Origin of the sequence: Burkholderia sp. AU31652 (genome assembly GCF_002223155.1) — a bacterium.
GTDB lineage: Bacteria > Pseudomonadota > Gammaproteobacteria > Burkholderiales > Burkholderiaceae > Burkholderia.
Map to the genome: position 1 here is coordinate 113,546 of NZ_NKFG01000001.1, position 55,762 is coordinate 169,307.

General features: G+C 68.9%; 51 protein-coding genes, 1 tRNA gene and 2 riboswitches (2 of these 54 cut by a window edge). Of the genes, 20 read left to right on the top strand and 32 right to left on the bottom strand.

The window, feature by feature from the left end; all coding sequences use genetic code 11:
• Together CFB40_RS00545 and CFB40_RS00550 are read right to left on the bottom strand one after the other, a co-directional pair.
• Positions 1-465 carry the 5' portion of a class I adenylate-forming enzyme family protein gene (locus tag CFB40_RS00545; RefSeq protein ID WP_089430411.1) on the bottom strand. The gene continues 1,044 nt to the left of window position 1, outside the view, so 465 of the gene's 1,509 nt are visible here — the first part of the coding sequence; its start codon is at positions 463-465; the stop codon falls past the left edge of the window.
• A gap of 57 nt (positions 466-522) precedes the next feature.
• A complete protein-coding gene (locus tag CFB40_RS00550; RefSeq protein ID WP_089430412.1) occupies positions 523-2,175 on the bottom strand; it encodes an acyl-CoA dehydrogenase family protein in 1,653 nt (550 codons plus the stop codon).
• Positions 2,176-2,295: 120 nt separating this feature from the next.
• On the opposite strand from CFB40_RS00550, the gene CFB40_RS00555 reads away from it, so the two are divergent.
• The 4 genes from CFB40_RS00555 to CFB40_RS00570 all read left to right on the top strand — a co-directional run bounded on the left by CFB40_RS00555 (position 2,296) and on the right by CFB40_RS00570 (position 6,621).
• Positions 2,296-2,964 carry a TetR/AcrR family transcriptional regulator gene (locus CFB40_RS00555; RefSeq protein WP_089424165.1) on the top strand — a complete coding sequence of 223 codons (669 nt, stop codon included), beginning with the start codon at positions 2,296-2,298 and terminating at the stop codon, positions 2,962-2,964.
• Positions 2,965-3,174: 210 nt separating this feature from the next.
• Complete coding sequence (locus CFB40_RS00560; RefSeq protein ID WP_089430413.1) at positions 3,175-4,329, top strand: pyridoxal phosphate-dependent aminotransferase; 1,155 nt, start codon at positions 3,175-3,177, stop codon at positions 4,327-4,329.
• Between the two features lie 57 nt (positions 4,330-4,386).
• The gene (locus CFB40_RS00565; RefSeq protein ID WP_089430414.1) at positions 4,387-5,175 is read left to right on the top strand and encodes an ABC transporter substrate-binding protein; all 789 of its coding nucleotides are present in this window, start codon (positions 4,387-4,389) and stop codon (positions 5,173-5,175) included.
• Between the two features lie 15 nt (positions 5,176-5,190).
• The gene (locus CFB40_RS00570; protein ID WP_089430415.1) at positions 5,191-6,621 is read left to right on the top strand and encodes an FAD-binding oxidoreductase; all 1,431 of its coding nucleotides are present in this window, start codon (positions 5,191-5,193) and stop codon (positions 6,619-6,621) included.
• A 45-nt stretch (positions 6,622-6,666) separates the two neighbouring features.
• Here CFB40_RS00570 and CFB40_RS00575 read toward each other — a convergent pair whose 3' ends face one another.
• Both CFB40_RS00575 and cadR read right to left on the bottom strand, forming a co-directional pair.
• Entirely contained in the window at positions 6,667-7,239 is a 573-nt protein-coding gene (locus CFB40_RS00575; RefSeq protein WP_089424169.1) for a PadR family transcriptional regulator, read from the bottom strand.
• Between the two features lie 68 nt (positions 7,240-7,307).
• Positions 7,308-7,739: a Cd(II)/Pb(II)-responsive transcriptional regulator gene (cadR, locus tag CFB40_RS00580; protein WP_011350541.1), complete on the bottom strand. Its 432-nt coding sequence runs from the start codon at positions 7,737-7,739 to the stop codon at positions 7,308-7,310.
• An 80-nt stretch (positions 7,740-7,819) separates the two neighbouring features.
• On the opposite strand from cadR, the gene CFB40_RS00585 reads away from it, so the two are divergent.
• Both CFB40_RS00585 and CFB40_RS00590 read left to right on the top strand, forming a co-directional pair.
• Positions 7,820-10,435 (top strand): heavy metal translocating P-type ATPase, encoded by a 2,616-nt coding sequence (locus tag CFB40_RS00585; protein ID WP_089430416.1) that lies wholly within the window; start codon positions 7,820-7,822, stop codon positions 10,433-10,435.
• Between the two features lie 10 nt (positions 10,436-10,445).
• Positions 10,446-10,817 (top strand): zinc ribbon domain-containing protein, encoded by a 372-nt coding sequence (locus CFB40_RS00590; RefSeq protein ID WP_089430417.1) that lies wholly within the window; start codon positions 10,446-10,448, stop codon positions 10,815-10,817.
• Positions 10,818-10,902: 85 nt separating this feature from the next.
• Here the strand turns inward: CFB40_RS00590 and CFB40_RS00595 are convergent, their stop codons facing one another.
• The gene (locus CFB40_RS00595) at positions 10,903-11,781 is read right to left on the bottom strand and encodes an AraC family transcriptional regulator (protein ID WP_089424172.1); all 879 of its coding nucleotides are present in this window, start codon (positions 11,779-11,781) and stop codon (positions 10,903-10,905) included.
• A gap of 277 nt (positions 11,782-12,058) precedes the next feature.
• Here CFB40_RS00595 and CFB40_RS00600 point away from each other — a divergent pair, with 277 nt between their 5' ends.
• The 4 genes from CFB40_RS00600 (at position 12,059) to eutC (ending at position 17,537) form a co-directional block, all read left to right on the top strand.
• Positions 12,059-13,522, top strand: coding sequence for a mechanosensitive ion channel (locus CFB40_RS00600; RefSeq protein WP_089424173.1), 1,464 nt, complete (start codon positions 12,059-12,061; stop codon positions 13,520-13,522).
• Between the two features lie 324 nt (positions 13,523-13,846).
• A complete protein-coding gene (gene eat / locus CFB40_RS00605; RefSeq protein WP_089430418.1) occupies positions 13,847-15,259 on the top strand; it encodes an ethanolamine permease in 1,413 nt (470 codons plus the stop codon).
• An 89-nt stretch (positions 15,260-15,348) separates the two neighbouring features.
• Positions 15,349-16,746: an ethanolamine ammonia-lyase subunit EutB gene (locus tag CFB40_RS00610; protein ID WP_089424174.1), complete on the top strand. Its 1,398-nt coding sequence runs from the start codon at positions 15,349-15,351 to the stop codon at positions 16,744-16,746.
• Positions 16,743-17,537: an ethanolamine ammonia-lyase subunit EutC gene (gene eutC / locus CFB40_RS00615; RefSeq protein WP_089430419.1), complete on the top strand. Its 795-nt coding sequence runs from the start codon at positions 16,743-16,745 to the stop codon at positions 17,535-17,537. The genes CFB40_RS00610 and eutC overlap by 4 nt, the downstream gene beginning before the upstream one ends.
• A gap of 63 nt (positions 17,538-17,600) precedes the next feature.
• On the opposite strand, the gene CFB40_RS00620 is transcribed toward eutC, so the two are convergent.
• Positions 17,601-18,485, bottom strand: coding sequence for a LysR family transcriptional regulator (locus CFB40_RS00620; RefSeq protein WP_089424176.1), 885 nt, complete (start codon positions 18,483-18,485; stop codon positions 17,601-17,603).
• 155 nt (positions 18,486-18,640) lie between these two features.
• Here CFB40_RS00620 and CFB40_RS00625 point away from each other — a divergent pair, with 155 nt between their 5' ends.
• Positions 18,641-20,254: an MFS transporter gene (locus tag CFB40_RS00625; protein WP_089430420.1), complete on the top strand. Its 1,614-nt coding sequence runs from the start codon at positions 18,641-18,643 to the stop codon at positions 20,252-20,254.
• 112 nt (positions 20,255-20,366) lie between these two features.
• Here CFB40_RS00625 and CFB40_RS00630 read toward each other — a convergent pair whose 3' ends face one another.
• Positions 20,367-20,795: a pyridoxamine 5'-phosphate oxidase family protein gene (locus CFB40_RS00630; protein ID WP_089424178.1), complete on the bottom strand. Its 429-nt coding sequence runs from the start codon at positions 20,793-20,795 to the stop codon at positions 20,367-20,369.
• Positions 20,796-21,117: 322 nt separating this feature from the next.
• On the opposite strand from CFB40_RS00630, the gene exaC reads away from it, so the two are divergent.
• The 3 genes from exaC to CFB40_RS00645 all read left to right on the top strand — a co-directional run bounded on the left by exaC (position 21,118) and on the right by CFB40_RS00645 (position 24,768).
• Positions 21,118-22,644: an acetaldehyde dehydrogenase ExaC gene (gene exaC, locus CFB40_RS00635; protein ID WP_089424179.1), complete on the top strand. Its 1,527-nt coding sequence runs from the start codon at positions 21,118-21,120 to the stop codon at positions 22,642-22,644.
• Between the two features lie 318 nt (positions 22,645-22,962).
• Positions 22,963-23,517, top strand: a complete 555-nt coding sequence (locus CFB40_RS00640) for a hypothetical protein (RefSeq protein ID WP_089430421.1) — start codon at positions 22,963-22,965, stop codon at positions 23,515-23,517.
• Positions 23,518-23,733: 216 nt separating this feature from the next.
• Entirely contained in the window at positions 23,734-24,768 is a 1,035-nt protein-coding gene (locus CFB40_RS00645; RefSeq protein WP_089430422.1) for a helix-turn-helix domain-containing protein, read from the top strand.
• 152 nt (positions 24,769-24,920) lie between these two features.
• On the opposite strand, the gene CFB40_RS00655 is transcribed toward CFB40_RS00645, so the two are convergent.
• Both CFB40_RS00655 and CFB40_RS00660 read right to left on the bottom strand, forming a co-directional pair.
• The gene (locus tag CFB40_RS00655; RefSeq protein ID WP_089430485.1) at positions 24,921-26,006 is read right to left on the bottom strand and encodes a glycosyltransferase family 9 protein; all 1,086 of its coding nucleotides are present in this window, start codon (positions 26,004-26,006) and stop codon (positions 24,921-24,923) included.
• Positions 26,007-26,013: 7 nt separating this feature from the next.
• Positions 26,014-27,717: a thiamine pyrophosphate-binding protein gene (locus CFB40_RS00660; protein WP_089430423.1), complete on the bottom strand. Its 1,704-nt coding sequence runs from the start codon at positions 27,715-27,717 to the stop codon at positions 26,014-26,016.
• Between the two features lie 326 nt (positions 27,718-28,043).
• Here CFB40_RS00660 and CFB40_RS00665 point away from each other — a divergent pair, with 326 nt between their 5' ends.
• Positions 28,044-28,505, top strand: coding sequence for an antitoxin PaaA2 family protein (locus CFB40_RS00665; RefSeq protein ID WP_089430424.1), 462 nt, complete (start codon positions 28,044-28,046; stop codon positions 28,503-28,505).
• Positions 28,502-28,786, top strand: a complete 285-nt coding sequence (locus CFB40_RS00670) for a type II toxin-antitoxin system RelE/ParE family toxin (protein ID WP_089430425.1) — start codon at positions 28,502-28,504, stop codon at positions 28,784-28,786. Before CFB40_RS00665 ends, CFB40_RS00670 begins: the two co-directional genes overlap by 4 nt.
• Before the next feature lie 10 nt (positions 28,787-28,796).
• On the opposite strand, the gene CFB40_RS00675 is transcribed toward CFB40_RS00670, so the two are convergent.
• The 8 genes from CFB40_RS00675 to CFB40_RS00710 all read right to left on the bottom strand — a co-directional run bounded on the left by CFB40_RS00675 (position 28,797) and on the right by CFB40_RS00710 (position 39,180).
• Positions 28,797-30,185 (bottom strand): L-serine ammonia-lyase, encoded by a 1,389-nt coding sequence (locus CFB40_RS00675; RefSeq protein ID WP_089430426.1) that lies wholly within the window; start codon positions 30,183-30,185, stop codon positions 28,797-28,799.
• A 30-nt stretch (positions 30,186-30,215) separates the two neighbouring features.
• Positions 30,216-31,352 carry an alginate lyase family protein gene (locus tag CFB40_RS00680; protein ID WP_089424293.1) on the bottom strand — a complete coding sequence of 379 codons (1,137 nt, stop codon included), beginning with the start codon at positions 31,350-31,352 and terminating at the stop codon, positions 30,216-30,218.
• 151 nt (positions 31,353-31,503) lie between these two features.
• Positions 31,504-34,431 (bottom strand): aminomethyl-transferring glycine dehydrogenase, encoded by a 2,928-nt coding sequence (gene gcvP / locus CFB40_RS00685; RefSeq protein WP_089430427.1) that lies wholly within the window; start codon positions 34,429-34,431, stop codon positions 31,504-31,506.
• Positions 34,432-34,574: 143 nt separating this feature from the next.
• A complete protein-coding gene (gcvH, locus tag CFB40_RS00690) occupies positions 34,575-34,955 on the bottom strand; it encodes a glycine cleavage system protein GcvH (protein WP_089430428.1) in 381 nt (126 codons plus the stop codon).
• A gap of 117 nt (positions 34,956-35,072) precedes the next feature.
• Entirely contained in the window at positions 35,073-36,191 is a 1,119-nt protein-coding gene (gcvT, locus tag CFB40_RS00695) for a glycine cleavage system aminomethyltransferase GcvT (RefSeq protein ID WP_089424188.1), read from the bottom strand.
• Between the two features lie 84 nt (positions 36,192-36,275).
• Positions 36,276-36,409, bottom strand: a riboswitch (glycine riboswitch).
• A 34-nt stretch (positions 36,410-36,443) separates the two neighbouring features.
• A riboswitch (glycine riboswitch) is annotated at positions 36,444-36,544 on the bottom strand.
• 117 nt (positions 36,545-36,661) lie between these two features.
• On the bottom strand, positions 36,662-37,024 hold the full coding sequence (locus tag CFB40_RS00700; protein WP_011350564.1) for a hypothetical protein: 363 nt from the start codon (positions 37,022-37,024) through the stop codon (positions 36,662-36,664).
• A gap of 158 nt (positions 37,025-37,182) precedes the next feature.
• The gene (locus CFB40_RS00705) at positions 37,183-38,235 is read right to left on the bottom strand and encodes an oxidoreductase (protein ID WP_089430429.1); all 1,053 of its coding nucleotides are present in this window, start codon (positions 38,233-38,235) and stop codon (positions 37,183-37,185) included.
• Positions 38,236-38,472: 237 nt separating this feature from the next.
• The gene (locus tag CFB40_RS00710) at positions 38,473-39,180 is read right to left on the bottom strand and encodes an SGNH/GDSL hydrolase family protein (RefSeq protein WP_089430430.1); all 708 of its coding nucleotides are present in this window, start codon (positions 39,178-39,180) and stop codon (positions 38,473-38,475) included.
• 287 nt (positions 39,181-39,467) lie between these two features.
• On the opposite strand from CFB40_RS00710, the gene CFB40_RS00715 reads away from it, so the two are divergent.
• Entirely contained in the window at positions 39,468-41,555 is a 2,088-nt protein-coding gene (locus CFB40_RS00715; RefSeq protein ID WP_089430431.1) for a UvrD-helicase domain-containing protein, read from the top strand.
• 111 nt (positions 41,556-41,666) lie between these two features.
• Here the strand turns inward: CFB40_RS00715 and CFB40_RS00720 are convergent, their stop codons facing one another.
• Positions 41,667-42,557 (bottom strand): c-type cytochrome, encoded by an 891-nt coding sequence (locus tag CFB40_RS00720; RefSeq protein WP_089424191.1) that lies wholly within the window; start codon positions 42,555-42,557, stop codon positions 41,667-41,669.
• A gap of 251 nt (positions 42,558-42,808) precedes the next feature.
• Between CFB40_RS00720 and CFB40_RS00725 the strand changes: the two genes are divergently transcribed.
• Positions 42,809-42,884: transfer RNA gene (locus CFB40_RS00725), tRNA-Arg, on the top strand.
• 15 nt (positions 42,885-42,899) lie between these two features.
• On the opposite strand, the gene CFB40_RS00730 is transcribed toward CFB40_RS00725, so the two are convergent.
• The 7 genes from CFB40_RS00730 to CFB40_RS00760 all read right to left on the bottom strand — a co-directional run bounded on the left by CFB40_RS00730 (position 42,900) and on the right by CFB40_RS00760 (position 48,610).
• Positions 42,900-43,970, bottom strand: coding sequence for a tyrosine-type recombinase/integrase (locus CFB40_RS00730; protein WP_244115267.1), 1,071 nt, complete (start codon positions 43,968-43,970; stop codon positions 42,900-42,902).
• Complete coding sequence (locus CFB40_RS38935) at positions 43,883-44,332, bottom strand: helix-turn-helix domain-containing protein (RefSeq protein WP_089430432.1); 450 nt, start codon at positions 44,330-44,332, stop codon at positions 43,883-43,885. Before CFB40_RS38935 ends, CFB40_RS00730 begins: the two co-directional genes overlap by 88 nt.
• A 9-nt stretch (positions 44,333-44,341) precedes the next feature.
• Complete coding sequence (locus CFB40_RS00740; RefSeq protein ID WP_089430433.1) at positions 44,342-44,713, bottom strand: hypothetical protein; 372 nt, start codon at positions 44,711-44,713, stop codon at positions 44,342-44,344.
• On the bottom strand, positions 44,710-47,502 hold the full coding sequence (locus CFB40_RS00745) for a toprim domain-containing protein (protein ID WP_089424195.1): 2,793 nt from the start codon (positions 47,500-47,502) through the stop codon (positions 44,710-44,712). Before CFB40_RS00745 ends, CFB40_RS00740 begins: the two co-directional genes overlap by 4 nt.
• A 7-nt stretch (positions 47,503-47,509) precedes the next feature.
• Positions 47,510-47,776: a hypothetical protein gene (locus tag CFB40_RS00750; RefSeq protein ID WP_089424196.1), complete on the bottom strand. Its 267-nt coding sequence runs from the start codon at positions 47,774-47,776 to the stop codon at positions 47,510-47,512.
• 189 nt (positions 47,777-47,965) lie between these two features.
• Positions 47,966-48,214, bottom strand: coding sequence for an ogr/Delta-like zinc finger family protein (locus tag CFB40_RS00755; RefSeq protein WP_048251455.1), 249 nt, complete (start codon positions 48,212-48,214; stop codon positions 47,966-47,968).
• Between the two features lie 180 nt (positions 48,215-48,394).
• The gene (locus tag CFB40_RS00760) at positions 48,395-48,610 is read right to left on the bottom strand and encodes a hypothetical protein (RefSeq protein WP_089424197.1); all 216 of its coding nucleotides are present in this window, start codon (positions 48,608-48,610) and stop codon (positions 48,395-48,397) included.
• Positions 48,611-48,772: 162 nt separating this feature from the next.
• Here CFB40_RS00760 and CFB40_RS00765 point away from each other — a divergent pair, with 162 nt between their 5' ends.
• Together CFB40_RS00765 and CFB40_RS00770 are read left to right on the top strand one after the other, a co-directional pair.
• Positions 48,773-49,192: a transcriptional regulator gene (locus tag CFB40_RS00765; RefSeq protein ID WP_089424294.1), complete on the top strand. Its 420-nt coding sequence runs from the start codon at positions 48,773-48,775 to the stop codon at positions 49,190-49,192.
• A gap of 314 nt (positions 49,193-49,506) precedes the next feature.
• Positions 49,507-49,803 carry a hypothetical protein gene (locus CFB40_RS00770; protein ID WP_089430434.1) on the top strand — a complete coding sequence of 99 codons (297 nt, stop codon included), beginning with the start codon at positions 49,507-49,509 and terminating at the stop codon, positions 49,801-49,803.
• A gap of 173 nt (positions 49,804-49,976) precedes the next feature.
• On the opposite strand, the gene CFB40_RS00775 is transcribed toward CFB40_RS00770, so the two are convergent.
• From CFB40_RS00775 to CFB40_RS00805, 7 genes are all read right to left on the bottom strand, one after another.
• Complete coding sequence (locus CFB40_RS00775) at positions 49,977-51,047, bottom strand: phage late control D family protein (protein WP_089430435.1); 1,071 nt, start codon at positions 51,045-51,047, stop codon at positions 49,977-49,979.
• The gene (locus CFB40_RS00780) at positions 51,044-51,475 is read right to left on the bottom strand and encodes a phage tail protein (RefSeq protein ID WP_069246823.1); all 432 of its coding nucleotides are present in this window, start codon (positions 51,473-51,475) and stop codon (positions 51,044-51,046) included. Before CFB40_RS00780 ends, CFB40_RS00775 begins: the two co-directional genes overlap by 4 nt.
• A 24-nt stretch (positions 51,476-51,499) precedes the next feature.
• Complete coding sequence (locus tag CFB40_RS00785; protein WP_089430436.1) at positions 51,500-54,061, bottom strand: phage tail tape measure protein; 2,562 nt, start codon at positions 54,059-54,061, stop codon at positions 51,500-51,502.
• Positions 54,062-54,076: 15 nt separating this feature from the next.
• Complete coding sequence (locus tag CFB40_RS00790; RefSeq protein ID WP_006484104.1) at positions 54,077-54,190, bottom strand: GpE family phage tail protein; 114 nt, start codon at positions 54,188-54,190, stop codon at positions 54,077-54,079.
• A gap of 8 nt (positions 54,191-54,198) precedes the next feature.
• Entirely contained in the window at positions 54,199-54,570 is a 372-nt protein-coding gene (locus CFB40_RS00795; RefSeq protein ID WP_179255030.1) for a phage tail assembly protein, read from the bottom strand.
• Positions 54,571-54,652: 82 nt separating this feature from the next.
• Positions 54,653-55,162: a phage major tail tube protein gene (locus tag CFB40_RS00800; protein ID WP_048251463.1), complete on the bottom strand. Its 510-nt coding sequence runs from the start codon at positions 55,160-55,162 to the stop codon at positions 54,653-54,655.
• Between the two features lie 28 nt (positions 55,163-55,190).
• Positions 55,191-55,762 carry the final stretch of a phage tail sheath protein gene (locus CFB40_RS00805; protein WP_089424202.1) on the bottom strand. The gene runs 601 nt beyond the window's last position, so only the last 572 of its 1,173 coding nucleotides appear in the window; its start codon lies beyond the right edge, outside the window — the gene reads right to left on this strand; it ends in the stop codon at positions 55,191-55,193.

Below are 55,762 nucleotides of genomic sequence, written 5' to 3' on the forward strand. Positions count from 1 at the left end.
CGCGATGTCGCCGTCGGCGGGCTCGATGCCCGCGAGGCCGTCCATCGTCGCGCACAGCGTGTCGAAGCACGGCACGCCGTCGAGTTCGCCTTCGGTCACGAGCCGCCGCGCGGGATGCACGAGGCGTTCGACCACCGGCGCGAGCGCCACGTCGAACAGCAGCGCCTTGCTGCGGCTGTGTTCGAGCACGTAGTCGACTTCCGGCGCCTGCAGCTTGTGGTTGACCGGCACGAACGTCGCGCCGAGCCGCCACGCGCCGAACATCAGGTCGACGAAAGACGGTGTGTTGAAGCACATCGCGGCGACGCGGTCGCCGGCCGCGACGCCGAGCGCGCTCAGCACGGCTGCCGCGCGGTGCGAGCGCTCGCGCGCGGCGGCATAGGTGATCGTCGCGGATTCGCTGACGAGGAACGGCTGGTCGGGCGTCGCACGGGCGGCGCGGTCGAGGGCGGCGACGAGGTTCATCGTGACTCCGGGCGGGCGAACGAAGGCGCTGGGCCTTACCAAGCTATCCAAAGGGCATCAGGCCGGGTACGCGCGCTGCAGCAGCGCGGCGACGTCGATCGCGTGCGGATCGAAGCCGCCCGCGATGCGGCCCCAGTCGGGCGCGGCGAGCCGCGTCGCGACGAATGCGTCGGCCACGGCCGCCGGCGCATCGCGGCGCAGCAGGCACGCCTGCGCGACCACCGCGAGCCGCTGCGCGAACACGCGGCCCGACGCCTCGAGCGTGTCGGCCGGCGCCGCGAGCATCGCGCGTAGCGCATCGAGCGCCGTGCGGATGCGCGGTTCGCCCGCGCCGAGATCGGCGAGTTCGGCGAACAGCGCGGCGGCTGCGTCGGGCTCGCGCGATATCGCGCGCAGCACGTCGAGGCACATCACGTTGCCCGAGCCTTCCCAGATCGAGTTGACGGGCGCCTCGCGGAACAGCCGCGCGATCGGGCCGTCGTCGACGTAGCCGTTGCCGCCGAACACTTCCATCACCTCGCCGGTCAACTCGACCGCGCGCTTGCACACCCAGAATTTCGCCGCGGGCGTGACGATGCGCTTCCATGCGCGTTCGCGCGGCGAGTCGTCGCGCTCGAACGCGTCGGCGAGACGCATCGACAGCGACAGCGCGGCTTCGCTCTCGAGCGCGAGATCGGCGAGCACGGTGCGCATCAGCGGCTGCTCGGCGAGCGCGCGGCCGAACGCATGGCGCTGGCGCGTGTACGCGATCGCCTGCACGACGCCCTGACGCAGCATCGCCGCGCTGCCGAGCACGCAGTTCAGCCGCGTGGTGGTGGCCATCTCGATGATGGTCGGAATGCCGCGGCCTTCGTCGCCGAGCATGATGCCCCACGCGTCGTTCAGCTCGATCTCGCTGCTCGAGTTGCTGCGGTTGCCGACCTTGTCCTTCAGCCGCTGGATCTCGACCGCGTTCTTCGTGCCGTCCGGCCGCCAGCGCGGCACGTAGAAGCACGACGGGCTGCCGGCTTCGGTGCGCGCGACGACGAGGTGCGCGTCGCACATCGGCGCCGAGAAAAACCACTTGTGGCCGCGCAGCCGGTATTCGCCGCCGCGGCCGCCCGCGCCGACGGCGGTCGCGAGCGTCGTGTTCGCGCGCACGTCGGAGCCGCCCTGTTTCTCGGTCATGCCCATGCCGAACCAGATCGAACGCTTGTCGGCGACCGGCACGTCGCGCGGATCGTAGTCGTTGCTGTAGAGCTTGTCGCGCAGCAGGTCCCACAGCGCGGGCTCCTTCTGCAGCACGGGAATCGCGGCCTGCGTCATCGTCGCCGGGCACAGCGTGCCGGCCTCGATCTGGCCATGCAGGTAGAAGCCGGCCGCGGTCGCGGCCCAGCGGCCGCGACGCGTGTCGCGGAACGCGAGCGACACGAAGCCTTCGTGGCGGTACTGGCCGAGCAGCGTGTGCCACGCCGGGTGGAAGTCGACGCGGTCGATGCGCCGGCCGCGCCGGTCGAAGGTGTGCAGTTCCGGCGTGTGGTGGTTCGCTTCGTCGGCGAGGCGCGCGGTGTCGGCGCTGCCGAGCCGCGCGCCGTAGGCGTAGAGCTGCGGCACGGCCCAGTCGGCGCCCGCGCGGGCGAGCGCGTCGCGCAGCGCGATGTCCGTCGCGAAGAGGTTATAGTCGACCAGTTCGTCGAACTGGTTCGTGACGGCGTGAGTCGATTCGGTCATCGAGGTGTCTCCGGTCTCATGCTGCGCGGGCGGCCGGCGTCATGCCGCACGGATGACGCTTCGGCGCCGGCTCCGGCCCCCGGTAAAACGCATTCCCTGCTGATTCCCAGAGTAGCAAATATGCCGCCGCGACATGTTCAGGTTCCGGCGCCGCCCGGCCAGCCGGCGGCGCAACCCGCGCCCGCCTTGCGCCGCCGGCCGCGCCAGTCGCGCGCACAGGCGAGTTCCGACGCGCTGCAGCAGGCGTTCGTTCAGCTTTTGCTCGAACGCGGCTACGCGAAGGCGACGATCCGCGAGATCGCGTCGGTCGCGGGTGTGAGCATCGGCACCTTCTACGAATACTTCGGCGACAAGCAGAGCCTCGCGGCGCTCTGCATCCACCGGCACGTACAGGCGATGGCCGACCGGCTGCGCGATGCCATCGCGCGGTTGCACGGCGCGCCGCGGGCCGAACTCGCCGCCGCGCTCGTCGACCTGCAGGTCGACGCGATCGGCGCCGACGCGGCGCTGTGGGGCGCACTCTTCGCGCTGGAGCGGCAAGTGTCGCCGCTCACCGCCTACCGCCGGCATTACGACGCGTATGTCGCGCTGTGGCGTGACGCGCTCGCGCACGCGGCCGATCCGCCGCCGGCCGCGCGGCTCGATGGGCTCGCGCGGATGGCGCACACGATCTGCTACGGCGGCCTTTCGCAGGCGTTGCTGACGCTCGGGCCCGCGTTCGACATCGCCGCGCTGCGCAGTGAACTGCGGGCCGTGCTGCTCGCCTACCTGGCGGCGGCCGGCCGGTAACAGGCCCTAGGGGAAATGCCTGATTCGCATGTCGCCCCGGCAGGCTAGCCTTGCCGCTGCGTACCCCTTCCCACGGGCCATGAGAAAAATGCATGGCCGCCATGACGAACTTTCGATTGTCCACCGATATTGGCTCGGGCTAAATCGTGCGACAGATGCAGGCCGCGCGTGTCGCGCGCGGCCGCCCGAAGGACATCAGAAGGAGGAGTCATGCGAAGCGCGACCGCGCCCCGTTCGAAACTGCCCGACGTCGGGACGACGATCTTCACGGTGATCGGCCAACTGGCTGCCCGGCACGATGCGTTGAACCTGTCGCAGGGGGCGCCGAATTTCGCGCCCGATCCGGCGCTCGTCGAAGGCGTTGCGCGCGCGATGCGCGACGGGCACAACCAGTACGCGCCGATGTCCGGCGTCATGGCGCTGCGCGAGCGGCTCGCCGAGAAGACCGAGGCGCTGTACGGCCCACACTACGACCCGGCCACCGAGATTACGGTGATCGCCAGCGCGAGCGAAGGGCTCTACGCGGCCATCAGCGCGCTCGTGCATCCGGGCGACGAGGTGATCTACTTCGAGCCGTCGTTCGACAGCTATGCGCCGATCGTGCGGCTGCAGGGCGCGACGCCGGTGGCGATCAAGCTGTCGCCCGAGCATTTCCGCGTGAACTGGGACGAAGTCGCCGCGGCGATCAACCCGCGCACGCGGATGATCATCGTCAACACGCCGCACAACCCGACCGCGACGGTGTTTTCGGCCGACGATCTCGAACGGCTCACGCAGCTCACGCGCGATACCGGCATCGTGATCCTGTCCGACGAAGTTTATGAGCACGTCGTGTTCGACGGCGCGCAGCATCAGAGCATGGCGCGCCATCGCGAGCTGGCCGAGCGCAGCGTGATCGTGTCGTCGTTCGGCAAGTCGTTCCACGTGACGGGCTGGCGGGTCGGCTATTGCCTCGCGCCGGCCGAGCTGATGGACGAGATCCGCAAGGTGCACCAGTTCATGGTGTTCGCGGCCGACACGCCGATGCAGGTCGCGTTCGCGGAGATCCTCGCGCGGCCGGACAGCTATCTTGGCCTGTCGGCGTTCTACCAGGCCAAGCGCGACCTGCTCGCGCGCGAGCTGGCCGATTCGCGTTTCGAGCTGCTGCCGAGCGAAGGCTCGTTCTTCATGCTCGCGCGCTTCCGGCACTTCTCGGACGAAAGCGACAGCGATTTCGTGCTGCGCCTGATCCGCGATGCACGCGTCGCGACGATTCCGCTGTCGGCGTTCTATACCGACGGCACCGACGCCGGCGTGATCCGGCTCAGTTTTTCGAAGGACGACGCGACGCTGGTCGAAGGCGCGCGGCGGCTGCGTTCGCTGTAAGGCCCGTACGTCAACCGGCGACGGGAGCGTCGCACCGACCAGACACAGGAGATCACGATGAAGCACACGGCCACCCTGAAACTCGCGTTCGCACTCGCGTGCGCCATCGGCTCGGGCGCGGCGCTTGCCGATGCGCAGACGCTGCGCTTCGGCCTCGAAGCGCAATACCCGCCGTTCGAATCGAAAGCGCCGAACGGCGACCTGCAGGGCTTCGACATCGACGTCGGCAATGCCGTCTGCCAGACGGCGAAGCTGTCGTGCAAATGGGTCGAGACGTCGTTCGACGGCCTGATTCCCGCGCTGCAGGGCCGCAAGTTCGACGCGATCAACTCGGCGATGAACGCGACCGAGCAGCGGCGCCAGGCGATCGATTTCACGACGATCATCTATCGCGTGCCGACCCAGCTGATCGCCCGCACCGGCAGCGGCCTGCTGCCGACGCCGGAATCGCTGAAGGGCAAGCGCGTCGGCGTGCTGCAGGCGTCGATCCAGGAAACCTTCGCGAAGGCGCACTGGGAGCCGGCGGGCGTCGCGGTCGTCGCGTACCAGGACCAGAACCAGGCGTACGCGGACCTCGTGGCCGGCCGTCTCGATGCGACGCTCGTGCTCGCACCGTCCGGCCAGCGCGGCTTCCTGTCGCGTCCGGACGGCAAGGGCTTCTCGTTCGTCGGCCAGCCCGTGCGCGACGACAAGATTCTCGGCAATGGCATCGCATTCGGGCTGCGTAAAGGCGACAGCGCGCTGAAGGCGAAACTCGATGCGGCGATCGACAAGCTGAAGGCGGACGGCACGGTGAAGTCGCTCGGCCTGAAGTATTTCGGCGATATCGACATCTCGGCGAAGTAAGCGGAGCCGCGCGCGATGCAGAACCGGAACACGGCCGCCGCGGGTGGCGAACAGGGCGGCGCATCGTTGCCGGGTGATGCGGTCGAAGCCGTGCTCGTCGCCGAACTGGGCGATGCGCTCGTCACGCGCTCGGCGGACATCGATCCGCGTTACTTCACCGCGTACAACGAGCCGGCCGGCGTGCGGCCGCGCGCGCTGGTGCGACCGCGCAGTGTCGACGACGTGTCGCGCACGCTCGCGCTGTGCGCGCGGCTCGGCCAGCCGGTCGTGCCGCAGGGCGGTTTGACGGGACTCGCGCGCGGCGCGGTCGCGCTCGGCGGCGAGGTGGTGCTGTCGATGGAGCGCTTCGCGGGCATCGAGGCGCTCGACGCGGCCGCCGGCACGATGACGGTACACGCCGGAACGCCGCTGCAGACGGTGCAGGAAGCTGCGGAAGCGGCGGGTTTCACGTTCGGCGTCGATCTCGGCGCACGCGGCTCATGCCAGATCGGCGGCATGCTCGCGACCAACGCGGGCGGCACGCGCGCGATCCGCTACGGGATGATGCGCGAGCAGGTGCTCGGGCTCGAGGCGGTGCTCGCGGACGGCACGGTCGTGTCGTCGATGAACCGGATGCTGAAGAACAATGCGGGCTACGACCTCAAGCAGCTGTTCATCGGCAGCGAAGGGACGCTCGGCGTCGTCACGCGCGCGGTGCTGCGGCTGCATCCGCTGCTGGCCGCGCCGGCCACGGCGCTTTGCTGCGTGCGCGACTACGACGCGGTGGTCGCGCTGTGGAACCGCGTGCGCATGTTGCCGGAGGTCGTCAGTTTCGAGGCGATGTGGCCGGCGTTCTACGACTACGTCGCGCGTCATACGCCGGGTGTTTCGGCGCCGTTCGTCGGCGACGACGGCTTCGCGATCCTGATCGAATGCGCGACGAGCGCGCCGGGCGGCGATGCGCACCAGGCGCTGGAAACCGGCCTCGCGGCGGGGTTCGATGCAGGGCTCGTGGAGGATGCGGTGCTCGCGACGTCGGAGCGGCAGGCGCGCGACTTGTGGACGCTGCGCGAAGGACTCGCGATCGACGCGCTGCCGCAACTCGTCAACTTCGACGTGAGCCTGCCGACGGGCGAACTCGGCGCGTTCGCCGAGCGCTGCGAGGCGGCGTTGCGGGCGCGCTGGCCGGACGTCACGTGCCTGTTCTTCGGTCATGTCGGCGACGGCAACGTGCATATCGGCGTGTCGCTGGCCGGGATGACCGACACGGACCTCGATGCGCTCGATCATTGCGTGTACGCGGTGGTGCGGGACATGGGCGGCTCGGTGTCGGCCGAGCACGGGATCGGCGTGCTCAAGCGCCCCTATCTCGCGCATACGCGCAGCGACGCGGAAATCGGATTGATGCGACGCCTGAAGGCCGCGCTGGATCCGCTCGGCATCCTGAATCCCGGCAAGGTGCTTTGATCGGGGCGACGCACGTTGCCGGCGCGAATCGGCCTGCGTGACGCGTCAGCCGTCCACCCAACGCAGCGCACCGATCTTCAGGTGCTCGACGACGCTGCGCGCCCAGTCGAGTTCGGCATTGAGCAGGACGAGCGCATGCTCGTTCTGCAGCAGGAACAGGCGCGGCACCTGGTCGGCCTGCGCAGTGGCGCGCAGCGTTTCGAGGCGTTCGCGCTCCGCGTCGAGCCGTGTGATCCGAAGCTCGAGCTGGTGGCGGGCGTCTTCGGCATCGAGCAGCGGCAGGAACGCGAGACCGGCGCCGAACGCCGGGAATTCACGCGCGGGTTCCGCGAGCAGCGCATGCAGCCACGCCTGCCCCGCCGTGTGGCCGGCCTCGGTCAGCGCATACAGCGTGCGCTCCGGAAACGCGCCGTCGCGCTCGGTGTCATGCACGGCGATCAGCCCGTCGCGCAGCAGCCGGTCGATCGTCTGGTAGAGGCTGGTGCGCTGGCGCACGTTGACGACTTCGTCGTATCCGCGTGCCTTCAGTTGCTGCAGCATCCCGTAGGGATGCATCGGCGTTTCGGTGAGCGTCGCGAGGACGGCCAGCGCGAGCGGGGACGGGCGACTGGTGGACATGAATAGTTATTCAATATCTAGTAAGAATATAACTATTCTCAACCAGACTATCATATTTCACAAGGGTTTCAGCCGAGGTGCGAGCGCTTCGCGGCCGGGGCGACGGTTTCCATCGTCGCGAGACCGTGCACGATGCCGCAATCTTCGACCGAATGCTCGCCGACGCACTGGCGGCGCAATTCGGTGAGCTGGTCGCGTAGATGTGTAAGTTCCGCGAGGCGCGCATCGACGTGCCCGATGTGCTCGTCGAGCAGTGAGTTGATCGAATCGCAAGGATCGGCCGGCGTGTCGGTGAGCTGCAGCAGCGCGCGGATTTCGTCGTGCGCCATGTCGAGCGCGCGGCAGTTGCGGATGAAGCGCAGCCGTTCGACGTGCACGTCGGTGTAGTTGCGGTAGTTCGAGTCGGTGCGCTCCGCATCCGGCATCAGACCCTCTTTCTCGTAGAAACGGATCGTCTCGGGTGTGCAGCGGGCCGCTTTGGCCAGTTCGCCGATCTTCATACCTTTCTCCCGTGCAAGGGTTGACCTTGTAGTGGCTTCAGGGTGTTAACTCTACACCGTTAGCCATTGAGGAGGTTGTCATGACCGACGCCCAGCGTACCCACGACCCACGACACCGTCATGCCGGCGGCGCCGCCCCGTGCTGCGCCGACGCGCACGATACGGATACGGCCACCGTCGCCGATGCGGCGCCGGTGGCCGGCGAGCACGCGCACGGTGAGGTCGCTGCAGCGCGCGGCGCGCAGCCGCATGCGCGCAGCCACGATCTTGAACATGATCACGGGCACGCGGGTCGTGAAGAGGGTCACGTCCACGGCGCCGGTTGCAGCCACGGCAGCGGCGAGGAACATGACCACGACCACGGTCCTGAGCATGCACACGAGCACGGCGACGGGCATGTCCATGGCGCCGCCTGTGCACACGGCAGCGCCGCGCACGACCATGCCGGTCACGACCACGACCACGACCACGACCACGACCACGCGGCCGGCGATTGCTGCGCGCCCGCCGCGCTGACGCTCGCGCCGCTGCCGGTCGCGCAGGCGACCGCGTCGGGTCACGTGCGCTCCGCATTCCGGATCATGCAAATGGACTGCCCGACCGAGGAAACGCTGATCCGCAAGAAGCTCGGCGGGATGAGCGAAGTGTCGGCGCTCGAATTCAACCTGATGCAGCGGATGCTGACGGTCGAGCACGTGCCGGACGCCCAGCCGGCGATCGAAAGCGCGATCCGCTCGCTCGGGATGACGCCCGAGGCGGCAGCGCCCGGCGCACCGGCCGCGCGCGTCGCTGACGCACCCCCGAAGCCGTGGTGGCCGCTGGCGCTCGCCGGTGTCGCCGCGATCGCGTCCGAAGGCGCGACCTGGGCAGGCCTGCCCGTGTGGCTCGCGGCGGCGCTTGCGCTCGCGGCGGTGCTCGCGTGCGGGCTCACCACGTACAAGAAGGGCTGGATCGCGATCCGCAACGGCAACCTGAACATCAACGCGCTGATGAGCATCGCGGTGACGGGGGCGATGGCGATCGGTCAGTGGCCGGAAGCCGCGATGGTGATGGTGCTCTTCACGATCGCCGAGCTGATCGAAGCGAAGTCGCTCGACCGGGCACGCAATGCGATCCAGGGCCTGATGCAGCTCGCGCCGGACACCGCGACCGTGCAGGACGCCGACGGGTCGTGGCGCACGATCGAGGCCGCGCAGGTGGCACTCGGCGCAGTCGTGCGCGTGAAGCCGGGCGAGCGGATCGGGCTGGACGGCGAAGTCGTCGCGGGCCGCTCGACGGTGAACCAGGCGCCGATCACCGGCGAGAGCCTGCCCGTCGAAAAGACGACCGGCGACGCCGTGTACGCGGGCACGATCAACGAATCGGGTTCGTTCGACTATCGCGTGACGGCCGTCGCGGCCAACTCGACGCTCGCGCGGATCATCCACGCAGTTGAAGAAGCGCAAGGCGCGAAGGCGCCGACGCAGCGCTTCGTCGACCAGTTCGCACGCGTCTACACGCCGATCGTGTTCGCGGTCGCGCTGCTGGTCGCAGTGGCGCCGCCGCTCGTGATGGGCGGTGCGTGGCACGACTGGATCTACCGCGCGCTGGTGCTGCTCGTGATCGCATGCCCGTGCGCACTGGTGATCTCGACGCCGGTGACGATCGTGTCGGGGCTCGCGGCCGCCGCACGACGCGGGATTCTCGTGAAGGGCGGCGTGTACCTGGAAGAAGGGCGCAAGCTCGCGTGGCTCGCGCTCGACAAGACCGGCACGATCACGCACGGCAAGCCGGTGCAGACCGACTTCGACCTGCACGCGACCGACGCCGACGAGGCACGCGTGCGGCACCTCGGCGCGAGCCTCGCGGCGCGCTCCGATCACCCGGTGTCGCAGGCGATCGCAACGGCTGCCCGCGACGGCGGCACGACGGCATTCGCCGATGTACAGGACTTCGAAGCGATCGTCGGGCGCGGCGTGCGCGGCACGATCGACGGCACGCGCTACTGGCTCGGCAACCACCGGCTCGTCGAGGAACTCGAGCGCTGCTCGACGGCCCTCGAAGCGAAGCTCGATGCGCTCGAGCGGCAGGGCAAGAGCGTCGTGGTGCTGGTCGACGAAGCGCGTGTGCTCGGCATCTTCGCGGTGGCCGACACGATCAAGGAGACGAGCCGTGAAGCGATCGCGGATCTGCATGCGCTCGGCATCCGCACCGCGATGCTGACCGGCGACAACCCGCATACCGCGCAGGCGATCGCGCAGCAGGCCGGCATCGACGACGCACGCGGCAACCAGTTGCCGGAAGACAAGCTCGCGGCGGTCGAGGAGCTGTCGGCCGGCGGCGCGGGCGCGGTCGGGATGGTCGGCGACGGGATCAACGACGCGCCGGCGCTCGCGCGCGCCGACATCGGCTTCGCGATGGGCGCGATGGGCACCGACACGGCGATCGAGACGGCCGACGTCGCGCTGATGGACGACGACCTGCGCAAGATCCCCGCGTTCGTGCGGCTGTCGCGTGCGACGCATCGTGTACTGGTGCAGAACATCGGCTTCGCGCTCGGCGTGAAGATCGTGTTCCTCGGCCTCACGGTCGCGGGGCTCGGCACGATGTGGATGGCGGTCTTCGCCGACGCGGGCGCAAGCCTGATCGTCGTGGCCAACGGTTTGCGGCTGCTGTCGTCCTCTGGGGCGTTTGGCGGCGCGCAGGCCAAGCGTTGAGGAGCGGGCGATGAGTTTTCTGAAACGAATCCTGGTCGGCCATGGCGGTGGCCATGGCGGCGGGCACGGCAACAATAGCGGCCACGGTGGCGGGCATCACGGCGGGCAGCGCCGGGACGGGCACGGCGGCCACGATGCGCGCGGCCGCGATCGCCACGGCTGGGGCTGGCAGGCGCCGGCCGACAGTCGAAGCGGGCAGGCCGGCGGCAACGTGCCGCTGACTCAGCTCGCCTGTGCGGGCTGCGGCGCACTCAATGCGGCGGATGCGCGCTTCTGCGCGCAGTGCGGTGCCGCGCAACGCGGCAAGTCCTGCAGCCGCTGCCACTCGGCGCTGGCGGACGACGCGCGGTTTTGCCCCGGGTGCGGGACGCAGGCTGCGTAAGCCGGTTGGTCCGCGCATTCGCGCCGGCGGTGTGTGAACGCCAGCCGGCGCGCTTCGTTTCAGGGCCGCCGCGCAGGCCGTTCGATCAGCGCAGCGGCAGGTAGATCTCGGTGCGCAGGTCGGCCGGCGCGGCATCCATCGGCGTATTGAGGTACAGCTCGAACGGCGGCGCGTCGGCGGCTTCACGGCCCGAGTGACGCAGCCAGTCGCCGTAGAGCCACTGGTAGGCCGTCTTCAGGTCTGCATACGGCCCCGTATGCAGCAGCACCGCGTATTCGCCGCCCGCGACCGTCGCACGCTCCACCGGCGGCGCGGGTTCGATGTCAGGCGCACCGTCGGCCGGCATGAAGCACGCTTTTGCGCGCAACTGCGCTTCGGGCGTCGTGTCCGGATCGTCGTAAAAAATCCCGATCATCTTCGCGCCCGGGCCGATCAGCCCACGCGGACCGGCCCACGCACCGATCCGGGCGAACGCGTCGCCGACCTTCAAGTACGACCCGGTGTGCGCCACCGCATAGCCGTGTAATTCCGGTAGCCGCCGAATCTCGACTTCATGCTTGAACATGTCTGCTTCTCCTCGCTGTAACGGATAGATGGGCCGGTGGCTGCCCGTGCGACGGTGCTGCACGGGCGGCACGCCGTAGGCGTCGCGAAACGCCCGCGCGAACGCATGCGTCGAACCGTAGCCCGCGCGCCGCGCGATTTCGTCGATCGGCCGCGCCGTGCACACGAGATCCTCGGACGCGCGCACGATCCGCATCCGCCGCACCGTCAGCACGATCGACTCGCCATACAGCGCGCGATAGACACGCTGCCAGTGATACGGCGACAGGCACGCAACTTCGGCGAGCCGGTTCAGGTCGAGCGGGCCGTCGAGGTGTGCGCGGATGTACTCGTGCACGCGCGCCACGCTCGCCGCATAGCGAAGCCAGGCGGGCGGGTCGGGTTTCGTTTCGATGGTCATCGGCGTGTCAGGGCAGGAACCGACGTCACGGTAGCACGGCCCGATTTGATAAATCTTGCGGAAATGCGTAGGAGGCCAACGAGTCGAGCCCCATTTTATTTTGGCGAAATGGGGTCTTGCCCCCCTGCGATCTATGACTAAAGTTAAAGACGGTGAAATCGGGTGATCGCGTCATTTTTCTCGGGTAAGTTGCTCCGTCGGGGCAGCACGTTTTTCGAAGTACGCAGGTAGTTCGTCGATGTTCAATCGCAACACCACGTTTTCGGGAGAAGAAGAAATGGATGCTTCCAGCTTCATCACGTCGCTGCAGACCACGCTAGGGGGGTATCTGCCAAAGATCGCCGGCGCGATCGGCATCCTGGTGATCGGCTGGCTGATCGCCGTCGTCGTGCGGGCCGGCGCGATGCGCCTGCTCAGTGCGCTGAAGGTCGATCAGCGGATCAACGAAAGCACCGGCCAGGGCGCCTGCGTCGAGCGCATCATCGCGGGCGGCCTGTTCTGGCTCGTGCTGCTCGTCACCGCGGTGGGCATCTTCAACGTGCTCAACCTGTATGCGGTCTCCAACCCGTTCTCGCTGCTCGTCACCCACATCGTCAACTACCTGCCGAACCTGATCGGCGGCGCGGCGCTGACGCTGATCGCGTGGCTCATCGCGTCGCTGCTGCGCAGCCTCGCGAACCGCGCGCTGAAGGCGAGCAAGATCGACGACAAGCTGTCCGAAGGCGCCGGCATGCAGCCGATGACCGGCTATCTCGGCGACGTGCTGTTCTGGCTCGTGATCCTGATGTTCCTGCCGGCGATCCTCGCGTCGTTCGCGCTGTCGGGGCTGCTGTCGCCGGTGCAGGGGATGGTCGACAAGCTGCTCGCGATCGTGCCGAACATTTTCGCGGCCGCGGTGATCGGCATCGTCGGCTGGATCGTCGCGCGCGTGCTGCGCGGCCTCGTGACGAACCTGCTCGTCGCCGCCGGCGCCGACCGCCTCACGCAGCGCCTCGACAGCCCGACGCCCGTGCGCGTGTCGAGCCTGATCGGCACGATCGTCTACGTGTTCGTGTTCGTGCCGACACTGATCTCCGCGCTCGACGCGCTGAAGATCGACGCGATCTCGGTGCCGGCCACCAACATGCTGAACCAGTTCCTCGGCGCGGTGCCGGACATCGTCGCGGCGATCGTGATCGTGCTCGTGACGTTCTACTTCGCGCGCTTCGTCGCGTCGCTCGCGCAGAAGCTGCTGGAGGCCGCGGGCGCCGACGGGCTGCCGGCCGTGCTCGGCGTCGAGCGCGTGTTCTCGGGGATCCTGCAGCCGTCGGTGCTGGTCGCGCGGCTGATCGTGTTCTTCGCGATGCTGTTCGCGTCGGTCGAAGCCGCGAACCGGCTCGGCTTCTCGCAGGTGCGCGACGTCGTCACGCTGTTCATCGAATTCGGCGGCCACGTGCTGATGGGCGGCGTGATCCTCGTGATCGGTGTGTGGCTCGCGGGCCTCGCGCGCCGCGTGATCGAGCAGGCCGACCGCGAGCACAGCGTGCTGTTCGCGCGCATCGCGCAGTTCGCGATCCTGGGCCTCGTGTTCGCGATGGGGCTGCGCGCGATGGGCATCGCGAACGAGATCGTCCAGCTCGCCTTTGGCCTCGTGCTCGGCGCGATCGCGGTGGCGGTGGCGCTGTCGTTCGGCCTCGGCGGCCGCGAAGCGGCCGGCAAGCTGCTCGACCGCTGGTTCAACCAGCGCGGCGGCGGCCAGTAACGCCACCGTCGCGCCTCTGTCCGGCCGCGCTGCATGGCCGGACGGCGCTGCGGCCGCGTATGTATCCGGTCGGGCGGGAACGCCACGCGACAGCGTCCGCTCGGGCGGCGCCGCCAGCGCCCGGCTGTCGGCGTTCGGCGAAGGCTGTCGCTGTGCCGCCTGCGGCGTGTCGGCTTCGTCACGCGTTCCGTGTCGGCATTTCCGCAAGCGAAATGTCAGCCGCGATCTTTGCCGAATTTCGATAACACGTCGTTTAATGACTCTCTAGCATCGATTCTCAGTCGCGCAGGCCGGCAGGCACGGCGCCTTTGAGGAGAGAGTCCGATGAAAGCAGAGTCGAATGGCCGGCCCGCCGCCGGCGCCAAGTCGTCCGGCCAGCCCGCGCTGCAGCAGACGCTCGGGACCTGGCAACTGTGGGGCATCGCGGTCGGCCTCGTGATTTCCGGCGAGTACTTCGGCTGGAGCTACGGCTGGGCGAGCGCCGGCACGCTGGGCTTCGTCGTCACCGCGCTGTTCGTCGCGGCGATGTACACCACCTTCATTTTCAGTTTCACCGAGCTGACGACGTCGATCCCGCATGCGGGCGGCCCGTTCGCGTATGCGCGCCGGGCGTTCGGCCCGACCGGCGGCTATCTCGCCGGTGCGGCGACACTCGTCGAGTTCGTGTTTGCACCGCCCGCGATCGCACTCGCGATCGGCGCGTACCTGCACGTGCAGTTCCCCGGCCTCGAGCCCAAGCATGCGGCAATGGGCGCGTATCTCGTGTTCATGGCGCTGAACATCGTCGGCGTGCAGATCGCGGCGACCTTCGAGCTGGTCGTCACGCTGCTCGCGATCTTCGAGCTGCTGGTGTTCATGGGCGTCGTGTCGCCGGGCTTCGCGTGGAGCAACTTCATGAAAGGCGGCTGGTCGGGCGCCGATCATTTCAGCGTGGGCGCGTTCCACGGGATGTTCGCGGCGATCCCGTTCGCGATCTGGTTCTTCCTCGCGATCGAAGGCGTCGCGATGGCCGCCGAGGAAGCGAAGAACCCGAAGCGCTCGATCCCGATCGCGTACGTGGCCGGGATCCTGACCCTCGTTGCACTGGCGATCGGCGTGATGGTGTTCGCCGGCGGCGCGGGCGACTGGACCAAGCTCGCGAACATCAACGATCCGCTGCCGCAGGCCATGAAGTACATCGTCGGCGCGAACAGCGGCTGGATGCACATGCTCGTGTGGCTCGGGTTGTTCGGGCTGGTCGCGTCGTTCCACGGGATCATCCTCGGCTATTCGCGCCAGATCTTCGCGCTGGCCCGCGAAGGCTACCTGCCGGAATGGCTCGGGAAGGTGCATCCGCGCTTCAAGACGCCCCATCGCGCGATTCTCGCGGGCGGCGTGGTCGGCATCGCGGCGATCTACAGCGACGAGCTGATCCAGTTCGGCGGGCAGACGCTGACCGCGAATATCGTGACGATGTCGGTATTCGGTGCGATCGTGATGTATATCGTGAGCATGGCGTCGCTGTTCAAGCTGCGCCGCTCGCAGCCGAACATGGCGCGGCCGTTCCGCGCGCCGCTGTACCCGATCTTCCCGGCGTTCGCGATCCTGGCCGCGCTCGTCTGTCTCGGTACGATGGTGTACTTCAACGGGCTGGTCGCGCTGGTGTTCCTCGGCTTCCTCGCGTTCGGCTACGCGTACTTCCTCGCGACGCGTTCGCAGCGTGCGAGTGCGCCGGGCGACGTGCTGCTGGAGGAGTGAGCAGGTGCAGGTGAACGGCCGTTCCTGACGGCATCCGGCGCGCCCCGTCGAACGGGCGCGCCGTCGGCTTTTGGCAAGGAGATTCGCAGATGTCCTATACGGAGACGATCGGTTCGCGCACGTACCGTTTCGCGGACCTGAAGACGCTGCTCGCGAAGGCGAGCCCGCTGCGTTCCGGCGACCAGCTCGCCGGTGTCGCGGCGGCGAGCGAGGAGGAGCGCGTCGCCGCGAAGATCGCGCTCGCGGGCGTGCCGCTGAAGGCATTCCTGAACGAAGCGGTGATCCCGTATGAAGACGACGAGGTCACGCGCCTCATCGTCGACGATCACGATGCGGCGGCCTTCGCGGAAATCTCGCACCTCACCGTCGGCGAGTTTCGCAACTGGCTGCTGTCGCCGGCCGCCGACGGCGCGGCGCTCGAACGGGTCGCGCCGGGCCTCACGCCCGAGATGGTCGCGGCGGTGTCGAAGCTGATGCGCAACCAGGACCTGATCGCGGCGGCGCGGAAGCGCCGCGTGGTCACGCGCTTTCGCAACACGGTCGGGCTGCCGGGCCGGATGTCGGTGCGGCTGCAGCCGAACCACCCGACCGACGACGTGAAGGGCATCGCCGCCTCGATGCTCGACGGGCTGATGTACGGCTGCGGCGACGCGATGATCGGCATCAACCCGGCCACCGACAGCCTCGCGGCGATCGTGAAGCTGCTCGCGATGATCGACGGCTTCCGCGAACGCTACGGCGTGCCGACGCAGTCGTGCGTGCTCACGCACGTGACCAACACGATCGCGGCGGTCGAGAAGGGCGCGCCGGTCGATCTCGTGTTCCAGTCGATCGCGGGCACCGAGAAGGCGAACGCGAGCTTCGGGATCTCGCTCGCGCTGCTCGGCGAGGCGCGCGAGGCCGCGTTGTCGCTCAAGCGCGGCACCGTCGGCAACAACCTGATGTACTTCGAGACGGGGCAAGGCAGTGCGCTGTCGGCGAACGCGCATTTCGGCGTCGATCAGCAGACCTGCGAAGTGCGCGCGTATGCGGTGGCGCGCAAGTTCGAGCCGTTCCTCGTGAACACGGTGGTCGGCTTCATCGGGCCGGAATACCTGTACGACGGCAAGCAGATCATCCGTGCGGGGCTCGAGGATCACTTCTGCGGGAAGCTGCTCGGCGTGCCGATGGGCTGCGACATCTGCTACACGAACCACGCGGAAGCCGACTCGGACGACATGGATACGCTGCTGACGCTGCTCGGTGCGGCCGGCATCAACTTCATCATGGGAATTCCGGGCGCGGACGACGTGATGCTGAACTACCAGAGCACGTCGTTCCACGACCAGCTGTACGTGCGCGAGGTGCTCGGCCTGCGCCGCGCGCCGGAATTCGAGGAGTGGCTGGAGACGATGGAGATCGCCGACGCGCACGGTGCGTTGCGCGCGGCGACGTCGCGCGTGCCGCTGCTCGCGGGCGCGAACGACTGGATGGGGATTTCGGCATGAGCGACGCCGTCGAAAAGAACCCGTGGGCGCAGCTGAAGTCGTTCACCAACGCGCGGATCGCGCTCGGCCGCGCCGGCAACAGCCTGCCGACCGCGCCGCTGCTTGCGTTCAACCTGTCGCATGCGCAGGCGCGCGACGCGGTGCACCAGCCGCTCGACGCGGACGCGCTGCGGCGCGAGCTCGACGCGGCCGGCTTCGCGACGCTCGGCGTGCAGAGTGCCGCGCCCGATCGCCAGCATTACCTGCGCCGGCCCGACCTCGGCCGCAAGCTGTCGGATGACGGGCGCGCGCTGCTGGCGGCGCACGGCGACGCGGTGACGGGCGACGGGCCCGACGTCGTGTTCGTGGTCGGCGACGGGCTGTCGGCGTTTGCAGCCGCGAAGCAGGCGCTGCCGTTGCTGCAGGCCGTGCGGCCGCGGCTCGATGCCGATGGCTGGCGGATCGGCCCGGTGGTTGTCGCGACGCAGGCGCGCGTCGCGCTCGGCGACGAGATCGGCGAATTGCTGCGCGCGAAGGTGGTCGCGATGCTGATCGGCGAACGGCCGGGGCTCAGCTCGCCGGACAGCCTCGGCGTGTACCTGACGTGGGCGCCGAAGGTCGGCTGCCACGACGCATTGCGCAACTGCATCTCGAACGTGCGGCCTGAAGGGCTGCCGTACGCGGGGGCCGCGCACAAGCTGCATTACCTGATGACGCACGCGCGACGGCTCGGGCTGACGGGCGTCGGGTTGAAGGACGACAGTGATGCGTTGCTGCCGAAGGCGGAGGCGGAGCGGATCGGGGCGGACTGAAAAGGGCCATGCGCTGGCCGCCGCGTGGTGGTGTTCGAGCCGTTCGAGCGGCCTGACGGGCGGCTATCTGAACAGCCGCTCGCACAGAAAATCGACGAACACGCGCAGCTTCGGTGACAACTGCCGGCTCGACGGCCACACGATCGAGAATTGCCCCGGCGCGATCCGGTAGTCGTCGAGCACGGTGACGAGTGCGCCCTGCTCAAGCGCATCGCGCGCGAGGAAGTCGGGCATGTAGCCGATGCCGAGCCCTGCGAGCACGGTACCGCGCAATGCCTCCATGTTGTTGCAGGTCAGCGCGGTGCGCAGCTTCAGCGGCGTGCCGTCGTCGGCCGCGAGCGCCCAGTCCTGCAGCTTGCCGGTGGTCGGGAAGCAGTAGCGCACGCATTCGTGCGCTTCGAGATCGCGCGGCGTGCGCGGCGTGCCGGCCTGCGCGAGATACGCGGGCGTCGCGCACAGCACGAACGCGAACGGGCCGAGCCGCCGCGACATCAGGCTCGAATCCGACAGCGGGCCGCTGCGGATCACCGCGTCGAAGCCGCCTTCGACGACATCCACCATCCGGTCGTTGAAATCGAGATCGAGCTCGACGTCCGGGTAGCGCTGCCGGAATTCGGGCAGCACCGGCAGCAGGAAGCGGTAGCCGATCACCGGCAGGCTCACGCGCAGCTTGCCGCGCGGGCGCTGCGCGGAGGCCGTCACGGTCGCTTCCGCGTCGCGGAAATCCTCGAGGATCCGCTGGCAGCGTTCATAGAAGTGCCGCCCTTCTTCGGTGAGCGTGACGCGCCGCGTCGTGCGGTTGAACAGGCGCACGCCGAGCGACTGCTCGAGTTTCGCGATCGTCTTGCCGACCGCCGACGCCGAGATGCCGAGCGCGCGGCCGGCCGCGACGAAGCTCAAGGCTTCGGCGGTGCGGACGAAGGCGACGATGCCGGTGAGGTTTTCCATCGAATCGAAGGACGTGCGGCGACGCACGCGAGCGGGTCAATTGCGGAATTTTAGTCCGTTATATACGGAGCTTTGCGTGGTTTTTCGCCGATTGAATCGGATTTATCTTCTGTCGCTCTGACGGCGCATCCGCGCCGGCTTTTCGAGGAGCGATGATGGATCACCCTTTTTCAGCCGCTTCGGACCCGTCGGCACGCCGGCGCGCATGGGTGCTGGCCGCCGTCTGCCTGGCCGCCGTCGCGCTGCCGCTGTCGTTTTCGGGCGGCGCCGTCGCGACGCCCGCGATCGGCCGCGACCTGCACGGCGGGACGGTCGCGATGAACTGGATCACCAACGCGTTCATGCTCGCGTTCGGCAGTTTCCTGATGGCGGCCGGCGCGCTGGCCGACCAGTTCGGCCGCAAGCGCCTGTTCGCGGTCGGCGTCGGCGGCTTCACGCTGATGTCGGTCGCGCTCGCGTTCGCGCCGTCGATGCTCGCGGTCGACCTGCTGCGCGCCGCGCAAGGGCTCGCGGCGGCCGCGGCGCTCGCGGGCGGCACGGCCGCGCTCGCGCAGGAGTTCGACGGCGCGGCGCGCACGCGCGCATTCAGCCTGCTCGGCACGACCTTCGGCATCGGGCTCGCGTTCGGGCCGGTGCTCGCCGGCGCGCTGATCGGGCATTACGGCTGGCGCGCGATCTTCGTGACGAGCGCGGTGGCCGGCGGGCTGTCGCTCGTATTCGGGCTGCCGCGCATGCACGAGTCGCGCGACCCGCATGCGACGGGGCTCGACTGGCCCGGCACGGCCGCGTTCACCACCGCGCTGACGCTGTTCACGTTCGGCGTGATCGAGGCGCCCGCGCGCGGCTGGTCGAGCCCGCTGGTGATCGCGCTGCTGGCAGGCGCGGCGCTCGGCGCGGGCGCGTTCGTCGCGATCGAGACGCGCGTCGCGCGGCCGATGCTCGATCTGTCGCTGTTCCGGATCGCGCGCTTCGTCGGCGTGCAGGTGCTGCCGGTGTCGACCTGCTGCTGCTACATCGTGCTGCTCGTCGTGCTGCCGCTGCGCTTCATCGGCATCGACGGCTTCAGCGAGATTGACGCCGGCTGGCTGATGCTCGCGATTTCCTCGCCGATGCTGATCGTGCCGTTCATCGCGGCGACGCTCACGCGCTGGCTGTCGGCCGGCGTGATCTCGGGGTTCGGGCTCCTGATCGCGGCGGCCGGGCTCGTGTGGCTGGGCATCGCGCTGCGCGGCGGCGCGGGGGCCGCGGCGATCGCGCCGATGGTGACGATCGGCGTCGGCGCCGGGATGCCGTGGGGGCTGATGGACGGGCTGTCGGTGAGCGTCGTGCCGAAGGAGCGCGCGGGGATGGCGACGGGGATCTTCAGCACGACGCGGGTGGCCGGCGAGGGGATCGCGCTCGCGATCGTGGGTGCGGTGCTGGCTGGGCTCGCGCGGACGGGGCTGACGCAGGCGGCGGGTGCCGCCGGCACGCCCGACGCGACGCTGCGTGCGGCGGCGCGGCTCGCGACCGGTGATCTTGCGGGTGCGGCGGTTGCGCTGCCGGGTGTCGGGCATGCGGCGCTGCTCGCGAGTTACACGCATGCGTTCGATCGGTTGTTGATCGGGCTGGCGGTCGTGACGGTGCTGTGTGCGGGGGTGGTGTTTGCGTTTCTTGGTGGGCGACCGGCGGCTACCGAAACGGGCGACGATACCGACGAGCACGCGCATGCCGACGTGCCGGTGCGCAACCGGATCGAACCGGCTTGTGCGGAGACGCACGCGCGTTGAGCCACGCGTCGTCGCGCACGGGCGGCTCCGGCCACGGCGGCCGGAGCGTCGTCCTATTTCGTCATCGATTTCGTCATCGCCGCATTCGCACGCTGACGATCCGCCTTGCCCCTCAAGCCAGCACCAGCGGCGGCAGCGTCGCATCCGCCCGTGCCTGGGCATGCGCCACTTCAACCACCACATAGCGCCGCGCATCGGGCCACAGATGCGCACGGCTTCCTGCCTCCTCGTCGATCGTCGCATGGCCCTGCACGAGCCAGGTCGTCTGCCGCACGAAGTCGACGAACAGCAGCGCGATGGCCGGATTCACCAGCAGGTTGCCGATCGTGTTGAACAGGTGGTTGCCCGCGAAGTCGGGCAGCACGAGCGTGCGGCGGTCGGGCAGGTCGACGAGCGGCTCGAACGAGCCGTCCGCGCGCGGCTGGCGGCCGCGGTACGAGCAGTCGCTGTTGCCGGCCGCGTCGGCGGTCGCGACGATCAGGAACGCCTGCTCGCGGATGAACGCGATGGCGTCGTCGGTCAGGGGGCCGCGGTCGTTCATGGTGTGGTTCGGCGCACATGCCGTTGCGTAGGAATGCACAGGGCGCACGCAAGCGACATGCCACGCGGCGCGGCCTGCCTCCGCGCGCAGCTGCGCTCGCGCACTGTTGAAATTTCGAACACCGCCCCGGCGCGCTGCGCAACCATGCTGTTCAGAATCGGCACACCCGCCATGCTGCGTCGGTGAACACGGCACGGTGCGCACGCGGGCCGGCCGCGGTTGCCGTGCTTCGGTCCTGTTTGGCACGCATGTTGCGTAAACGAGTGCAGCGCAATTCCAACCGGCGCTGTACTCACACAAGCACGATGAACAGGAGACATGTATGAACCCGTTTGACCTGAAGCAACTGGGCCTCGACGTCGAATACCCGTACCGTCAGCAATACGACAACTACATCGGCGGCAAGTGGGTTCCGCCGGTGAAAGGTGAGTACTTCGAGAACGTATCGCCGATCAACGGCCAGCCGTTCTGTCGCATCCCGCGCTCGGGCGCCGACGACATCGAGCTCGCGCTCGACGCCGCGCATGCCGCACGCCGCAAGTGGGGCAAGACGTCGGTTGCCGAGCGCGCGAACCTGCTGCTCGCCGCCGCCGACCGGATGGAAAAGAACCTGAAGCTGCTGGCCGTGGCCGAGACCATCGACAACGGCAAGCCGCTGCGCGAGACGATGGCGGCCGACCTGCCGCTCGCGATCGACCACTTCCGCTATTTCGCGGGCTGCATCCGCGCGCAGGAAGGCGGCATCTCCGAAATCGACGACAACACCGTCGCGTACCACTTCCACGAGCCGCTCGGCGTCGTCGGCCAGATCATCCCGTGGAACTTCCCGCTGCTGATGGCCGCATGGAAGCTCGCGCCGGCGCTCGCGGCCGGCTGCTGCGTGGTGATGAAGCCGGCCGAGCAGACGCCCGCGTCGGTGCTGGTGCTGATGGAGCTGATCGGCGACCTGTTCCCGGCCGGCACGATCAACATCGTGAACGGCTTCGGCAAGGAAGCGGGCGAAGCGCTCGCGACCAGCAAGCGCATCGCGAAGATCGCGTTCACCGGCTCGACGCCGGTCGGCAAGCACATCCTGCGCGCGGCGGCCGACAGCCTGATCCCGTCGACGGTCGAACTGGGCGGCAAGAGCCCGAACATCTTCTTCGCCGACGTGCTCGACCAGGACGACGCGTTCCTCGACAAGGCGCTCGAAGGGCTCGCGATGTTCGCGCTGAACCAGGGCGAAGTGTGCACGTGCCCGTCGCGGATCCTGATCCAGGAATCGATCTACGAGAAGTTCATCGAGAAGGCGGTCGCGCGGGTCGAGCGCATCAAGGCCGGCCATCCGCTCGACCTGCAGACGATGATCGGCGCGCAGGCTTCGCAGCAGCAGCTCGACAAGATCCTGTCGTACATCGACATCGGTCGCGGCGAAGGCGCGCAATGCCTGACCGGCGGCGAGCGCACGGCGCCGGCGGCGGAGCTCGGCACGGGCTATTACGTGAAGCCGACGATGCTGCTCGGCAACAACAAGATGCGCGTGTTCCAGGAAGAGATCTTCGGGCCGGTCGCGTCGGTGATGACGTTCAAGGACGAGCAGGACGCGATCGAACTCGCGAACGACACGTTCTACGGGCTCGGCGCGGGCGTGTGGACGCGCAACGGCACGCGCGCGTACCGGATGGGCCGCGAGGTCGAAGCCGGCCGCGTGTGGACCAACTGCTACCACCTGTATCCCGCGCATGCGGCGTTCGGGGGCTACAAGCAGTCGGGGATCGGCCGCGAGACGCACAAGATGGCGCTGTCGAATTACCAGCAGACGAAGTGCCTGCTGGTGAGCTACCAGGCCGAGGCGCTCGGGTTCTTCTGATCCGAGTGTGGGCGTCCTGGCCGGCCGGCGGCGCGGTATGCGTCGGCCGGTCGGGGCGCCGTCTCGAGCGGTAAAGCTTCGGATACCGGAGGGTCGTCGAACGCGTGTCGCGCCGGGCGGCGGTGGCTGCCTGGCCGACGACCGGTGCGCGGATGCGTGCCGCGCGGCCGACCGGCGATCCGGAGATTGACCGTTTCCGCCCGTTCGCATTTGCAATCTGGTTCCGGCCGCGCATTGTCGCGGTCTTCGCCGGAAACGATACCGATGGTCGTTTGCTCGCGGCGGCAAGTCGAGCCGGCGCACCGGACGTAAAACTCCATGTCAGAACCGCCCCGATCCTATCCGCGCCATCCCGTGTTCCACGCCGGTGAACTCGACGCGCATCACCGCTTCGGCGTCGCCGACGAGGCCGAGCGGATGAGCGACGTCGTGACGACGCGGCTGAGCATGGGCGTGCGTCAGTTCATCGAGACGCAGCCATTCATGTTCGTCGGCACGGCGTGCGGCGGGCAGGCGGGCGTGAGCTGCGACATCGTGCAGAGCCGGCGCGACGCGAACGGCGACCTGCTGCCGGTCGTGCGCGTGATCGATACGAAGACGCTGCGCTTCGTGTTGCCGGTGTACGGCGAGAGCGACGGTGGCCGGATTGACGCGGCGCGGTGTAACGGCAGCGGCGTCGGGTTGCTGTTCGTCGACTTCGTGCGCGGTATCCGTTACCGGATCAACGGGCGCGCGACGCTGCGGACGGATCTGTCCGAGGCGGACGCGGCGCCGTGGCCGGCCGGCAGCGCGATCGTCGAGTTGGCGGTCGCGCAGGCGTACGGCAATTGCGGCACGCGCGTCGTGCGGTTGCGGCCCGCGAACGGTGGCTAGCCGGCCGTCGCGCATTGCCGGGCGCGCGGCGCGTACCGGATGCGCCGGCGCGGCGCGTGCCGCACCGACGGGGTGCGTGCGACAAGGCGTTCGGGCATGCCCGCATGGCGCGTCCGTGCCGCGCAGCGTCGAATGACGGACTTTGCGCGGGGCGCGCGCTGTTCGGCACGGGACTTGCGTGGCAGGTGCGGTTCCGGGCAGGTGAGGGAGGACACGATGGACCAATACGTGGCGTGCAGCGAAGAACCGACGGCCGAAGACACCCGGCGCAACGCGCAGGGCGACGACGCGCTGGCCGGGCAGGCGGTCGTCAGCGTCGCGCATGACGCCGACGAGCAGGCGCGCAACCTGATCGGCTGGCGGCAGACCTACGACCAGCTCGCGGCCGGCCGATTCGTCGGCACATTGACCGAGCTGCCGCTCGACACGATGAAGCTGTTTCGCGAATCGACGAGCCACCTGCTGCGCCAGGCGTGTGAGGTGCGCGGCGATGCGTACTGGTTCGGCATTCCGCTCGTGAGCGACGGCACCGCGCGCGTCGATGCGTGCCGCATCGGGCCGGGTGCGCTCGCGTTCCGGCCCGGCAACGTCGAATTCGAACTGGTGACGCCCGCGCAGTTCTCGATCTACGGTGTCGTCGTGCGCGGCGACGTGCTGCGCCGCTACGCGGAAGAGGTCGAGCACTGTGCGCTCGACGAGCGGCTGTTCACGCAGCGCGTGATGCAGGTTGGCGATGCGCGGCTCGCGCGCCTGTGCGCGCTGCTCGGCCGACGGCTCGACGGCGCGATGGCGATGGCCGGCCCGCTGGCCGATGCGCAGCGCGACGACCTGCAGGGCGAGGTGCTGGCCGCGCTGTTCGACGCGTGCGCGCAGCCGGCCGACGACGATTCGGGCCGTGCGCCGTCGATGCGCCGCTGGATCGTCGAACAGGCGCGCGACTACGTGCTCGCCCACCGCACGCGCCCGGTCGGCGTACCCGAGCTGTGCGAGCAGTTGCACGTGAGCCGGCGCACGCTGCAGTACTGCTTCCAGGACGTGCTCGGCATGGCGCCCGCCACCTATCTGCGCACGCTGCGGCTGAACGGCGCGCGGCGTGACTTGTGCGGCCGCGCGGCCGGCTCGGTGCAGGACGTGGCGGAGGCGTGGGGCTTCTGGCATCTCAGCCAGTTCGCGACGGATTACCGGCGGCTGTTCGGCAAGCGGCCGTCGGAGACGCTGCGCGAGCGCGCGGTGATGGTGGCGGTGGGGTGAGCGCGGGGTGGTAGTCGAAGTGGTTTTGGTTTAGACGCCGCCTTCGGCACCTGCTCAGGTTCAGGCACCGGCTCAGGCTCAGGCTCAGGCTCAGGCTCAGGCTCAGGCGGCGACGCTTTCGGCCTCGCAACTGGCCGCCGCACCTTGTGTCCCTATTCGGCCGTAGCCGCCGTTTCGCGCGGCGCGGGCCACGCCAGCGCATCCCAGTCGATCGCGCGATAGGCGGCCTCGACCGCCACGAGATCGGCCGGCCGTTCGCTGCGATGCATCCCGCGCAATTCAGCGGGCACGTCGAGCGCGACCGGCACGCAATGCGGATAGTCGCGCACGCGCAGCGTCGGCCCGATCGTCGTGAAGCACGCGAGCGTCGGCACGTCGAAACCGTCGGCGAGATGGAGCGCTGCCGTGTCGGGCGCGAACAGCACGCTGGCACCCTTGATCCATGCCATGAACCGGGCCGTACCGTCGGCCGCATCGGCGCTCACGTCGACATAGGCGGGATGCGCGACGGGCCAGAACCCGGCTACCGGCAACCCGTAGCGCTGCACGAGCTGCTCGACGATCGTCGCCTGCAGTGCCGGCGGCACGCTGCGCAACGCGGTGCTCGCGGTCGCGCAGAACAGCACGTACGGGCGTTGCCATTGCGCAGGCAACGCAGGCAGCGGCAACTGCGCGAGCCAGCGGTTGCGCTTGGCCGACGCCGGCACCGACGCGGGCTCCACGCCGAGCGCGTCGAGGAAGAAATCGATCATCGGCAGCCGCGCGAACGCGGGCCAGTACAGGTGATTGCCGACGTCGATGCGCGGCGCGTCCGCCGGCAGCGCGCCGGCGGGGTACGGCAGTGCGCGCGACGGCGCGACGCTGTCGGCCGCGAGCGCATACAGCGCCTCGACATAACCCGGCGCGCAGGCCGGTCGATACAGCGTGAAGTGCAGGCCCGGGTGCGCGGCGCGCAACGCGGCGAGTGCCGTGAGCCCGATCACCGAATCGCCGAGCGTGACACCCATCCCGTTGATCACGTGTACGTGCCGTGCACGGTCGTAGTCGAGCCGGAACGGCCGGTGCGCGGCGTGCAGCAGGCCGCGTCGGGGCGCGGCAGGCACGTGGCCGACGGCACGCGCACCGCCGTGCTCCAGATCGTAAGGCGCGACGAGCGTGCCGTCCGGCGCGAGCAGCGTGCCGGGGTACGTGAGTGCGGCGTCGTGCGACAGCGCGACGGCGTGCGGCGCGGCGTGCATGTCCCCGTCACCCACCGCGTGCGCGGCGGCCCTGTTCGCGGATCTGTTCGAGTGTCGCGGCCGGCGTGCTGGCGTCCTGCGGGATGCGGATCTCGATCAGCGCGGGCAGCCCGCAGGTCAGTGCGCGCCCGAGCGCGGGCGCGAAATCGGCGGTGCGCTCGACGGTCTCGCCATGTGCGCCGAACGCACGCGCATACGCGGCGAAATCGGGATTCGTGAGCCCCGTGCCATGCACGCGCCCCGGGTAGTTACGCTCCTGATGCATGCGGATCGTGCCGAAATGCCCGTTGTTGACGACGATCACGACGATGTTCAGCCCGTACTGCATCGCGGTCGCGAGCTCATTGCCGGCCATCATGAAGCAGCCGTCGCCCGCGAGCGCGACGACGGCGCGCGACGGGTACAGCGACTTCGCGGCAAGCGCGGCCGGCACGCCGTAGCCCATCGCGCCGCTGGTCGGCGCGAGCTGCGAGCGGAAGTGCCGGTACGCGAAGTGGCGATGCAGCCAGATCGCATAGTTGCCGGCGCCGTTGGTGAGGATCGCGTCATGCGGCAGGCGCTCGCGCAGCTGCACCATCACGTCGCCGAGCTGGACGTCGCCGGGCATCGGCAGCGGCGCATGCCATTCGCGATACGCACGATGCGCATCGGCAGCGGTGCCGGCCCACGCCGGGTGCTCGGGCGGCTCGAGCGCGGCGAGCGGCGCGGCGATTTCGGGCATGCCCGACACGATCGGCAGGTCGGCCGCATACACGCGGCCAAGCTCGTCCGCACCTTGATGCACGTGAATCAGCGTCTGGCGCGTCTTCGGGATGTCGAGCAGCGTGTAGCCGCCGGTCGTCGCTTCGCCGAGGCGCGGCCCGATCACGAGCAGCAGGTCGGCGTCGCGGATGCGCTTCGCGAGCGCGGGGTTGATCCCGAGCCCGACGTCGCCCGCGTAGTTCGGGTGCGCGTTGTCGATCGTGTCCTGGTAGCGGAACGCGCAGGCCACCGGCAGCTGCCAGCGCTCGACGAAGGTGCGCAGGTTCGCGCATGCGTCGGGTGTCCAGCCGCTGCCGCCGACGATCGCGAACGGCCGCTCGGCGCGCGCGAGCCGCTCGCGCAGCTCGTCGAGCTGCGCGGCCGACGGCGCGGCCGCGACGCGTTTCGCGGCCGGCACGACCGGCTGCGGCACGCACGCTTCGGACAGCACGTCTTCCGGCAGCGCGAGCACGACCGGGCCGGGGCGCCCGGACGTCGCGACGTGGAACGCATGGCTCAGGTATTCGGGGATACGACGCGGGTCGTCGATCTGCGCGACCCATTTCGCCATCTGGCCGAACATCCGCCGGTAGTCGATTTCCTGGAAGGCTTCGCGGTCGAGGTGCTCGCGTGCGCACTGGCCGACGAAGAGGATCATCGGCGTCGAATCCTGGAACGCGGTGTGCACGCCGATCGACGCATGGGTCGCGCCGGGGCCGCGTGTGACGAACGCGATGCCGGGGCGGCCGGTGAGCTTGCCGACGGCCTCGGCCATGTTCGCGGCGGCCGCCTCGTGGCGGCAGACGACCGTCTGAATGCGCGCGGTGTCGTCCGCCAGCGCATCGAGTACGGCGAGGAAACTCTCGCCCGGCACGCAGAACACGCGTTCGACGTGATTGGCGAGCAACGCATCGACGAGCAGTCGCGCGCCGGTGGTGGCGGGCTGCTCGAGATCCTTGGAATGCGACATGGGCTGCCGTCTCCCTGGGTAGCGGGACGTACAGCTTACGCCCGTTGGCGGGGCGCCGGTACGCCGGCTGCTGAAAAGTGTCGGAACAAGGGGGAATAGATCGGGCGGCCGTGGAGAAGGGAAGGCATGCTGGATCGCTGGTGGTGCGCGATGGCCAAAAGGCCGGCTTGTGGGCGATAGCCCGATGATGGAAAGTTGGGGGCAACAAGGATCCAGCCAAATTTCCGTTTCACCCTCCGCGAATATGTCGCCCAATTAACAATAAAATGGGAACTCATTCAATAGTAAAATTTCCGTCGAAACGACTGACGAAATCAAGGAACGGCATGACAACCGAGACGATCGACCAGAAGACGCTCACCCAGCTCGTCGAAGCGGGCGCCGTACGTGCGGCGCGAGTGGTCGGCTGCGGCAACGGCTGGGCGCTGTCGGCCCGCTGTGGTGCGAACGAACGCTTCCTGTCGGCCAAACGCGGCGATGTGCGCGTGTTCCGTCGCTTTGAAACGCTGGTCGGCTTTTTGCGCGACATCGGCATCAGCCGGTTCGATGTCGATGCGGCCGGCTTCGATCCGGAGGCGCCCGGCCGGACGACCCGGCCCGATCGTGCCGAGGCGCTGAAAGTGGCCCACGAAGCGGCCGCTCACGATCGCTGGTTTCGCGAGCAGGTGCAGCAGGCGCTGGACGACCCGCGCCCCTCGATTCCCGACGCAGAAGTCAGGGCCGGGTTCGAGGCACGTCGCGATGCGCTGCGTCGGAGGATTGCCGGCAAGCAGGGTGATGCTTCTTGACCCTCGTACTGCACTGGCATCCGAAGGCGTACGAGGATCGCGTTGCGATCCTCGACTATATCGGTCATGACAATCCACTGGCCGCGCTGGAACTGGACGAACTGCTGGAGGCAAAGGCCGCGTCGCTGCCGGCGCGCGCGGAGCTGTATCGACTGGGGCGCGTGCCGGACACGCGCGAACTGGTGATCGCGCCGAATTATGTACTGGTGTATCGCATTCGGCCAGCCGACGGCATCGTGGAGATTCTCCGTGTACTGCATGCGCGCCGGCAGTGGCCGTGACGCGCCGCGCTCAGCACTCGACGATATTCACCGCCAGCCCGCCGCGCGACGTTTCCTTGTACTTCGTCTTCATGTCGGCGCCCGTCTCGCGCATCGTCTTGATCACCGAGTCGAGCGACACGTAGTGCGAGCCGTCGCCGCGCAGCGCCATGCGCGCCGCGTTGACCGCCTTCACCGACGCCATCGCGTTGCGCTCGATGCACGGGATCTGCACCATCCCGCCGACCGGGTCGCAGGTGAGGCCGAGGTTGTGTTCCATCCCGATCTCGGCCGCGTTCTCGACCTGCTGCGGCGTGCCGCCGAGTACGGCCGCGAGCGCGCCGGCCGCCATCGAGCACGCCACGCCCACTTCGCCCTGGCAACCGACTTCCGCGCCGGAGATCGACGCATTCAGCTTGTAAAGAATGCCGATCGCGGCGGCCGTCAGCAGGAAGTCGATCACGCCCTGTTCGTTCGCACCGGGCGTGAAGCGCGTGTAGTAGTGCAGCACGGCCGGGATGATGCCGGCCGCGCCGTTGGTCGGCGCGGTGACGACGCGGCCGCCGGCCGCGTTTTCCTCATTGACCGCGATCGCGTACAGGTTGATCCAGTCGATCATCGACAGCGGATCCTGCAGCGCGCGCTCGGGGCTGCCCGTCAGCGTGCGGTACAGCTGCGGCGCGCGGCGCTTGACCTGGAACGGGCCGGGCAGGTTGCCGTCGGCTTCCGGGTTGCCGATCCCGCAGCCGCGCGACACGCACGACTGCATCACGGCCCAGATCTTCAGCAGGCCGTCGCGCGTCTCTTCCTCGGTGTGCCACGCGCGCTCGTTTTCCCACATCAGCTGCGCGATCGACTTGCCGGTCGACTCGGTCAGCGCGAGCAGCTCGGCGCCGGTGCGGAACGGGTGGGTCATCTGCTCGGCCGCGCTCAGCACCTTCGTGTTGGGCGCGCCGGCCGTCACGACGAAGCCGCCGCCGACCGACAGGTAGGTGCGCTCGACCAGCACGTTGCCGCTCGCGTCGGACGCGCGCAGTTTCATCCCGTTCGGGTGCTCGGGCAGCGCCTGACGGTAGAACGCGATGTTCTCCTTCAGCACGAACGGCACCGGATGCGTGCCCAGCAGCGCGAGCTGCTTCGATTGTCGGACGTCTTCCAGCCGCGCGTCGATCGTGTCGGGATCGACGGTGTCGGGCGCATCGCCGAGCAGGCCGAGCATCACGCCGCGATCGGTGCCGTGGCCCTTGCCGGTTGCGCCGAGTGAGCCGTACAGCTCGACCTTCACGTGGGCCGTCGCCGCGAGTTGCCCGTCACGCTCGAGTCCCTGGACGAACATCAGCGCCGCGCGCATCGGCCCGACCGTATGCGAACTGGACGGACCGATGCCGATCTTGAAAAGGTCAAAGACGCTGACTGCCATAGTGATTTCTGCCTTGCTTTAAGAATAATGCTAGCGCGCCTGCAATGGCAGGCACGCGGCGAGCCATGCGGGCGGCGTTGGGGAAAGCTGCTGCGCGACGCGGGCGTAGCGCCCGTCGAGCCGCGCGGCCAGATGAAAGAGTTCGGTAGCGTTTTTCGGGTCCCACTGCCCCGTGTAGCCCGGCAGGCCGGCCTCGCGGCGCTTCGCATCGAACGGCACCGGCGAATTCACGAATTCCTCGTGCGTTTTTTCGCCGAGCGCGTACGGCACGAGCCAGTCGAGCGCGGCCGCGAGCGTCGCGCCGTTCGCGCCCCGCTCGCGCAGCCAGTTGCGGTTGAAGCGGCGCGCGGCGAGCGCGGCCGTCACCAGCGGCTGCAGGTCGTAGACCGCGTAATGCAGCGCATCGCGTTCCTCGAAGTCCCAGGTCTTGCCGTCCGGGCCGATGTTGTCGGCGAGATGCTCGACGAACAGCCGCTGCGCGGCGTTCATCATCTTGCGGTCGCCGAGCGTGAACGCGGACAGCGCGATCAGCTTGATCCGGTGGCTCTGCCAGTTGTTGCGCCAGGTGCCCGTGAGCGGACGCTTCTGCGCGTCGATCTGCGCGACGTAGCCGGCGCCGAGCTTCGCGATGAACGCGGCCGTCGCGTTGCGGGTCTTCACCGGCAGCGCGCTCGCGGTCATGTCGTACGCGACGATCAGGCTGTCGAAGCGCGTCTCGTCGATCGGGTTGAAGCTCGGCTGGTAGGTCGCGACCCACGCGGACAGGAAGCGGTCGACGAGCTGCAGGTAGCGCGGCGCGTTCGTCACGCGCCACGCGAGCGCGGCATCGCGCATCAGGTCGAGATCCTTCAGCGCGGCGGCACTCTGGTCGTAGATGCCTTCATGCGGCAGCGTGCCCTCGGTGTGCACGCGCGCCATCGCCTTCGGCTGCTCGCCGATGCGCGCGTCGACGCTGCGGATCAGCGCCTGGATGCCCGGCTCGGCCTGTGTCGTCTCGCTCGCCTGCAGTGCCGGCGCCGCGCAGAAATTCATCGCCGCGCGCGCGCTGCCGGACGCGCCGAGACCGGCGGCGGCAAACGACAGCGACGCGACGAGCATCGGCACGACGCGGCGCGCGCGCGGCCGCCCTTGCATTGCACCATGGCCCGGAAACATCGGACGCACCATGCGGAACTCCTTCATTGGCTGGATCGCGTGTGATGTTAGCCGGATTGGCGGACGAACGTGAACCGGTTCGAGCGGCGAACAAAAAAACCGCACGCAACTCCGGGTTGCGTGCGGTGCGGTCACCATCGGGCGGCTCCTGGCCTGGCGCGCGTTATGCGTAGTCCGACATCGGCACGCACGAGCAGAACAGGTTGCGGTCGCCGTAGACGTTGTCCGCGCGGCCGACCGGCGGCCAGTACTTGTTCGTGCCCAGCGACGCCACCGGGTACGCAGCCTGCTCGCGCGAGTACGCGTGCGGCCATTCGTTCGCGGTGACGACGGCCGCGGTGTGCGGTGCGTGACGCAGCGGGTTGTCCTCGCGGTCGGCGCGGCCTTCCTCGACCGCGCGGATTTCGTCGCGGATCGCGATCATCGCGGCGATGAAGCGGTCGAGTTCTTCCTGCGATTCCGATTCGGTCGGCTCGACCATCAGCGTGCCCGGCACCGGGAAGCTCATCGTCGGCGCGTGGAAGCCGTAGTCCATCAGGCGCTTCGCGACGTCGTCGACGGTGATGCCGCTCGATTCCTTGATCGGACGCAGGTCGAGAATGCACTCGTGCGCGACCAGCCCGCCCGGGCCCGAATACAGCACCGGGTAGTGCGGCGCGAGGCGCTTCGCGATGTAGTTCGCGTTGAGGATCGCGGTTTCCGTCGCGGCGGTCAGGTTCTTCGCACCCATCATCGCGATGTACATCCACGAGATCGGCAGGATCGACGCCGAGCCGTACGGCGCGGCCGATACCGCGCCGATGCCGTCTTCCTCACGCGTGTAGCCGGTCGAACGCTGGTTCGGCAGGAACTTCGCGAGGTGCGCGCCGACCGCGACCGGACCGACGCCCGGGCCGCCACCGCCGTGCGGGATGCAGAAGGTCTTGTGCAGGTTCAGGTGCGACACGTCGCCGCCGAACTGGCCCGGCGCGGTCAGGCCGACCATCGCGTTCATGTTCGCGCCGTCGACGTACACCTGGCCGCCGTGAGCATGGACGATCTCGCAGATCTCGCGGACGTTCTGCTCGAACACGCCGTGCGTCGACGGGTACGTGATCATGATTGCAGCGAGGTCCTTCGCGTGCGCGTCGGCCTTCGCCTTCAGATCGGCGATGTCGACGTTGCCCTGTGCATCGCATGCAACGACCACGACCTTCATGCCGGCCATGTGCGCGGATGCCGGGTTCGTGCCGTGGGCGGACGCCGGGATCAGGCACACGTCGCGATGGGCTTCGCCGCGCGATGCGTGGTAGGCGTGAATGATCAGCAGGCCCGCGTACTCGCCCTGCGAGCCCGCGTTCGGCTGCAGCGACACGGCCGCGTAGCCGGTGGCCGCCACGAGCATCTGCTCGAGCTGGTCGATCATCTCGCGGTAGCCGACGGTCTGGTCGGCCGGCGCGAACGGGTGGATCCGGCCGAACTCGGGCCACGTGACGGGCAGCATTTCCGACGTCGCGTTCAGCTTCATCGTGCACGAGCCGAGCGGGATCATCGAGCGGTCGAGCGCGAGATCCTTGTCCGACAGGCTGCGCAGGTAGCGCAGCATTTCGGTTTCGGAATGGTGGCGGTTGAACACGTGGTGCGTCAGGTACGCGCTCGTGCGCTCGAGGCCGGCCGGCAGCGCGGGGACGCCGGCTGCGCCCGCGTCCAGCGCGTCGACGGCCGGTGCGGTGCCGCCCGCGGCTTGCGCGAACACGGCGAGGAGATCGGCGAGGTCGTCGCGCGTCGTCGTTTCGTCGACCGATACGCCGACTTGCGTGTCGCTCACGCGGCGCAGGTTGATGCGCTTCGCCTTCGCGAATTCGTGGACCTGTGCGGTGCGCGCGCCGGTGTCGATCGTCAGCGTGTCGAAGAACGTGTCGTTGACGGTCGCGAAGCCGAGCTGCTTCACGCCGGCGGCGAGCAGCGCCGCGATGCGGTTCACGCGCAGCGCGATCGTCTTCAGGCCGTGCGGGCCGTGGTAGACCGCGTACATGCTGGCCATGATCGCGAGCAGCGCCTGCGCGGTACACACGTTCGACGTCGCCTTCTCGCGGCGGATGTGCTGTTCGCGCGTCTGCAGCGCGAGGCGCAGCGCGGGCTTGCCCTGCGCGTCGACCGTCACGCCGACGAGGCGGCCCGGCATCTGGCGCTTGAATTCGTCACGCACCGCGAGATACGCGGCGTGCGGGCCGCCGAAACCCATCGGCACGCCGAAGCGCTGCGTGTTGCCGATCGCGACGTCCGCACCCCAGTCGCCCGGCGGCGTGAGCACGGTCAGCGCGAGCAGGTCGGCCGCGACGACCACGTGGCCGCCGGCCGCGTGGATCGCTTCGGTGAGCGCGCGGTAGTCGCGCACGTCGCCGTTCACGCCCGGGTATTGCAGCAGCACGCCGAACGCATTCGCTTGCGCGGCGTCGGCGGCCGGGCCGGTCTTGACCTCGATGCCGACCGGCAGCGCACGCGTGCGGATCACTTCGAGCGTTTGCGGCAGCACGTCGTCGGCGACGTAGAACACGTTCGACGTCGGCTTGCCGGTGCGCTGCAGCAGCGTCATCGCTTCGGCGGCGGCGGTGGCTTCGTCGAGCAGCGACGCGTTCGAGATCGCGAGGCCGGTGAGGTCGGCGACCATCTGCTGGAAGTTCAGGAGCGCCTCGAGGCGACCCTGGGAAATTTCGGGCTGGTACGGCGTGTAGGCCGTGTACCACGCCGGGTTTTCGAGCACGTTGCGCAGGATGACGGCCGGCGTGTGCGTGTCGTGGTAACCCTGACCGATATACGAGCGGAACACCTGGTTCTTGTCCGCGAGAACCCGCAGCGCGGCGAGGGCTTCGGCTTCGCTCTTCGGCTGCGCGAACGGGCCGAGCGGCAGCGTTTCGGCGCGGCGGATCGAGGCCGGGATCACGGCGTCGATCAGGGCGGCGCGCGTCGGGAAGCCGAGCGTGTCGAGCATGGCCTGCTGGCTGGCGGCGTCGGGGCCGATGTGGCGTTCGGCGAACGCGTCGTGCGTTTCGAGCGCGGCGAGCGAGAGGGGCGTGCGGTTCATCAGGCGGTCCGGGTGTTCGAGCTTCATGGCGTTCCTTGGTCGGCCCGGGCGAGCGATGCAGCGTTCGCCCGGGCCCCATGCTTTGCGGTCGACCCGGGGCGGCGCGTTGACGCCGGCCCGGGTTCCGCGCGGGGCAGGGTGGCTGACCCGTCCCGCGCGATTCAGGGAAATTAGTCGATCAGCTTGCTGTACGCGTCAGCGTCGATCAGCTTGTCGGTCGACGCGCCGGCCGCGAGCTTGATCTTGAACAGCCACACGCCGTACGCGTCGCTGTTCACTTCTTCCGGCGAATTGGCGGCATCTTCGTTGATCGCGACGACCTCGCCGGATACCGGCGAGTAGATGTCGGATGCGGCCTTCACCGATTCGACGACGCCGACGGCGTCGCCCGCCGTCACCGACTTGCCGACTTGCGGCAGTTCGAGGAAGACGATGTCGCCGAGCGTGCTCTGCGCGTGATCGGTGATGCCGACCGTCAGCGTGCCGTCCGCCTCGGTGCGGATCCATTCGTGTTCGTCGGTGTATTTCAGATCGGCCGGGACGTTGCTCATCGGATGCTCCTGGTAAAAGGGTGTGTTCGTTTTGCTGGCGCGCCGCCGGGGCGCGCCGGGTATGGTATTGCGCCGGGCGCCATCTCCCGGCTTCCCGGGAGGCGGGCCTCCCGGCCGTTACGCAGCGAGGACCTTGCCGTTGCGCACGAACGGCAGTTTTACCACGCGCGCGGGAAGATTCTTGTCGCGAATTTGCACCTGGACGAGGTCGCCGATCTGGACGGCCGCCGGCACGCGCGCGAACGCGATCGATTCCTGCATCGACGGCGAGAACGTGCCGCTCGTGATCTCGCCTTCGCCGTGCGGCGTGACGACCTTCTGGTGCGCGCGCAGCACGCCGCCGGCCTTGCCGTTTTCCTTCTGCAGGATCAGGCCGACGAACGCGGCGCGGGTGCCGTTGGCTTCCAGGGCGGCACGACCGACGAAGTCGCGCGGCGCGGAGAGGTCGACCGTCCACGCGAGGCCCGCGTCGAGCGGCGACACGGTGTCGTCCATGTCCTGGCCGTACAGGTTCATGCCGGCCTCGAGGCGCAGCGTGTCGCGCGCGCCGAGCCCGCACGGGCGCACGCCGTTTTGCTGCAGCGCGTTCCACAGCGCTTCGACGTGCACGGCCGGGACGATCACTTCGAAACCGTCTTCACCGGTGTAGCCGGTGCGCGCGACGGTGAGATCGCCGAACGGCGTGCCGGCGACCTGCGCGGCGTTGAACGGCTTCAGCTCACTGGTGGCGGCGCGCGCGGCGGGCACGGTCGCCCAGGTCTTTTCGCGGGCGTTCGGGCCCTGAACGGCGATGATCGCGAAATCGCGGCGCGGCGCGATCGTGACGCCGAAGCCGCCTTGCTCGTTCAGCTGGTTGAACCACGCGATGTCTTTCTCGGCCGTGCCGGCGTTGACGACGACGCGGAAGAATTCTTCGGTGAAGTAGTAGACGATCAGGTCGTCGATGACGCCGCCCTGCGGATTGAGCAGGCACGAGTAGAGGGCCTTGCCGGGCGTCTTGAGCTTGCCGACGTTGTTCGCGATCGCATGCTCGAAGAACGCGCGCACGCGGCTGCCGGTGAAATCGACGACGCACATGTGCGACACGTCGAACATGCCGGCGTCGGTGCGCACGGCTTCATGTTCTTCGATCTGCGAGCCGTAGTTGACGGGCATGTCCCAGCCGCCGAAGTCGACCATGCGGGCATTGAGCGCGCGGTGCGCGGCGTTGAGCGGGGTGTGATTCAGTGCAGTCATCGAGGCCTCAGGCAAGGCGCTTGCGCGCGGATCAGAACGGCCATGTGCCGACCACCGCGGCCGATGGCCTGCGAGCGATCCGGTACATGCCCCTCTGTCCTCGATACCTGAGAGATTGCGCTGCCGGCCAGGCCTGGCGAACGCGCGCCCCTTCGGTGGGCAGCTTGCCCGCGCAGCGGATGCGCTGCGGGCTACTGCCGCTCTCCAGAGTGCGGGGAGAGTGTGGCCCGCGCAATGCGCGGACGGGATTCCCCGACGCGGTCGGTCCTTTTGCCTGAGAGTTTGCGGGTGTGCCCCTTCGGCGGCGCAACCGGCTGAAACAGCTCGGTTACACGCTCTCCCGACGCGTGCGGGCGACTGTACGCGAGCGGGTGGGCCTTGTCAATTTGAGCAAAAGAATGTCGCTTCGCGACAAGCGGCGGCAGCCGGTGCCGCCGCTTTTTCCGCTCCGGCGGGCGCCGGCCGGTGCGTTACTCGCCGATCGCGCGCGCGGCCGTGTCGAGTTCCTGGTTCAGCACGCGCTGCTCGTCGCCTGACAGGCCGCCGCTGTGCTGCGCGGACATGTCGTTCGATTCCTGGCGGATCACGTCGAGGCGATGATGAAGCTGCGCGCCGTACGGCGGCGGGTAGTAGCCGCCGTTCACGCGCGCATCGATGCGGCGGTGCAGATTGTCGATCCGGCCCTGGATCTGCTGCATCCGCTCGTTCGCGACGACCTGCGGATTCGGCCGCGGCGGGGGCGCCGGGCGGACCGGCTGCTGCGGCTGCACGATACAGGCCGCAAGCGAGGAAACCAGGACGCAGCACGCTGCTGCGCGAATCAACCGTTGCATCAACATTCTCCTGACGGATTGGTGTCGGATCGACTTTTTCGAGAAACGCATCAGACCAGTCTGCCGCTGACTTTCGTTCCCCCGGCATTTGTAACCGAATGTTCCGGCTGATCCCGCTGCACCGGCGCCGGCCGGCCGCGACCGGCCGGCGCGCGGTGTCAGATCGTGCGGCGCACGAACGGCAGCCGGCGGCCGTCGTGCTCGCTCTGCGCGGCGAGCTCGATGATCGTCATCACGTCGACGGCGTCCTGCGCGGTGACGGGGAATGGCGCGCCGTCGCGGATCGACGCGGCGAGCGCGCGGTAGAACTCCGCGTACTGGCCATCGAGCGTCGGCACCGGGCGCTCGACCTCGACTTCGCCGTCGAGCACGCGCAGCAGGCCGGGCGGGTTGCCGCCGCCGAATTCGACGTCGTCGGCGGTGAGGCCGGCCTTGAGCTGGTCTTCCTGCGTGTCGAGCCCGAACTTCTGGTAGCTGCCGCGCGTGCCGTGCAGCGTGAAGCGCGCGGGTTCGATCGCCGACAGCGCGCTCGCATGCAGCGCGACGTCCTTGTCCGGATAGCCGAGCTGCAGGTGCACGAAATCGGGCGCCGTGCCGTTGTCGCGGCGCGTCTTGACGGTCGCGCTCACCGTTTCCGGCAGGCCGAACAGCGCGAGCGCCTGGTCGATCAGGTGCGGGCCGAGGTCGAGCAGCAGGCCGCCGCCGCGAGCCGGCTCCTCGCGCCAGCGCGTGCGCGGCGTCGGGCGAAAGCGGTCGAAGTGCGACTCGAAACTGGTGATGCGGCCGAGCTCGCCCGATTTGACGATGTCGCGCACGGTGAGGAAATCGCCGTCCCAGCGGCGGTTGTGGAACGGCGCGAACAGCCGGCTGCGCGCGTTCGCGAGCCGCGCGAGCGCGAGCGCCTCGTCGGCGGTGAGCGTCACGGGCTTGTCGACGACCACGTGGCGGCCCGCTTCGAGCACCTGGCGCGCGAGCGCGAAGTGCGTGTCGTTCGGCGTGGCGATCACCACGCATTCGATATCGTCGAGGCCGAGCAGCGTGTCGAGATCGGGGACGACGCGCGCGCCCGGATACGCCGCCTGCGCGCGATCGGGCTGACCCGTCGCGATCGCGGCGACTTCAGTGCGGCCGCTCGTGGCGATCACGGGCGCGTGGAACGTCGCGCCGGCGAAACCGAAACCCATCAAACCAATCCTGAGCAATGACGACATGGCAATTCCTGGCTGCGAAGGAAATTAAAGGATGGCGCGCCGGGACGGCGCGAAGACGACCGGCTATTTTGGCATGGCGCCGCCGCTTGCACCGGCGCGTTCGGGCGAAATGCGCGATGCGATGCGGCGCTTGCGCAAGGAAAGCCGGCAATTTGCGCGGGCCGGGGGGCCGCGCGAGCGGGGTTTGCCCGCCTACGCCCGTGCAATGAACGGCTGCCGCGGGGGCGCCGCCTGGCGTCATACGGTTGCCCGCCGCAGCACGGCGGCAGCGACCTGCGCGGCCCACACCGCGCAGGCGGTTGCGCCGGGGTGGAAGCCGTCGGTGGCCATCAGGTGGCGCTCGAGCGGCAGCTCGACGCGCAGGAACGTGCAGTGCGGCTGCGTGGCGGCCCACCCGGCGAGCGCCGTGTTGAGCCGCTTCGCGCGCAGCCCGAGATACCACGCGAGCGGCTGCGGCAGCGCCGGAAAGCGCTCCATTGGCGGCACCGCCGACAGGATCGCGTGCCCAACCCGGAAGCGCGCGGCGAGCAACCGGACGAGCTCGGCCTGCTGCGCCTGCCAGCGGCCCGGCGGCACGCCGCCCGTCACGTCGTTGACGCCGAGCGACGTGACGGCCACGTCGAACGGCTCGGCCGGCTCGGCGGCGAGCCAGTCGACCAGCTCCCGCGTGGTCAGGCCGGTGCGCGCGAGCAGCTTCCAGCTCACGCGATGGGTGGCCGCGAGCGCGCTCGCCAGCTGCCCGGACAGCGCGTCGCGCTGCGTCGCGACGCCGACGCCCGCGGCGGCCGAATCGCCGACCACCAGCACGCGCAGCGGCGGGCCGTCGCCCGCCACGCCGTCGCGCGGGCCGGCGGCCTCGGGCAGCCGCGGCGTGACGCGGCGCACGTAGCGCCCCTGTGCGAACAGCAGCGGGCCGAGGGCGGCGGTGACGAACGGGTATCCCATGAAGTCGATCCGGTGGCGGTAAGGGTGACGCAAACGGGCCGGCGCGGGGGCGGCGCCGAAGTGGCCATATTGTGGCCGATCGGTGCGCGAACGGGGCCGGATTGGCCGAACGGACAGGGGGTGCCCGGCCGGTCGGCCCGCGCAGCCCCGCCCGGCGGCGCTCCCGAAAAGCACGCCGCCGACGTGTTAACATGCGCGTCCTGCCCGCGTGTCCGCCTGCTTCGCCAGCCCGCCGCGCACGGCATCCTCCCGGCGTTCCGCCGTCAACCGCAACACCATCCGCCATCATGTCCGCAGGCCTGAATCCCGCCCAGAACGAAGCGGTGCGCTACCTCGACGGTCCCTGTCTCGTGCTCGCCGGCGCGGGCAGCGGCAAGACCCGCGTGATCACGCAGAAGATCGCGCACCTGATCGAAGCGAAAGGCTTCGAGCCGCGCCACATCGCCGCCGTCACGTTCACGAACAAGGCGGCCGCCGAAATGCGCGAGCGCGTGTCGAAGCTGCTCGAGGGCAAGACGCTCACCACGCCCGGCAAGGAAGGCCGCAAGGTGCCCGTCAACCAGCTCACCGTCTGCACGTTCCACTCGCTGGGCGTGCAGATCCTGCGCCAGGAGGCCGAGCACGTCGGCCTGAAGCCGCAGTTCTCGATCATGGATTCGGACGACTGCTTCGGGATGATCCAGGAGCAGATCGGCACGACCGACAAGGGCCTGATCCGCAAGATCCAGAGCACCATCTCGCTGTGGAAGAACGGCCTGATCATGCCCGAGGAAGCGATGACGATCGCGGCCAACGAGGACGAGCACCAGGCCGCGCTGGTCTACCGCAACTACGTCGCGACGCTGCATGCGTACCAGGCGGTCGACTTCGACGACCTGATCCGCCTGCCCGCCGAACTGTTCGCGAAGAACGAGCAGGTGCGCGATCGCTGGCAGAACAAGCTGCGCTATCTGCTGATCGACGAATACCAGGACACCAACGCGTGCCAGTACGAGCTGCTGAAGCTGCTCGCCGGCCCGCGCGCGGCGTTCACGGCGGTGGGCGACGACGACCAGGCGATCTACGGCTGGCGCGGCGCGACGCTCGAGAACCTCGCGCAGCTCGGCAAGGATTTCCCGAAGCTGCACCTGGTCAAGCTCGAGCAGAACTACCGGTCGACGGTGCGCATCCTGACCGCCGCGAACAACGTGATCGCGAACAACCCGAAGCTGTTCGAGAAGAAGCTGTGGTCCGAGCACGGGATGGGCGACTCGATCACCGTCACGCCGTGCAACGACGAGGAGCATGAAGCCGAATCGGTCGTGTTCCGGCTGTCCGCGCACAGGTTCGAGCGGCGCGCGCAGTTCCGCGACTACGCGATCCTGTATCGCGGCAACTTCCAGGCGCGGATCTTCGAGCAGGTGCTGCGCCGCGAGCGGATTCCGTACGTGCTGTCGGGCGGCCAGTCGTTCTTCGACAAGGCCGAGATCAAGGATCTGTGCGCATACTTGCGGCTGATCGCGAACGCCGACGACGATCCCGCGTTCATCCGCGCCGTCACCACGCCGCGCCGCGGGATCGGCAACACGACGCTCGAAGCGCTCGGCTCGTTCGCGGGCCAGGCGAAGGTGTCGCTGTTCGAGGCCGTGTACATGGGCGGGATCGAGGCGCGGCTGTCCGCGCGCCAGGTCGAGCCGCTGCGGATGTTCTGCGACTTCATCCAGCGCCTGACCGAGCGTGCGGACAAGGATCCCGCCACCGCCGTGCTCGACGACATGATGGAGGCGATCCACTACGAGGCGTACCTGTACGACGCGTTCGACGAACGGCAGGCGCAGTCGAAGTGGCAGAACGTGCTCGAATTCCTCGAATGGCTGAAGCGCAAGGGCACCAAGCCCGAGACGGAAGCGGTCGATGGCGAGGCGGAAGGCTTCCACAACGCGGACGGGCTCGCCGATACCGGCAAGAACCTGCTCGGCCTGATCCAGACCGTCGCGCTGATGTCGATGCTCGAGGGCAAGGACGAGGATCCGGATGCGGTGCGGCTGTCGACGGTCCATGCGTCGAAGGGGCTCGAGTATCCGCACGTGTTCCTGGTCGGCGTCGAGGAAGGCATCATGCCGCACCGCGGCGGCTCCGAGGACGACGGCCCGATCGACAACGAGCGGATCGAGGAGGAGCGCCGGCTGATGTACGTCGCGATCACGCGCGCGCAGCGCAGCCTGCACCTGAACTGGTGCAAGAAGCGCAAGCGGGCGCGCGAGACGGTCGTGTGCGAACCGTCGCGCTTCATCCCGGAGATGGGGCTCGACGACGCGCCGCCGCCGACGCCGGAAGAGGCGCCGATGTCGCCGAAGGACCGGCTCGCGAGCCTGAAGGCGTTGCTGCAGAAGTGACGCGGCGGCGCCGGGCGCATGGCGCTCCGGCGCTCCAGAGGTTCGCCCGCAAAACAAAACCCCCGCGACGCACACGCATCGCGGGGGTTTTTTACTGATGGCCGGTTGGGATTACTTCGACGCGTTGACCATGTAGTCGACGGCGGCCTTCACGTCGGCGTCCGACGCGTTCGACCCGCCCTTCGGCGGCATCGCGCCCTTGCCGTGCAGCGCGTAGTTGTAGACCGTGTCCATCGAGTCCTTCAGGCGCGGCGCCCAGTCTTCCTTGCTGCCGAACTTCGGCGCGCCGAGCACGCCCGCCGCGTGGCAGGCCTGGCAGGTCGACGTGTACAGCGCCTTGCCGGCGTCGGCGCCGGCCGGGGCGGCCGCTGCCGCGGGCGCTTCACCGGCCTTCGGGAGCGCGGCGATTGCCGCCTGGGCCGCGGCGATTTGCGCGCTGGCGGCGTCCGCCGTGCCCGACGCGGCTGCGGCGCCGCTGGCGGATTGCGCCGCGTTGGCGGCCGGCGCGGCCGGTTCGGGGAAGTTCGCGCCGTCGTTGTTCGCCATGTAGACGATCGCACGGGCGATTTCATAGTCGCTGACGTCGTCGGGGCTCGTGCCGCCGCGCGGCGGCATCGCGCCCTTGCCGGCCAGCGCCGTCTTCAGCAGCGTGTCGAAGCCTTGCGAGATGCGCGGCGCCCAGTCGTCCTTGTTGCCGAACTTCGGCGCGCCGGCGGCGCCCGTGCCGTGGCAGGTCACGCAGACGGCCTTGTAGACTTCCTCGCCGGTCTTGTACGTGCGGGGCGCGTTGGCGTCCTTCACGTCGACCTTCGCGAGCGGGGCGACACGTGCGGCGACCTGTTCGTCGGATAGCGCGTCCGTGCCGGCGCCGGCACGGAACGCATGGTTCGCATAGTTGGCGAACAGGACGATCAGGATGATCGGAATCGCGAACGACGCGATGATGACGGCAATCAGCTGCCCGGGGGTTTTGACGGGAGATTCGTGGGGTGCTTCGCTCATGCTTGCCTCGTCTCCGTGATTAGGAATTGTGAGCGCGGTGCAACGGCAAATGGCAGTCCAATGAAGCCCGGTCGATTATAGACGGAACGTTTACATCACGGCGAGCGGTGCGATGGCGCGTGTTTACCCGCACGCGGCCCGGCCCGGCGGGGATTCGTCGGGCAAGGTGGACGCGTCATGGGAAACCGGGTATCCTTGCCGTCTTGCCAATCGTGGGCGGCCTGTATATTGGGGTCGCTTCACTGTCACAGGCGCCCGTAGCTCAATGGATAGAGTACTGCCCTCCGAAGGCAGGGGTTGCTGGTTCGATCCCAGCCGGGCGCGCCAAGCCTAGTCAGGCTCTCAGCGGTTTTCTCCGTTCGTCGCACTGTCTCGTTGCAGCTGAATTGCAGCTGGCACCGGCACGGGCTCGGCCGTCAGCGGCGTGACCCATTGCGCGAGGTGATCGGCCGACAGGTGCGCGTACCGCTGCACCATTTCCATCGTCTCCCATCCGCCCAGCTCTTTGAGCACCTGCAGCGGCGTGCCGCGCTGCACGTGCCAGCTCGCCCACGTATGACGCAGGTCGTGCCAGCGGAAATCGCTCAGGCCGGCACGCTGCAGCGCCTTGGCCCAGGCGGCCGTCGCCGTCTGGTAGACCGGCCTGCCGCGATAGGTGAACACGCTGTCCGCGCACTCCGGCGCCCGCGGGTTCGCGTGCTGGCGGCGCAGCACGGCGATCGCGGTTTCCGAAAGCGGCACCGTGATGGCCTTGCGGGCCTTCGCCTGATCCGGGTGGATCCACGCGACGCGCCGCGCGAGGTCGACTTGCGACCACCGCAGCCCCGTCACGTTGGCGCGGCGCAGGCCGGTCTCCAGACTGAAACGCGCCATGTCGGCGAGATGCGCGGGCAGTTCGGCGAGCAGCCGTTCCGCTTCGGCCGGGGTCAGCCAGCGGATGCGTTTCGAGACGATCTTCGCGCGTTTCGTGACCGGCGCGCGCTCCAGCCATTCCCATTCGACCGCCGCATTCAACACCGACTTCAGCACGCCGATCACGCGACGCACGGTGCCGTCGCTGACGGCCCGGTCGGTCTCGACGATGCCGTGCCGGGTGCGCACCGTGCGCGGCTCCTGGCGCTTCGCGAGCGCGATCGCGTCGACGCGGTTGCGGTCGATATCGGCGAGCGCGACGCCGGACAGGTGCCGGTCGAGCCAGCGCAGGTGAATCTTCGACGTTTCCAGGCTGGCGAGGCCCGCGCGTTCGCCGACGTAGCGCACGACCGCGTCGTTCCACGAATGGCGCGGCTTCGTGCCGAGCCGCGCCTGGTTCCACAGGTCGACCTTCAGCCGGTCGTGGAATTCCTGGGCCTGCGCTTTGTCGCGGGTGCCAGTGCTTCCCTGTACCGGCGGTCCGCCGCCAGGGGGGTACAGCTTGTATTGCCAGTTCGGGCTGGTCTTGCGCTTGTAGAGCGACATGGGCGGGTTTCCTCTTGCTGATCGTGATGGGCGACGGGCGGGAGCCATTCGCCGGCGAGGTAGCGCTGCAGGGCGGCGACGGAAAAGATCCAGCGCTTGCCGACCTTGCGGCCGGGCAGCGCGCCGGCCCTGGCCTTCAGGCGCACCGTTTCGGGATGGGCGCCGAGCAGCGCCGCGGCGCCGGCCAGGTCGACGGTGGCCGGATGCGCGCTGTCGGCAGGCCGCGCGCCGGGCGGGCACGCAGCGCAACTCGTGGAAGGATGGTTCGCGTGTGAAGAGTGCATAACACGTTGATGTTCAAGCGTTTTGTTGGCCATCGGTTGCCATCATTCAGGCGTGGCGGCCGCGGGGAACCCGTGGCGCGAACTCGCTGCATCGCCGGCGACCGATGGCAATGCGGAGCCGACTCGTGGTGCGCGATAGCGGCTCGTGGCCGTGGCTTCCCGGTTCTCTTTCTTCTTTTTCTTCAATGAGTTGAAGAGAGAGAAAGAAGAAGGGGCCGCCACCGGCGCGCTCGCCGGACTCATGGCAAAAGCGGCATGACACGTGGCGAACCCGGCGTGAGGCAGGGCGGCAGTTTCCTCAGGAATCAAGGACTTGCGAGCCGTCACCCGCGACAACCACGACTCGCGTGCGCTGCCTGCCCACTCCCGGCGGGTTCCGCCGTGCGGTGGTTGGCCGGACAGGGCGCGGCTCATGCGCGGCCTCCCTGCAGCGCGTCGGTCGCCAGGTCCTCCCGCACCGACACGTGCAGGCCGAATGCGGCCAGGCGCTCGAGCGACACCGGCGTCAGGTACGGCACGCGGCGCATGTAGATGCGGCGCTCGACCTCCTTCTCGCCGACCACGACGCCGGCGTGCTTGAGCTGCGCCTTGAACACGCGGTCGGACTTCACCGGCAGGCCGTTCCACTTGTCGCGCAGCGCGCTCGTGTGCGCGAGGTGATCCATCACGTGCCCGGTGCGCAGCAGCAGGCAGAATTCGCCGTCGACGGTGTCGAACGTGTACGGATGCTTGTAGTTGCCGCCGTCGATTTCCGACAGCACCGTTTCCATGATCCAGACCCACGGCTCGCGGTCGGCGCTGGTTTCGGCGACGTGGCCGTTCATCTCGGCGATCAGGTCGCGCGGGAACTCGCCTTCGCTCGGGTCCATGCCGGCGAATTCGCACAGGTAGCGCCACGCGAGCCCGATCGCCGCGTAGTTGCCGGCCATGCGCCGTGCGCCGTCGTCCTCGCCGCTCGCGCGGCAGCCGGCGAGTGCCTGGTCGCGCAGCGTCGCGTACTGGTCGAGCGCGGTGCGCCGGTCGAGGCCGGTCAGGAACTCGAGCCATTGGCGGACCGGGAAACGCGGCAGGTCGTCGGGCAGCAGCGGCCCGCGCTTGCCGGTCAGCGTCGTGCGCACGAGCTTGCCGAGCAGGCTGCGCACCGGCACGTCCTCGCCGGCGAGCATCACCGGCGCGCACAGCAGGTATTCAGTCATGTCGGTGCCGCGCCGCGTCACCGTGTACTGGTAGTTCTCCTGCAGCAGCCCGACCGCCTTGTCGATCACGTCCTGCCGCCGTGCCGACAGCTCTTCCCAGCCGACCGGGTGGCTCGTGTGACTGATGCTGGTCAGGAGGCGGAATTCGGTCTGCAGCGACTGCCCCGAGAACATCGTGAACGCGAGCGAGCGCTCGAGCCGCTTGATGAGCGTCGACTTGCCCGCGCCCTTGTTCGCCTGGACCGTCAGATGCGGCCAGAAGCCGAGCAGCGCCTTCAGGTGGCCGCCGAGCGCCCACACGAGCGGGATCGTCGCGGCGTTCTGCCGGAACGTCGTCTGGTAGGCGGCGATCACGCGGCGCGCGTCGCTCACCGGGCCGCCCGGGAACGTGAGGTTGTGATACGGGCACTGCTTGTCCGCTTCGGTGAAGTAGCAGTCGGGGCCTTCGTTGACGATCAGCCGCCCGTCGCGCCACGCGAGCCCGACGAAGTTCGCGGCCCGGCGCGCGCCGAGATCGGCGCCGCGCTCGAGGATGTTCACCATCCGCTTGAACGGCGCCGGCGCCCAGATCGGGCCGAACTTGCTCCACTGGTCGACGTTGTGCAGCTGGTCGTCGAGCATCACGCGGCGGATCAGCTGCGCACCGTGCCGCGGCGCCTGCACCGACACGGCGAAGTAGACGGTGGGCGCCTGGTCGGCGTCGCCCGTCATCGTCGACGTCGCGCTCGCGACGGCCACGCGGCTGATGCCGGCGATGCGGAAGCCGCACAGGTCGGTCATCACGGGCGTCTCGACGCCGGATTCCTCGTTGCGATCCATCTTGGTGATGTAGTTCGTGAAGTCGGGCCGCACGCGAAACCGCCAGTACTGCGCGAAATCGTGCGCCGGCAGGAAGATGCGCGGCCGGCCGCGGCGCGAGGCGTCGCCCGGCAGGCCGGCGACGAGCCACGGCTCGAGCTGGTCGAGCGCGCGCGCGAGGTCGGCCGGGCCGCGCAGCTGCAGGTAGTCGTTCACGTCGTTGATCGGCGTGCGCTTGGCGTCGCCGTCCGCCAGATCCGCCAGCCAGTCCGACTGGTCGACCAGCACCGCACTGATGTCGAGCGCGGTCAGCCGTTCATGGAGCGCCCACGCGGCCTCGGGGCCGGGGCGCTGCCCGGCGCGCGGGTGGCCTTCCGCGAACGGCTCGTCGTTGTCCAGGCAGATCGTGACCTGCTTGCCGCGCAGGAACGCGAAGTCGATGCGCTCGACGTTCGCGAGGCCGCGCAGCGCCAGCGCGGCCGTGCCGGGCAGCGCGCAGGTGTCGATCGACAGCGCGTTGATCGCGCTTTCGACGATGATCACGCGTTTCGCGCGCTCGAGCCGGCGCGCGTCGGCGGTCCAGCCGTAGCCGGCCTTGTCGCCCTGGGTCTGCGTCTTGACGCCGCCGTTGAGCGCGGGGTCGACGTAGCGCATGTCGACCGCGACGACGCGCGCATCGCCCGGCGCACGCACCACGAACGCGGCGGCGGGGCCGCCGTGGCCGACGTCGCCGGCGGCGATCTTCGGGCTCGTCCACGAATTGAAGCCGAGCGTGCGCGCCGCGAACGCCGCGTCGAGCGCCGCGGCGGAGATGCCGCGGCCGCCGAGGTAGTCGCGCACGCGATCGCGTTCGGCCGTGCAGCGGTCGGCGATGTACTCGACGGTGGATTTCTCGCGGCGCTCGGCGGGCGCCGGGCGCTCGGACGGGAGGCCATACGCGTCGTGGAGATAGCGGACGGCGTCGGCCACCGTGCCGCCGCGCGCGTGGATCACGAGGTCGATGCACGAGCCGCCGGCGTCGGCGCTGTGATCGCGCCAGCCGGTGCCGTACTTCGGGTGATTCGCATAGATCGACAGCGACGGGCTCCGGTCCGCGTGCTGCGGCGAGTGATAGAGCGCGCGGTCGCCGCCGCGGCCGCGCTTCAGGCCGAGGCGGCCGGCGAGGTCATGCAGGTCGATGTGTCGTTTCAGTTCGTCGATCGAGGCCATATCTTCGTCATTGCTGCCGTTCGGGTTGCGGTGATGCGGGCGGCGCGGGATGGCCCGTCGCGGCCGGTGAATGGGCGAGCGCGCGCAGCGCGGCGGCGGATTGCGGGAAGCCGAGCGCGAGGCGATCGGCGAGCGCCGACACGAAGCGGCCGAGCGTGCGTTGCCGCTCGGGGCTGTCCGGCGGGGCGTCGAAGCTCAGCGTGTCGGCGGCCGCCGCGATGGCGGCGCGCAGCGCGGCGTCGTGCGGCGCGGGTTCGGTGGCGTAGCGGTTCATGGGCGCGCCTCCTGGTAATCGACCGGTGCGCATCGCGCGGGGTGGCGGACCATCGCCGGGCCGGCGGGGCATTGGACGGCGCGGCCCGCTTGGATCGGGATCATGAGGTGTCCTTTTCAATGGAAAAGGCGATCCCTCGCGCCGTTCAGGCACGATGCGAGGGAAACGCGGGAACGAGGAGTTAGGGCGTCAGACCGGCAGCTCGAGTTGCGCGGCGAGGCGTTCGCGGACGTGCGGCGAAAGCGGCAGCTGCAACGCGAGGTTCGGGACGGCGGACGGCGACAGCGTGCGGGCGAATTCCATGTTGACGACGTACGTGTGGCCGCACTCCGGATTCGCGCACTGGAAAGTGATTTCGCGGAACGTCAGTGACATTTCGCGGCTGCTGCGCGCGGTGGCGCGGGTGCGGCAGTGCGGGCAACGGTTCAGGATTCGCATGGGGTCGTGCTCCGGGCGAGAGTCTGCGCAGGGCCGGACGGGCAGCGGGCTGCGCGGGCGATCCGGCTGCATCGCTGGCCGATCGGCGGATGGTTGCGGGCGTGCGCGCGGTTCACAATCGACGTTGCGGGCACGGACGGTCGGGCGCGTTCGACGGTGCGGAACATGACGGCGCCCGGTTCAACGGCCGGCGGTGCGCGAGCGCGGCGCCGCGATTGAGCGCAGGTGGCTCGCGCCGATGCGGATCAGTTCGCGCGCCATGCTGGAGATCGAGCGGTTGCGCTGCGCGGCGAGCTGCTCGAGCTCGCCGCGTTCGACCGGCGTCAGCCCCACGTAGACGGGTTTGTCCGACATCGTGCCGCGCGGCGAACGGCGCGGGCCTTTGGGAGTAGTCATGGTCGGTATACTTTGTCGAGATAGTCTTGCGTTACGGTAAGGCCAGTGTAATGAGCAAAAAACAGCGCGTCAATTGTTAATGGGTAATTTATGACACAAATCGGGAGTCGCTTGCGGGACGAGCGCTTGCGGATCGGGCTCAGCCAGGATGAGTTTGCGACCGTGGGCGGTGTCGCGAGGCGCTCGCAGTCGGCGTACGAGTCGGATGAGCGCTCTCCCGACGCGTCCTATCTGCTGGCCGTTCGCGAGATCGGTGTCGATATCGGCTACGTGCTGACCGGCGAACGGTCCACGGCAGGCGAACCGGCGTCGGAGGCCGGCGGCCGCGACGCGGACGAAGCCGACGTGCTGGCGATGTACCGGCAGCTCAACGACGCAGGCAAGGCATCGCTGCACGCGTTTCTCGCCAGCTGCATCAGCACGGGCGCGATGGTGCAGGCGACGCCGGCGCGACGCGCGAAGCGCCTGCCGGAGAATCGCCGTGCGGCACTCGATCAGCGCACGGCGGAAAACGTCGAGCGCGCGATGGCCGAGGTCGAACGGCTGAAGTCCGAGCGCGCGGCGAAGCAACCGAAGAAGTAAGGGGCCGCGCGGCCCGGCGCACGCGCTGCCGCGCATGCCGGCAGCGCGCTGCATGCGGCCACGCGCCGCCCGATCCGGGCCGCAGCGCATGCGGCGGCGCGGGCGGCCCATCCCCTTTCCGTTTCCCCGATTCCACGGCGGTGTGCCGAGCGCGCCGCGCAAGCGCATCGGATAAAATCGGACGAATCACTGTATATCCATACAGTATTGGTTTAGCATTCTGAAAGCCGGTGAGCTGGCGGCGGGGCGTTCCGAGGCGACCCGTCGTGTCAGGCGGCCCCCGGTGGATGACTGAGTTTGCGGAGACCGGAAAAATGGACACCAACAGGAAGCACGACATCGGGACGATCGGCGCGTCGGCGCGCGCCGACCATCGCGCGGATCCGCGCGGATCGACGATGGGCCCGCCGCGATATCGTCCGGACCTGACCGAAGACGAACGGGCCGACGCGCACGCAAAGATCGACAGCGCGATGCTGTCGGTCGGGCAGGTGCTCGAGGCCGCGCTGCAGGCGATGGCCAATTTGCGCGATGCGCGTGCCACGTTGCAGCAATGCGGCGACGCGCGCGACACGCGCATGACGCTCGGCGGGCGTCAGCAATCGAGCTGAACCGCCACCACGCCTTCCCGCCGGCCGGCATTCGCTCCGGCCGCTGCATCGAATCCGAGCCGCGCACCCCGCGCATTGCCTCGCCCCGCCCACCGGGATCCTGAGTTCGCCACCGCGATCGCCGGCACGCGATCGCGTGCCGGGCATCGCGGCCCTGGCCGTTACTTCACCCGTCAGCGCTTGTCGGTTCGACCCGACTGCTTCGGCGCATCGCGTACCTCGAGCTCGAGCGCGGTCGTGAACCCGCCGTCGCCGATCGTATGCGTGGCCTTCTTCACGAGCCACGGCGTCTCGTCGATTTCCGGCTTGAACCCTGTCACGGTGACGGGCATTTCGGGAAACAGTTCGGGCCGGCCCAGTGCGAGCGTGTAGCTCAGCGTCGACTGGCCGCGCTGCGTGCGCGCATAGTCGGCTTGCGCGGCCGCCCGGGCCTCGGCTTCCGTCGCGTAATCCTCGGGCAGCACCTTGACGTTCTTGCCTTTTGCGTCGCCGACGACCACCGACAGGCGCCGCGCGCTACCGTTCGAGTGATAGTGCGCGCGCACCGACGTGTAATCGTCGCGCTGCGCGATGTGGTAGCGATGCTGGTCGCCGCTCGCGCGGGTGAGGGCCAGCACGTCGAGCGGCTTGCCGGTGACGGTCTTGCCGCTGCCGATCGGCGTGAACAGCAGGCGCTTGTCCTTCACGGTCATCACCGCGTCGTAGCGCCTGGCGAGGCGCGTCAGGAACGACATGTCGGATTCCTGCGTCTGGTCGACATGGTCGATCCGCGTCGCGGCGAGCGTGGCGTCGACGGCGGCCGTGAGCCCGTGGCGCGTCGCGATGGTGCGCACGATCGCGCCGATCGTCTGCCGGTGCCAGCTTTTCTCGCGGCGCTCGTGCATGCCCTTCGTCATCGATGCCGAGCGCGCGCGGATCGTGATGACGTCCGGTGCGCCGCCGTGCTCGACCTCGTCGACCGTGAACGCGCCCTTGTCGACGAGCGGCTCGCCGACCCAGCCGATCGACAGCTTGATGCTCGCGCCGCGCTTCGGAATCGCGAACGTGCCGCGCGCGTCGTCGAGCACCAGGTCGAGCATGTCGGCCTCGTCCGCGCGCGACTCCGACAGCGACAGGCTGATGAGGTTGGGCGCGATCAGGCGCGACAGGTCGCGGCCGTCGAGCGTGATCCGATAGTCGGCCTGCGGCTGCACGCGGCCCGCGCGGGCCTGCGCGTCGCCCGGCTTGCGTTCCAGCGTGCTCATTGCTCGTCCGCTCCGCTTTCGTCGTCCTGCTGCGGCTCGGCCAGCACGCCGTCGTCCACGCGCTTGAGCGTCAGCGTGAACGCGATCTTGCGCGCGATGCCTTCCTTCGTGTGATACGTGGCCGTCTCGTTGAGGCTGTCGATCACGTACGCGCCGTACACGTTGCCGTTCCCGTCGACGAGCACGTAGGCATCGCCGGCGTCGCCCATCCGGGCGAGCGCCTCGATCGACGCGATCTCGCCGATGCCGTTGTCGGGGGCGACGATACCGGACAGGGTGATCGTGTCGTCGCCGGCGCCGGTGAACTGGCTCGCATCGCGCACGCCGATGCGCGAGCTGGTGCGGTGCTTCCAGTTGCGCTGGCGCTGGAGCTCCTGGTACGGCGTGGTCGCCAGGCTGAAAACGAACTGGTCGAGCGACATCATCATGGGCGGGTTTCCTTCAACGAACGATCAATCGGACAGGCGCGAGCCGGCGCGCGACGCCTTCGCGCGTTCGGCGCGTTCGAGCTCGGCGCGCACCATGCGGGCGATCTCCGCCGCATCGGCGCCGGGCGGCGGCGCGATGTTGATGGTGACGGGGCCGCTCGCGGGCGCGGCGCTGGCGGCAGCGACGGCCGGCGCCGTGAGCGGTGCACGGTAGTCGAGCGACAGGTTGTAGCGCTCGAGCGGGGCGGCGGCGGCGATCGCGGGGCTCGCGGCGAACGCGGGCGGGCCGACCAGCGCGGCGGTGGTCGTGAGGGCGGCGGCGGTGCGGGCCATGAGCGACGGGGCGCCGGCCGTGGCGTCGTCGGGCGTGGTCGACGCCTTTATGCCGAGTTTCTCCTTGGCCCAGTCGCGCATCGAACTGCCCAGGCCGCCGACCGTCTCCTTCACCGCGACGAAGCGGCTCTTGATGCCGTCGACGAGCCCCGACACCAGGCTGGCGCCGATTTCCTGGAAGCGTGTGCCGATGTCGCCGAACCAGTCGCCGATGCCGCCGATCGCGGTCTTCACCCACTCGACGGTGGCGTCCCATTTCGCGGTGATCCAGTCGCCGGCCGCGCCGAACGCGCCCTTGATGGTTTCCCACAGCGCGATGAACTTCGGGCCGAGCGTGTCCCAGTTCTGCCAGACGTAGATGGCGGCCGCTGCAATCAGGCTGATCACGGCGATCACCGGATTCGCCAGCGCGAGCCGGCCAAGCACCATGAACGCCTGCCCGACGAGCCTGAACGCGCTGACCATCGACGTCGCGAAGCGGAGCACGTTCACCGATCCGAGCACGTTGCCGAAGACGCTCGCCAGCGTGCCGACGACCGTGAGTACGCCGCCCAGCCCGGCGAAAGCCGTGGCGAGGATGCGGGTGGCCGTGCCGTGTTCGCGCACGAACTTCACGATCTTCTCGAGCACGGTGGCCGTGACGTCCAGCGCCGCGTTGTACATCGGCGTGATCTTCTCGCCGATCTCGAGCTTCAGGTCACGCAACCGCGCGAGGACGACGAGCTCGCGGCCCGCGGTCGAATCCGCGGCCTTCGCCCGCATGCCGGTGACGCCGTCGGCGGCGGCGCTCTGCCGCTCGGTGTCGTGGATCTGCTCGCGCTGGTCATACATCGTGGTGAGCAGGCTTCCGGCGGCTTTGTCGGGGAACAGTTTCGCCAACTCGGCCTTGACCTTGTCAGGGCTCGTGATGCCCTTGGCGGCGAGCTTCGGCAGCAGCACCTTTTCGAGCCATTCGAACGGCGACGCCTGCAGCATGTCGCTGCCTGCCAGCGCGCCCGGCTTGAGCCCGGCGATCGCACCGTTCTTCCGGTGGGTGAGCCCTTTCGGATCGACGAGGCCGAGCGCCGCCAGCCGTCGCGCGGCGAGTGCGGACGCCTTGCCCTCGAGCGCGCTGCCGGACAGGGCGGCCAGGCCTGCGCCGGCCGACTTGCCGCCCAGCTTTTCGATGAGCGGCTGCATCTGGTAATAGAACGCGTCCGTGCGCAACTTCTTGGCCGCGTTGCCTCCCGATTCGGCGAAGTTGTTCCACTCGTCGCCGCTGACCTTGCCGCCGGTCGCGGTCTGCATCTTCTGCACGATGTTCGCTTCGGCGCCGAACGCCGCTTCGCTCTTCGTGCCGCCGCGCAGGTCGATCACCTTCAGCATGCTCATGAACTGGTCGACGTTCTTTTTCGCATCTTCCTTGCCGTACAGCGCCTCGTTCGCGAATTTCATCGAGGACAGCAACGGCAGCGCGACCCGCGCATGCTGTTCGTCGCCGCCGAACTCGGTCAGCGATTCGCGCATCAGCGCCAGGTTGTCGATGGTCGACAGCCCCGGGGCCTGCTGCGCGCGCGCGAACTTCACCGCGTCGGCCGACGCACCCGCCGCACGCATGCGCAGCGTTTCGCTTTCGGCCTGCTTCGCGGCGTCGAGCGGATCGGACAGCATGCCGAGCATGTTCTTGCCGGCGCCCCTGACCGTCTCGCCGCGCTTCGCCCACTTCTCGCCGACGCCGCGCAGTGCGTCGATCCTGGCGCGCCGGGCGTCGGCTTGCTGCTGGCGCCGGGTGTCGTACCCGCGCACCCCCGCGTCGATCATCGACGCACGCGACGCCATCGTCGCGCGGAGGTTGCGCTCGTCCCGCGACAGGTTGCGCGTGTCGATGCCCGCGCCGGCGAGCTGGGTGCGCATGGCTTGTACGCGGCCGGCCTGGTAGTGGTGCGCGGACGCCAGATTCTCGGCCGCGCGTTGCGCCTTGTTGAAGTCGCTGATCATCTGTTGCGACGGCGAGCGGGTCGCGCGCAGCGACTGGGCGAGCGTGTCGACGCGTGCGCGTGCCGCCGAGAGCTCCGATGCCGTATTGGCGAGGCCCTTGCGCATCTCGCGAAACTCGCCGATGCGCTTCTGCGTCTTCGCCATGTCGTCCAGCTCGCGGCGGGTCGCCCGCAGCGAATCGGCCAGCCCCTTGTTGCCGGTCAGCATCATTTGCAGGGGCTTCGTCATGTTGTCGACCATGTCGAACATGACGCGCAGTTTCGTGGTGTTGTCCATCGTCGATCGTTTCGCTCATTGGGCGCCGGCGCGTACTCGGGCGCGCTCGCGCCAGTCCATCAGCTCGGCCAGGCTGAAGGCATCCATCACGGGCGGTGTCCAGCCGAACACCGTCGCGATGTCTGCCATCGGGTCTTCTACGCGGTCTGGGAGGCCAGTCGGGATTTCACGGCCTTCGGCATCAAAAAACCGGCGAAGATGCCTCCCAGCTGCACGAGGTCGGCGGGGTCGATGCCGGCGACGTCGGCTTCGGTCAGCATCGGCGAGCTGATGCGCGGCAGTACTTTCGACAGCGCGACGACGTCGAGGCTGACGAGGTCGGACAGCGATACGCCGCGCAGTTCGCCCGATTTCGGCTTGCGCAGCGTGATCGACGTGATCGTCTGGTTGCCGCGCACGAGCGGGGTGTCGAGCGTGTGCGTGGCCGGATCGTCCTGGTCGGGCGCGGCGACGACGGCGACGGTGGACGCATCGGCCTGCGAGTCGTTCGCGGCCGGGTCGGGTTGCATCGGATTCATGGTGGTCCTGTCGGTGATCAAGCGGGGGAAGGGCGAGGAAGGGCCCGGCCGGCGTAACCGGCCGGGCGGCGGATTACAGGCCGATCGCGTTGCGCAGCGCCGCGAACAGGTCGTTGCCGTTGACCTTCTCGATCATGTTGACGAAGTCGATCTCGATCACGTCCTGGCCGTTCACGGACAGCTTGTAGTAGCTGGCGACGGTCGTGACCTTGAACGCGGTGTCTTCCTTCGACTTCGCGGTGCCCGGGTCGATTTCGCTGTGGCGGCCGCGGATGACGATCTCGATCGCGTCGACGTTGGTCGAATCCTCGGACTGGTAGCCGCCGGCGAAGCGCAGCAGCACGCCGTCGTGCTTCGTGATCGCGTATTGGCCGAGCACGGAGCGCATGAAGCCGCCGCAGGTCCATTCGAGCTGGATCCCTTCCTGCCCGAAGTCGACCTTGATCGGGCCGCTCATGCCGCCGCCCTGGTAGTCCTCCATCTTGCGCGTGAGCTTCGGCAGCGTGACTTCGACAACCTGGCCGACGAAGTTCTCGCCGTTCTGGAACAGGTTGAATCCCTTGAGTTTGCGAGGCATACCCATCGTGTTTGACTCCTGGTGAGGCCGGTCGTTACGCGCTGACGCGCGCGGCGAAATCGGCGAGGTAACGGTCGGTGATGCGCTGGCGCAGCATCAGGTTTTCGAGCGGCGGAACCGGCGTGTATTCGTAGTCGAGATACGCCTTGCCGGACTTCAGCACGTCGGTCGTGTTCGGCTCCGGGTCGTACCAGGCCGAGCCGCCGATCAGGTAGCCCTGCGAGATCCATTCGCGGAACTTGGCGTTGATCGTTTCGATGATGTCGCGCGGCAGCGACGGGTTGAGCGGGCCGTCGATGATGGCCATCTGTGCTTCGGCGATCGAATCGGCGATGACCTGCGCGGTGCGCGTGTAGTTCTCGAACGCGAACAGCGGATCGTCCGAGCACGTGCGCGAACCCCAGAAGCGGAAGCCGTTGCGGTTCACGAGCGTCGTCACGTCCTGCTCGTTGAGGAAGCCCGCGTCCGTCGCCGGATCCTGCAGGTCCCACGACACGTCGGCGCTGATGCCGGTGACGCCGTTCACGCCGACGTTCGACAGCGTCTTGTGCCAGCCCGTGTCGTTGTCGATCTTCGCGCGCAAGCCGGCCGCATACGCGGTGGCCG

Bases quoted from the DNA above. Each gene is read 5' to 3' on its own strand.
- CFB40_RS00590 (WP_089430417.1), top strand. From the start codon at position 10,446: ATGAGTTTTCTGAAACGAATCCTGGTCGGCCATGGCGGTGGCCATGGC.
- cadR (WP_011350541.1), bottom strand. From the start codon at position 7,739: ATGAAGATCGGCGAACTGGCCAAAGCGGCCCGCTGCACACCCGAGACG.
- CFB40_RS00585 (WP_089430416.1), top strand. From the start codon at position 7,820: ATGACCGACGCCCAGCGTACCCACGACCCACGACACCGTCATGCCGGC.
- CFB40_RS00770 (WP_089430434.1), top strand. From the start codon at position 49,507: ATGGACACCAACAGGAAGCACGACATCGGGACGATCGGCGCGTCGGCG.
- CFB40_RS00750 (WP_089424196.1), bottom strand. From the start codon at position 47,776: ATGAACCGCTACGCCACCGAACCCGCGCCGCACGACGCCGCGCTGCGC.
- CFB40_RS00680 (WP_089424293.1), bottom strand. From the start codon at position 31,352: ATGGTGCGTCCGATGTTTCCGGGCCATGGTGCAATGCAAGGGCGGCCG.
- CFB40_RS00625 (WP_089430420.1), top strand. From the start codon at position 18,641: ATGGATCACCCTTTTTCAGCCGCTTCGGACCCGTCGGCACGCCGGCGC.
- gcvH (WP_089430428.1), bottom strand. From the start codon at position 34,955: ATGAGCAACGTCCCGGCCGATCTGAAATACACCGACGAACACGAATGG.
- CFB40_RS00705 (WP_089430429.1), bottom strand. From the start codon at position 38,235: ATGTCGTCATTGCTCAGGATTGGTTTGATGGGTTTCGGTTTCGCCGGC.
- CFB40_RS00620 (WP_089424176.1), bottom strand. From the start codon at position 18,485: ATGGAAAACCTCACCGGCATCGTCGCCTTCGTCCGCACCGCCGAAGCC.
- CFB40_RS00800 (WP_048251463.1), bottom strand. From the start codon at position 55,162: ATGGGTATGCCTCGCAAACTCAAGGGATTCAACCTGTTCCAGAACGGC.
- eutC (WP_089430419.1), top strand. From the start codon at position 16,743: ATGAGCGACGCCGTCGAAAAGAACCCGTGGGCGCAGCTGAAGTCGTTC.
- CFB40_RS00555 (WP_089424165.1), top strand. From the start codon at position 2,296: ATGCCGCCGCGACATGTTCAGGTTCCGGCGCCGCCCGGCCAGCCGGCG.
- CFB40_RS00660 (WP_089430423.1), bottom strand. From the start codon at position 27,717: ATGTCGCATTCCAAGGATCTCGAGCAGCCCGCCACCACCGGCGCGCGA.
- CFB40_RS00715 (WP_089430431.1), top strand. From the start codon at position 39,468: ATGTCCGCAGGCCTGAATCCCGCCCAGAACGAAGCGGTGCGCTACCTC.
- CFB40_RS00610 (WP_089424174.1), top strand. From the start codon at position 15,349: ATGTCCTATACGGAGACGATCGGTTCGCGCACGTACCGTTTCGCGGAC.
- CFB40_RS00550 (WP_089430412.1), bottom strand. From the start codon at position 2,175: ATGACCGAATCGACTCACGCCGTCACGAACCAGTTCGACGAACTGGTC.
- CFB40_RS00570 (WP_089430415.1), top strand. From the start codon at position 5,191: ATGCAGAACCGGAACACGGCCGCCGCGGGTGGCGAACAGGGCGGCGCA.
- gcvT (WP_089424188.1), bottom strand. From the start codon at position 36,191: ATGACTGCACTGAATCACACCCCGCTCAACGCCGCGCACCGCGCGCTC.
- gcvP (WP_089430427.1), bottom strand. From the start codon at position 34,431: ATGAAGCTCGAACACCCGGACCGCCTGATGAACCGCACGCCCCTCTCG.
- exaC (WP_089424179.1), top strand. From the start codon at position 21,118: ATGAACCCGTTTGACCTGAAGCAACTGGGCCTCGACGTCGAATACCCG.
- CFB40_RS00795 (WP_179255030.1), bottom strand. From the start codon at position 54,570: ATGCAACCCGACCCGGCCGCGAACGACTCGCAGGCCGATGCGTCCACC.
- CFB40_RS00760 (WP_089424197.1), bottom strand. From the start codon at position 48,610: ATGACTACTCCCAAAGGCCCGCGCCGTTCGCCGCGCGGCACGATGTCG.
- CFB40_RS00755 (WP_048251455.1), bottom strand. From the start codon at position 48,214: ATGCGAATCCTGAACCGTTGCCCGCACTGCCGCACCCGCGCCACCGCG.
- CFB40_RS00700 (WP_011350564.1), bottom strand. From the start codon at position 37,024: ATGCAACGGTTGATTCGCGCAGCAGCGTGCTGCGTCCTGGTTTCCTCG.
- CFB40_RS00565 (WP_089430414.1), top strand. From the start codon at position 4,387: ATGAAGCACACGGCCACCCTGAAACTCGCGTTCGCACTCGCGTGCGCC.
- CFB40_RS00630 (WP_089424178.1), bottom strand. From the start codon at position 20,795: ATGAACGACCGCGGCCCCCTGACCGACGACGCCATCGCGTTCATCCGC.
- CFB40_RS00560 (WP_089430413.1), top strand. From the start codon at position 3,175: ATGCGAAGCGCGACCGCGCCCCGTTCGAAACTGCCCGACGTCGGGACG.
- CFB40_RS00665 (WP_089430424.1), top strand. From the start codon at position 28,044: ATGACAACCGAGACGATCGACCAGAAGACGCTCACCCAGCTCGTCGAA.
- CFB40_RS00675 (WP_089430426.1), bottom strand. From the start codon at position 30,185: ATGGCAGTCAGCGTCTTTGACCTTTTCAAGATCGGCATCGGTCCGTCC.
- CFB40_RS00595 (WP_089424172.1), bottom strand. From the start codon at position 11,781: ATGACCATCGAAACGAAACCCGACCCGCCCGCCTGGCTTCGCTATGCG.
- CFB40_RS00785 (WP_089430436.1), bottom strand. From the start codon at position 54,061: ATGGACAACACCACGAAACTGCGCGTCATGTTCGACATGGTCGACAAC.
- eat (WP_089430418.1), top strand. From the start codon at position 13,847: ATGAAAGCAGAGTCGAATGGCCGGCCCGCCGCCGGCGCCAAGTCGTCC.
- CFB40_RS00645 (WP_089430422.1), top strand. From the start codon at position 23,734: ATGGACCAATACGTGGCGTGCAGCGAAGAACCGACGGCCGAAGACACC.
- CFB40_RS38935 (WP_089430432.1), bottom strand. From the start codon at position 44,332: ATGGCCAACAAAACGCTTGAACATCAACGTGTTATGCACTCTTCACAC.
- CFB40_RS00710 (WP_089430430.1), bottom strand. From the start codon at position 39,180: ATGGGATACCCGTTCGTCACCGCCGCCCTCGGCCCGCTGCTGTTCGCA.
- CFB40_RS00740 (WP_089430433.1), bottom strand. From the start codon at position 44,713: ATGAGCCGCGCCCTGTCCGGCCAACCACCGCACGGCGGAACCCGCCGG.
- CFB40_RS00775 (WP_089430435.1), bottom strand. From the start codon at position 51,047: ATGAGCACGCTGGAACGCAAGCCGGGCGACGCGCAGGCCCGCGCGGGC.
- CFB40_RS00640 (WP_089430421.1), top strand. From the start codon at position 22,963: ATGTCAGAACCGCCCCGATCCTATCCGCGCCATCCCGTGTTCCACGCC.
- CFB40_RS00780 (WP_069246823.1), bottom strand. From the start codon at position 51,475: ATGATGATGTCGCTCGACCAGTTCGTTTTCAGCCTGGCGACCACGCCG.
- CFB40_RS00790 (WP_006484104.1), bottom strand. From the start codon at position 54,190: ATGGCAGACATCGCGACGGTGTTCGGCTGGACACCGCCCGTGATGGAT.
- CFB40_RS00575 (WP_089424169.1), bottom strand. From the start codon at position 7,239: ATGTCCACCAGTCGCCCGTCCCCGCTCGCGCTGGCCGTCCTCGCGACG.
- CFB40_RS00720 (WP_089424191.1), bottom strand. From the start codon at position 42,557: ATGAGCGAAGCACCCCACGAATCTCCCGTCAAAACCCCCGGGCAGCTG.
- CFB40_RS00745 (WP_089424195.1), bottom strand. From the start codon at position 47,502: ATGGCCTCGATCGACGAACTGAAACGACACATCGACCTGCATGACCTC.
- CFB40_RS00600 (WP_089424173.1), top strand. From the start codon at position 12,059: ATGGATGCTTCCAGCTTCATCACGTCGCTGCAGACCACGCTAGGGGGG.
- CFB40_RS00655 (WP_089430485.1), bottom strand. From the start codon at position 26,006: ATGCACGCCGCGCCGCACGCCGTCGCGCTGTCGCACGACGCCGCACTC.